The 57,671-nt window shown below is 42.9% G+C and carries 38 protein-coding genes (1 of these 38 running past the window's edge); 35 read left to right on the top strand and 3 right to left on the bottom strand.

The genetic code is table 11. From position 1 onward, the window contains the following. The 14 genes from AC58QC_RS00190 to AC58QC_RS00125 all read left to right on the top strand — a co-directional run. Positions 1-654, top strand: the 3' portion of a protein-coding gene (locus AC58QC_RS00190; RefSeq protein ID WP_497413191.1) for a carbohydrate ABC transporter permease. 162 nt of this gene lie to the left of the window's left edge; 654 of the gene's 816 nt are visible here — the last part of the coding sequence; its start codon lies off the left edge, out of view; its stop codon occupies positions 652-654. Positions 655-690: 36 nt separating this feature from the next. Further along, the gene (locus tag AC58QC_RS00185) at positions 691-2,796 is read left to right on the top strand and encodes an alpha-galactosidase (protein ID WP_497413190.1); all 2,106 of its coding nucleotides are present in this window, start codon (positions 691-693) and stop codon (positions 2,794-2,796) included. 311 nt (positions 2,797-3,107) lie between these two features. Then, positions 3,108-7,232: an NPCBM/NEW2 domain-containing protein gene (locus tag AC58QC_RS00180; RefSeq protein ID WP_497413189.1), complete on the top strand. Its 4,125-nt coding sequence runs from the start codon at positions 3,108-3,110 to the stop codon at positions 7,230-7,232. Between the two features lie 60 nt (positions 7,233-7,292). Further along, the gene (locus tag AC58QC_RS00175) at positions 7,293-10,247 is read left to right on the top strand and encodes a discoidin domain-containing protein (RefSeq protein ID WP_497413188.1); all 2,955 of its coding nucleotides are present in this window, start codon (positions 7,293-7,295) and stop codon (positions 10,245-10,247) included. Positions 10,248-10,427: 180 nt separating this feature from the next. Beyond that, positions 10,428-11,093 (top strand): GntR family transcriptional regulator, encoded by a 666-nt coding sequence (locus tag AC58QC_RS00170; protein WP_497413187.1) that lies wholly within the window; start codon positions 10,428-10,430, stop codon positions 11,091-11,093. Between the two features lie 58 nt (positions 11,094-11,151). Beyond that, positions 11,152-11,913, top strand: coding sequence for an SDR family NAD(P)-dependent oxidoreductase (locus AC58QC_RS00165; RefSeq protein ID WP_497413186.1), 762 nt, complete (start codon positions 11,152-11,154; stop codon positions 11,911-11,913). 37 nt (positions 11,914-11,950) lie between these two features. After that, entirely contained in the window at positions 11,951-13,048 is a 1,098-nt protein-coding gene (locus AC58QC_RS00160) for a mandelate racemase/muconate lactonizing enzyme family protein (RefSeq protein WP_497413185.1), read from the top strand. Between the two features lie 28 nt (positions 13,049-13,076). Continuing rightward, the gene (locus tag AC58QC_RS00155; RefSeq protein ID WP_497413184.1) at positions 13,077-13,919 is read left to right on the top strand and encodes an amidohydrolase family protein; all 843 of its coding nucleotides are present in this window, start codon (positions 13,077-13,079) and stop codon (positions 13,917-13,919) included. Between the two features lie 19 nt (positions 13,920-13,938). Next, complete coding sequence (locus AC58QC_RS00150) at positions 13,939-14,262, top strand: L-rhamnose mutarotase (RefSeq protein ID WP_497413183.1); 324 nt, start codon at positions 13,939-13,941, stop codon at positions 14,260-14,262. Positions 14,263-14,599: 337 nt separating this feature from the next. Beyond that, positions 14,600-15,655 (top strand): type I glyceraldehyde-3-phosphate dehydrogenase, encoded by a 1,056-nt coding sequence (gene gap, locus AC58QC_RS00145; RefSeq protein ID WP_497413182.1) that lies wholly within the window; start codon positions 14,600-14,602, stop codon positions 15,653-15,655. After that, positions 15,634-15,804, top strand: a complete 171-nt coding sequence (locus AC58QC_RS00140) for a hypothetical protein (protein WP_497413181.1) — start codon at positions 15,634-15,636, stop codon at positions 15,802-15,804. Before gap ends, AC58QC_RS00140 begins: the two co-directional genes overlap by 22 nt. Then, positions 15,804-18,485, top strand: coding sequence for a pyruvate, phosphate dikinase (ppdK, locus tag AC58QC_RS00135; protein ID WP_497414043.1), 2,682 nt, complete (start codon positions 15,804-15,806; stop codon positions 18,483-18,485). The genes AC58QC_RS00140 and ppdK overlap by 1 nt, the downstream gene beginning before the upstream one ends. Positions 18,486-18,498: 13 nt before the next feature. After that, the gene (locus AC58QC_RS00130; protein WP_497413180.1) at positions 18,499-19,299 is read left to right on the top strand and encodes a pyruvate, water dikinase regulatory protein; all 801 of its coding nucleotides are present in this window, start codon (positions 18,499-18,501) and stop codon (positions 19,297-19,299) included. A gap of 603 nt (positions 19,300-19,902) precedes the next feature. Then, positions 19,903-27,417, top strand: coding sequence for an immunoglobulin-like domain-containing protein (locus AC58QC_RS00125; RefSeq protein ID WP_497413179.1), 7,515 nt, complete (start codon positions 19,903-19,905; stop codon positions 27,415-27,417). Between the two features lie 62 nt (positions 27,418-27,479). On the opposite strand, the gene AC58QC_RS00120 is transcribed toward AC58QC_RS00125, so the two are convergent. Further along, complete coding sequence (locus AC58QC_RS00120) at positions 27,480-28,709, bottom strand: helix-turn-helix domain-containing protein (protein ID WP_497413178.1); 1,230 nt, start codon at positions 28,707-28,709, stop codon at positions 27,480-27,482. Positions 28,710-28,897: 188 nt separating this feature from the next. Here AC58QC_RS00120 and AC58QC_RS00115 point away from each other — a divergent pair, with 188 nt between their 5' ends. From AC58QC_RS00115 to AC58QC_RS00100, 4 genes are all read left to right on the top strand, one after another. Continuing rightward, positions 28,898-30,328 (top strand): spore germination protein, encoded by a 1,431-nt coding sequence (locus AC58QC_RS00115; protein ID WP_497413177.1) that lies wholly within the window; start codon positions 28,898-28,900, stop codon positions 30,326-30,328. Then, positions 30,325-31,416: a GerAB/ArcD/ProY family transporter gene (locus AC58QC_RS00110; protein ID WP_497413176.1), complete on the top strand. Its 1,092-nt coding sequence runs from the start codon at positions 30,325-30,327 to the stop codon at positions 31,414-31,416. The genes AC58QC_RS00115 and AC58QC_RS00110 overlap by 4 nt, the downstream gene beginning before the upstream one ends. 3 nt (positions 31,417-31,419) lie before the next feature. After that, a complete protein-coding gene (locus tag AC58QC_RS00105) occupies positions 31,420-32,514 on the top strand; it encodes a Ger(x)C family spore germination protein (protein WP_497413175.1) in 1,095 nt (364 codons plus the stop codon). 357 nt (positions 32,515-32,871) lie between these two features. Further along, on the top strand, positions 32,872-33,789 hold the full coding sequence (locus tag AC58QC_RS00100; RefSeq protein ID WP_497414042.1) for an aldo/keto reductase: 918 nt from the start codon (positions 32,872-32,874) through the stop codon (positions 33,787-33,789). Between the two features lie 53 nt (positions 33,790-33,842). Here AC58QC_RS00100 and AC58QC_RS00095 read toward each other — a convergent pair whose 3' ends face one another. Continuing rightward, positions 33,843-34,781: a hypothetical protein gene (locus tag AC58QC_RS00095; protein ID WP_497413174.1), complete on the bottom strand. Its 939-nt coding sequence runs from the start codon at positions 34,779-34,781 to the stop codon at positions 33,843-33,845. A 147-nt stretch (positions 34,782-34,928) separates the two neighbouring features. On the opposite strand from AC58QC_RS00095, the gene AC58QC_RS00090 reads away from it, so the two are divergent. From AC58QC_RS00090 to AC58QC_RS00065, 6 genes are all read left to right on the top strand, one after another. After that, positions 34,929-35,876, top strand: a complete 948-nt coding sequence (locus AC58QC_RS00090) for a hypothetical protein (RefSeq protein ID WP_497413173.1) — start codon at positions 34,929-34,931, stop codon at positions 35,874-35,876. A gap of 100 nt (positions 35,877-35,976) precedes the next feature. Beyond that, complete coding sequence (locus AC58QC_RS00085; RefSeq protein WP_497413172.1) at positions 35,977-37,731, top strand: sensor histidine kinase; 1,755 nt, start codon at positions 35,977-35,979, stop codon at positions 37,729-37,731. A gap of 71 nt (positions 37,732-37,802) precedes the next feature. Beyond that, complete coding sequence (locus AC58QC_RS00080) at positions 37,803-38,012, top strand: alpha/beta-type small acid-soluble spore protein (RefSeq protein ID WP_497265310.1); 210 nt, start codon at positions 37,803-37,805, stop codon at positions 38,010-38,012. A gap of 142 nt (positions 38,013-38,154) precedes the next feature. Continuing rightward, positions 38,155-38,922, top strand: a complete 768-nt coding sequence (locus AC58QC_RS00075; RefSeq protein WP_497413171.1) for a sugar phosphate isomerase/epimerase family protein — start codon at positions 38,155-38,157, stop codon at positions 38,920-38,922. Between the two features lie 164 nt (positions 38,923-39,086). Further along, positions 39,087-39,533, top strand: coding sequence for a chemotaxis protein CheX (locus AC58QC_RS00070; protein WP_497413170.1), 447 nt, complete (start codon positions 39,087-39,089; stop codon positions 39,531-39,533). A gap of 15 nt (positions 39,534-39,548) precedes the next feature. Then, entirely contained in the window at positions 39,549-39,908 is a 360-nt protein-coding gene (locus tag AC58QC_RS00065) for a response regulator (RefSeq protein WP_497413169.1), read from the top strand. A 77-nt stretch (positions 39,909-39,985) separates the two neighbouring features. Here AC58QC_RS00065 and AC58QC_RS00060 read toward each other — a convergent pair whose 3' ends face one another. Next, positions 39,986-40,183 carry a PspC domain-containing protein gene (locus AC58QC_RS00060; protein ID WP_497413168.1) on the bottom strand — a complete coding sequence of 66 codons (198 nt, stop codon included), beginning with the start codon at positions 40,181-40,183 and terminating at the stop codon, positions 39,986-39,988. 405 nt (positions 40,184-40,588) lie between these two features. On the opposite strand from AC58QC_RS00060, the gene AC58QC_RS00055 reads away from it, so the two are divergent. From AC58QC_RS00055 to AC58QC_RS00005, 11 genes are all read left to right on the top strand, one after another. Further along, a complete protein-coding gene (locus AC58QC_RS00055; protein ID WP_497413167.1) occupies positions 40,589-42,844 on the top strand; it encodes a right-handed parallel beta-helix repeat-containing protein in 2,256 nt (751 codons plus the stop codon). Between the two features lie 179 nt (positions 42,845-43,023). Then, entirely contained in the window at positions 43,024-43,983 is a 960-nt protein-coding gene (locus tag AC58QC_RS00050) for a carbohydrate ABC transporter permease (RefSeq protein WP_497413166.1), read from the top strand. Beyond that, positions 43,983-44,819, top strand: coding sequence for a carbohydrate ABC transporter permease (locus AC58QC_RS00045; protein ID WP_497414041.1), 837 nt, complete (start codon positions 43,983-43,985; stop codon positions 44,817-44,819). Before AC58QC_RS00050 ends, AC58QC_RS00045 begins: the two co-directional genes overlap by 1 nt. Positions 44,820-44,906: 87 nt before the next feature. Then, positions 44,907-46,610 carry a cache domain-containing sensor histidine kinase gene (locus AC58QC_RS00040; protein ID WP_497413165.1) on the top strand — a complete coding sequence of 568 codons (1,704 nt, stop codon included), beginning with the start codon at positions 44,907-44,909 and terminating at the stop codon, positions 46,608-46,610. 28 nt (positions 46,611-46,638) lie between these two features. Then, on the top strand, positions 46,639-48,195 hold the full coding sequence (locus AC58QC_RS00035) for a response regulator transcription factor (protein ID WP_497413164.1): 1,557 nt from the start codon (positions 46,639-46,641) through the stop codon (positions 48,193-48,195). Between the two features lie 123 nt (positions 48,196-48,318). Beyond that, on the top strand, positions 48,319-49,647 hold the full coding sequence (locus tag AC58QC_RS00030; RefSeq protein ID WP_497413163.1) for an ABC transporter substrate-binding protein: 1,329 nt from the start codon (positions 48,319-48,321) through the stop codon (positions 49,645-49,647). 75 nt (positions 49,648-49,722) lie between these two features. Beyond that, a complete protein-coding gene (locus AC58QC_RS00025) occupies positions 49,723-50,274 on the top strand; it encodes a GNAT family N-acetyltransferase (RefSeq protein ID WP_497413162.1) in 552 nt (183 codons plus the stop codon). Positions 50,275-50,436: 162 nt separating this feature from the next. Beyond that, a complete protein-coding gene (locus AC58QC_RS00020; protein ID WP_497413161.1) occupies positions 50,437-51,324 on the top strand; it encodes a glycoside hydrolase family 43 protein in 888 nt (295 codons plus the stop codon). A gap of 555 nt (positions 51,325-51,879) precedes the next feature. Next, the gene (locus tag AC58QC_RS00015; protein ID WP_497413160.1) at positions 51,880-53,826 is read left to right on the top strand and encodes a right-handed parallel beta-helix repeat-containing protein; all 1,947 of its coding nucleotides are present in this window, start codon (positions 51,880-51,882) and stop codon (positions 53,824-53,826) included. A 349-nt stretch (positions 53,827-54,175) separates the two neighbouring features. After that, positions 54,176-55,390 (top strand): formaldehyde dehydrogenase, glutathione-independent, encoded by a 1,215-nt coding sequence (gene fdhA, locus AC58QC_RS00010; RefSeq protein WP_497413159.1) that lies wholly within the window; start codon positions 54,176-54,178, stop codon positions 55,388-55,390. Positions 55,391-55,612: 222 nt separating this feature from the next. Then, positions 55,613-57,671 (top strand): hypothetical protein (locus tag AC58QC_RS00005; RefSeq protein WP_497413158.1); only part of this gene is annotated, 2,059 nt, incomplete at its 3' end.

Raw genomic sequence — 57,671 nt, 5'->3', positions numbered from 1 at the left:
TGGACGGTCATAGAAAAAGGACATATGATACGTGCTTTCAGGAACAGCATGATCATCTCGATGGGTTCAGTCCTGCTGACGAATCTCGCTTCCGCTATGGGGGCGTACATTTTGTCTCGCAGAAGAACGAAGGGGAATCGTGCACTGTATTACTATTTCATTATCGGATTGATCGCACCATTGAATATGATCCCTACGATTAAGGTCATGCAACTCCTGCATGTCATGAATACCTTTCAAGGCATTATCTTACTCTATTCCGCGCTCATGATTCCTTTCACTGTGTTTCTTTACTATGGGTTTATCTCTTCGGTGCCGAGAGACTTGGACGAGTCTGCGGTTATCGACGGATGTGGTCCGTGGCAGCTGTTTTTCCAGATTTTGTTCCCGCTTCTGATACCGGTATCGATTACAGCGCTGTTGATTAATTTTATGAACGCTTGGAACGATTTTGTTATTCCCCTTTACGTGCTCAATAAGACAGCATATAATCCGATGACACTGGCCGTGTATAACTTCTATGGTACTTACATTTCCAGTTGGAATTTGGTATGCGCATCGATCGTATTGACGACATTGCCGATCATTATCGCGTATGTAATCGGTCAACGTTACATTATATCAGGCATGATGTCAGGCGCGGTAAAGGGTTAAAAGAAGCTGGATGATCACTTTACGTGGAGGATGACGATGATACATTTTGATGAGAAGAGATTGATCTGGGTAATTGAAACTAATTCGATGGCTTATGCGATCGGGCTTTGTGAAACAGGGACAATCAATCATACCTATTTTGGTGCCAAACTTCCCTACCTTTCCGATTATCCAAATGCGACCATTGAGTCGGAATATCCATATACGTTGGGAAGCGAATTAAGCGCTGAGGAATATATGGGGTGGTCCAAAGCCAAATATACGGAGCCTTGCCTAAAAGCAACATTTTCCGATCATGTGCGGGATGTTGATCTTGCATTTGAAACCTGGAGTAAGACAACCGATACGTTGACGATCACGCTAAAAGATCAGCACTATCCGTTATGGGTTCATCTAATATACAAGCTATATGAAAACTTCGACATCATTGAACGAAAAGCGGAAATCGTAAATGGCGGCGAGCTAAGCATAGCATTAGAAACGGCATTATCCGGTTCTACTTACGTACCCAAACATAACGAATATCGCCTCAGTTATTTGACAGGCAAGTGGGTTGGTGAAACCCAATTTAGTCAGATCATGCTTCCAACGACCAAAATCGTACTGGAAAGCAGAAGAGGTACGACGAGTCATTATGCGAATCCTTTCTTTGCGCTGGATCCGAATGGCCTCGCGACTGAATCGACCGGCGAAGTGTATTTCGGTGCGCTTGCGTTTAGCGGAAATTGGAAAATCACACTTGAAAAGGACCATTTTGGACTGGTTAAAGTAAGTGCGGGCGTGAATGATTTTGATTTCTGTTGGGACTTGAAACCGCAATCCAGTTTCATAACGCCTGGTTTCTTTATCGGTTATTCGAATAGCGGATTTGGAGAAGCGAGTCGCAATCTTCATCGTCTGCAGTTGCAATGTTTGCTGCCTGTTTCGAGCAGAGAGAAGCTTAGAAAAGTACTTTATAATTCGTGGGAAGCGACCTCTTTTGATGTGTTGGAGGAGCAACAAGTGGACCTTGCAGAAATAGCTGCTTCCATTGGTGTTGAGCTGTTCGTTATGGACGATGGATGGTTTGGAGCACGAAACAGTGATAAAGCAGGTTTAGGCGATTGGCATGTTAACCCAGAGAAATTCCCGCAAGGCTTGGAAGGCTTGATTTCTAAGGTAAATGCGTTGGGGATGGATTTCGGACTGTGGGTGGAACCAGAAATGGTCAATCCGGATAGCGATTTATATCGAGCCCATCCTGATTGGGTATATCATTTTCCGACGCGACAACGAACTGAAATTCGCAACCAGTTGATTTTAAATTTGGCGAGGGAAGATGTGAGTCAATACATCTATAACTTTATGGACCAGCTTTTGGGCACCTACAAAATTAAATTTATTAAATGGGATATGAATCGAAATTTTAGCGAGCCTGGTTTTCCATCTGCTTCCGTATCCGAACAAAGGGAAATATGGGTGAAACATGCACTAGGCGTATATGAAATTGTGAAAAAATTGAAAGACCGTTATCCCGATGTCATCTTTCAATCGTGCTCTGGAGGCGGCGGAAGAGTTGACCTTGGCGTGTTGCAGCACTTTGACCAAGTATGGACTAGCGATAATACGGATGCTTTTGACCGATTGCGAATACAAGAAGGGTTTTCATTTGCTTATTGCGCCAAAACGATGGAATCATGGGTGACAGATGAAGTCAATTGGGTGAATCAAAGAAAGCTGTCTTTAAAGTTCAGGTTTCATTGCGCCATGATGGGCAACTTAGGGATTGGCGACAATCTGTTGAACTGGTCCGAAGCGGAAAGAACAGAAGCTAGCGAGCTCACTCGACTATATAAAGATATTCGCTCGATTGTGCAGCACGGTGATCAGTACAGACTACTTTCACCGAGAGAAAATAGTGTGTCAGCGAGTATGTATGTGAATGCTGGTAAAGATGAGGCCGTTGTATTCGCCTTTCTACATAGCAATTCATTTGGCAATTTGTTGCCTCGTGTCCGTCTTGCGGGATTGGAAGAACATTCGCTGTATGCGATCAATGGTGATTCGCAACATGTCAGTGGTAAAGCATTGATGCAGATTGGGATTAAGCTGGAATTGAAGGGTGATTTTGATAGTGTGGTTATTCGGATTACGAAAGTCTGAAACTCAAAAGTGGTGAATAAGAAAATAAAGCACAGGAAACTGGAAGAGTAAAATGAGGGTATTCACCTTCATTGAAATTTCAGTTTTTCTTAGTTTTTCTACTTTACATAGATAAAAAACTATCAATTTCGTCCAGTTGAAAAGTGGATTTTGTGCATCGTAAATATTTTGTAAGCGCTTTATAATATCTGTGTTCAGATTGCCGGAAAGGTGGTGGTAATAGAGGTTTGGAATTTTATTAATTTACAATTTCACCTCAGAGAAGCATAATATACGGATTTTGAAAAAATTTAAAGGAGGATGAATGGTTGATGAAAGGAATGATATTTAAAGCGCTAAGTATATGTAATGCTGTGATACTGTTAGTTGCTTCAATCTCGTTTCTAGCTGCTCCTGCTGAAGTAAAAGCTGCGGGCGGAGCAGGCGATTCCCAAATGCTGACGGTTGATTATAAGAGCCTCGTATCACAAGCAGATCTATTGTTCACTTCCCCTATTACAAACGGTGATTTGGGATTGCCGCTGGGCAATGGGGTAATGGGCAGCATGGTCTGGATGCCGGATTCACAAAATTTAAAGATGCAGATCAATCGAGCGGATGTATTCAGGACGAACGGAGCAAGCAATTCTCACACTGATATGTTTGGTGCTTCGGGAAATATAAAGATCAATTTTGGCAGCGATGTATTTCTTCCAGGATCCACGATGCAGCATTTGAATTATTATGATGCGATTGAAACTATCGATGCAAATGGGATTCAAGCCAATATACTTTCATGGAAGGATAACGACGTTTTTGCTATTAATGTCACGGATAACCGGTTGGTGCCGACCGCTATTAATATCGATTTGAGTACCATATTTTCTTCACTCACAGATACAAAAGGAAGTAATACGGCCATATCTACCTTAACCCAGGAGAACGGTAAAATTATTCTCAAACAAGTTATGAGCGAAGCCGCAGATACAGGTATTACGGCGAATGATATGTATTGTTCTTCCGCCGTTGCCGTTGACGTAATCGGACGAACAGGGACAACGAGCTCTGTCAATGCTACTACGCTAAGGCTGTCGGTTCCTGCGGGCAGCGGAAATTTTACGATTTTCGTTGGAAGTGCTGCTAGCATGGATAATACCGTAAATGTAAAATCAAATGTTATTGCCAACGTAGATTTCGCAAAGACCACGGGTTATGCCAATATCTTAACTTCGCACACAAATAATTGGCATGATTTTTGGTCTAAATCCTTTGTCTATTTTCCCGGCGTGAACGGTACGGGATATAAAAATGACTACGGATTGCATTGGGTTAATTTTTACTACCTTATGGGATCGAGTATGGGAGGCAACATGCCTTCCAAATGGAACTCCATGTTATTCAACACGATCAACGGATCGGAACTTTGGGGATCTCAATATTGGTTCTTTAATACGAGTCGCTCCTTGTACGGGTTGGAAACTGGCAATCATCCCGAGCTCCTAGATCCATTTTTAAATATGGAAACAGCGAATATTTCCAAATACCAAACTGCAGCCCAACAACAATGGGGGAGTCAAGGGTTATACGTGCCTGAGACGGTAGCTTTTTCGGGTCCTGAAATTTTACCTAACAGCATTGCCACAAATCTTAAAAACAGTTTGTTGAATGGATTGCCTTATACGACAGATGTTTTAAATTTTAAAAGCAATAGAAATGGTTTCGAGTCTAGATGGTCAGTTGCTTCTAATTCGCAAAATAAGTCTGGATGGCATACGCACCTTGTTTATAACGCAGCTGATTTAGCGAATATGTATTGGGACAGATATCTTTACACGCAAGATACTACCTGGCTGCAAAATCGGGCTTATCCGATGATTAAGGGTGCAGCCGAATTTTATCGAAACTTTCCAAATCTAATCAAAGGAACGGATAATAAGTACCATATTTATAAAACAGGCTTTGCAGAAACGATTTGGGGCGGAGACGAAATATTAAATGATCTCAATTATATAAGAGGTATTATGCCTACTGCTATTAAAGCGGCAACACTTCTTGGCATAGACGCTAATTTGATTCCTTTATGGCAGGAGATTGTGGATAATTTGGCTCCCAATCCGCTCAGTAGTGACTCTAATGCGCTTCTTCCGAGACCACGCGCGGACGGAAAGCCAACTTATGCTTTAGGGCATACACCGTATCTTTATTTGTATCAGAATCATCCGTCTTCCTGGGACGAATATCAAATCGAGCTATTGGCTTTTGATCAGGTCAATTTAGAATCCAAAGCTTCAGGAATAAATACGAATGCTTGGGATTTGAACATGAATACCTATGAGACGCAAACTGGATATTCGAGCTATTTGAACGGGACTTCCGTATCTGAATTCGGTCCAAATGGAAACTCGTGGTCTAGGTTTATGACGGATAGCGCAAGATTGGGCAGAAGTGACATGGTTAAATTAGGGCTGACTTCTCATTTAGCCTTCTGGAAAGCTAATCTAGACTCTATTCCCAACCGGCTCCCGACAGACTCTCAACCGAATGGCGTGTCGTCGCAGGAAGACGGTGTATTCGCAGAAGGCATGCAGAGTGCGTTGCTACAATCATTGGCTCCAGGTGCCGGTTCAGACCAACCCGTCATTTATGTATTCGGGGCTTGGCCCAAAGATACGGATGCAGCATTTCAATTAGCAGCAAAAAAAGGATTTACTGTAACATCTTCCTTAAGGAACCAAATTATTGAGTTTGTAGAATTATATTCTAAGCTTGGTCAAGTGGCAAAAGTTAACAATCCATGGGGAGCCACGCAAAGTGTTGATGTGTACCGAAATGGCGTGAAAGCAGAAACGTTGCCCGCTGGAAGACTTCTTAGTTTTAATACAGTGATTGGCGAGAATATCGTCCTTGTTAAAACAGGAACGATACCGGACACGTTCAAAAGAACGATCAAGTACACGATGCCGATAAACGCCTGGATGCAATCCAGTATGAAGGCTGGTACGACGAATACAGTCAAAATTGAAAGTAATGTCGATCTCACCGGAGCCGCCAAAGTATTTACAAGTAGTAATCCTGCTATTGCATCGGTCAACAGTGCGGGACTTGTAACGGCTTTGTCGAATGGTACTGTAACAATTACTGCACAAGTGACAATGCCGGGTGGTGGAATCGCTACCTCTTCGTTTAATTTAACGGTATTTGGCAAAGGCAAAACATATCTCAGTGATTTGACCTGGCAATCCGCTACTACAGGGTGGGGGAGCGTACAAAAAGACAAGAGTGTCACAACCGCTCCTATGAAAATAAACGGAACATCCTATTCTAAAGGAATCGGGACGCATGCGAGCTCCACCATTATCTACAATATCGCGGGCCTTTATTCCAAATTCACCTCCGATGTTGGCGTCGATGACGATATTAACGACTCTCGTACTTCGATTAATTTCCAAGTTTTTGCTGACGGAGTTAAGGTTTTTGACAGTGGAGTCATGCAACATAATTCGCCGACTCAGAAAGTGAATGTAGACTTAGCCGGAGTCAGTCAGCTCAAGCTAGTCGTAACGGACGCCGGAGATGGCATTGCAGCCGATCATGCGGATTGGGCGAATGCGGCTCTTTTAGGTAATGGCAGTTATCTCAGCGAGTTGACCTGGCAGTCCGCTACTACAGGGTGGGGGACCGTGCAAAAAGACAAGAGTGTCACAACCGCTCCTATGAATATAAACGGAACATCCTATTCTAAAGGAATTGGGACACATGCGAGCTCTACCATCATCTACGATGTCGCAGGCCTTTATACCAAATTCACCTCCGATGTTGGAGTCGATGACGATACTAGCGACCCTACTGCTTCCGTCATTTTCCAAGTTTTCACAGACGGAACTAAGGTTTTTGACAGCGGAGTGATGCAACATAATTCGCCGACACAGAAAGTGAATGTAGACCTATCTGGCGTCAGTCAGCTCAAGCTAGTCGTAACGGATGCTGGAAATGGCATTCAATCTGATCATGCGGATTGGGCGAATGCAATAGTTTTAGGTAAAGGCAGTAATCTCAGCGATCTAACCTGGCAGTCCGCTACTTCAGGGTGGGGGACCGTACAAAAAGACAAGAGTGTCACGGGCGCTCCTATGAAAATAAACGGAAAAACCTATTCTAAAGGGATCGGGACACATGCGAGCTCCACTATCATCTACGATATCGGAGATTCATATTACAAGTTTACCGCCGATGTAGGAGTCGATGACGATATTAACGACTCTCGTACTTCGATCATTTTTCAAGTTTTCGCTGGCCAGACTAAGGTTTTTGACAGCGGAGTGATGCAACATAATTCACCGACACAGAAAGTGAATGTAGACTTAGTCGGCGTCAGTCAGCTCAAGCTAATCGTAACGGATGCTGGAGATGGTATTGCAGCTGATCATGCGGATTGGGCGAATGCGATAATTCACTAGTTCAGGCGAATTCGCCGGTTAAACAACTTCAATTATTCTAAATTGAGAGGAAAGATGAAGATGACGAAGAAGCTTCAGAAAACCATTTCCTTGCTCTTGAGCGCCGCATTATTGTTTACCCTCTTGATCGTCGTTCCGCCGAAATCATCCGCGACCGCATTAACTTCTTACCGAAGCACAAGCGAGGCCAGGCTGAATCAATGGTTTACGCCCGGCAAAGTCGGTTTGTTCTTGCATTGGGGGTTAAATACCGGTAAGGGTTGGTCCGCTGATGGCAATTACCAATATCCGACCGTTGCTGCATTCGAAGCTGCTGCTGCCAATTGGGATGCCGATAAATGGGTAGACGAGGCCATTAAAATTCATGCAAAATATATTACGCTGGCAACCTTCCACAGTAATCTCGGTTATATCAGGCCGTGGAACTCAAGCATACCGGGAACGCCGACGACAACAAGGGATTATGTCGATGAACTTGTCACTGCAGCGCATGCCGCAGGTATAAAAGTCGTCATTTATATAACGACCAGCTTGCTCAATGCAAAGTATACATCCCCACCCTATACGAATATGGACGTCCAAGGATATAAAGATTATGTCCATAATCTGAATCCCAGTCTGACAACAGCTCAATTGGAGTCTGGCTATAATATCAAAAACAATTATGGTTTCGGCGCGTTTACGTACGATAACATCAAAGAGTTATATGACAATTATGGCGTAGACGGATTCTGGTTCGATGCGTATAGTAATCCGACGTGGTATCCTTCAGATGAATATCCTTGGGCGAATGGGTACCCTTATGATTCCGTATCAACTCAATATAACGCATCAACATTTAGCAGCAATTATTTCTCGGAACGGGATGTTATAGACTTCGTTTATGATTTGGATCCTAATCTCGTAACTTTCACGAACAACGCAGCTCCGAATATTCCGGCAGATGTTATTTCTCAAGAAACCTACTACCACGCGTCAAATGATTTCAAAGTAGCGGGAACCACTTCGACTGAAGTTCGAAACGAATTTACGTTAATACCTGGTGGCTACTGGTGGTACAGCGGAGGTACCCCAACCGTTAATAATGTCTTTCAGCTTAAAAGATTTGTTGATGTAATTGGTTCCGGCGCAGCCGCTTCGGTTTCCGAAGGTCCGCTCATTAACGGCGATTTTCCAACAAACATAAGCAGCTATAATGATTTTCTGCATGATTATCTTGCTTGGGCGGCGGAATCATTAATCGGAATGAACGGATCCGTTATCGCTGGCAATCACGGTAAAGGCGGTTTTCCTGCAGGCGACTGGAACGCTGGTGCGTATGGCGTGACTACTCTTGAACCTCAAACCAATACGCACTACTTGCATGTATTGGCCAAACCATCCGGGAGCATGCTCACCGTGTCGGATGCGGGGTATAAAGTGACTTCCGTTAGAAATCTAAACACGGGAGCTAACCTGACCTTTACGCAATCTGGCGGTAATCTAAACGTAACCGTACCGGATTGGGGCTTAGTCGATACGGTCGGGGATTATGTGATCAAAGTAACTGCTTACCCGAAAGCGTTGGCAGGTCATTATAAATTGGATGGGAATGCCAACGACTCGTCCGGCTACGATAATAACGGGACCATAACGGGAGCTTCGTCAACGACCGGTATTCAAGGCAATGCGTATAGCTTTAACGGCACCAGCAATTATATTAGTCTAGGTGATCCTGTTACCATGAAAGGCAACGATAAATTGACGCTGTCGGCATGGGTAAATACAGCTGCTGTGAGTTCGGGGAATGACGATATTATTGGGAAAGGTCCCTCGTCTTCCGAGATTTTCCTGCGCATTAATTCAGGTAATAAATATCAGATTGGCTCGTGGAACGGGTCGAGTCATTATGCCGAATATACCATTCCTTCGGGAGACATCGGAACGAATATATGGGTACACTTGGCAGGCGTATATGACGGTGCGAATTGGATTCTGTATCGGAATGGAATCCAGGTTGCCTCCACACCAGATACCACGGCCGGCGTCGTATCGGTAGACAAGAATTGGACAATCGGCGCAGGCATGACCTCCAGTGGAGCTACAAGGTTTTATAACGGTAAAATCGACAATGTCCGAATTTACAACACCTCGCTAAGCGCGGACGAAATCAGGTCGATGTATAGAAGCGAATCCAGTTTGACGACAGCCATCACCATTCCGCATTCCCAGATGAGCGCGATTTCAACAAGCGAACATTCCGGTTATGCGGCAGTAAAAGCAATCGACGATAATACCGGATCGTTTTGGCATACGCAATTTTCGACGCCAGATCGTCTCCAACAATCTTTAATCGTAAATCTGGGAGGATTTTTTGAAGTCAACAAATTGAGATATTTGCCGAGACAAGATGTCCAGAACGGCAATGGTAATGTAACTAAGTACAATATTTATACGAGCACGGATGGACAAATCTTCACGAAGATCGTTAGCCAAGGAACTTGGACAAACGACAATACGGAAAAAACGGCATCATTCAATGCCGTGCCCGCTAGGTATATCAAGTTTGAAGTCGTAGAAGGCACCGGTGGCTACGGATCCGCTGCAGAAGTTAACGTCGAAGGAGTCAAGTCGAATGAGAACCTTGCGGCAGGCAAGACCGCCAGCGCATCATCGCAATACAGCAGCACTTATAGCGCATCAAAAGCTAATGACGAGAATGCGGCAACAAGGTGGAACTCCCAAGCAGGGGGCGGCGCAGGTCAGTGGCTCGAGATCGATTTTGGAGCGAGCACAACTTTCAACAAAGTTGTCACCAAACAGGCCTTCAACCGGATTACAGCCTATAAGGTTCAATATTGGAACGGATCGAGTTGGGTGGACGCTTACACAGGAGGCATTATGGGGACTGCGCCCAAAACAGACACGTTTAGCAGCGTGACTGCATCGAAAGTTCGGTTATACGTTACTTCTGTCCAGAACGACAGTAACGGTACGGATCCGTCGGTATGGGAATTCGAGATTTATTACCAGTAAAGAATTCGTTTAGCGGCTACATTTGCTTTCTTTCGCCGCTCGCTTTCCGAATAGGGAAGCGAGCGGCAATGTTATTAAAAAAATCTATTTATTTTATATCATAAATCGTGTATGATTTGGAATATAAACAGATAGAAAACTAGATAACATAAATTACATTCAGATATTGAGGCGATTGATATGAAAAAGAGCCTAAGCCGCTATGTATTAACCGATGAAATCTATACGTTGATAAAGGAACGAATCCTTAACCATGAAATTGCTTCTGGTGGAAAAATCAATATTGATCAACTAGCCCGCGACCTGGAAGTCAGTAACATTCCTATTCGAGAAGCGCTCACTAGATTAACAGCAGAAGGCTTGGTAAATACGGTCCCTTTTAAAGGGATGTATGTGGCCGAGATGTCGCTGCAAGAGCTGGATGAGATGTTTGAAATTCGGATGGAACTGGAAGGCTTGGCTATTAAGAAAGCCGCCCCTCGAATACCGCGTGATTCCATTGCGGAACTGGAGCGGGCCATGCAAAGCTGGTCTAACAGGAAACCGACGGAAAGCGAAGAACAAATCCGGTTCATTGCCGAAATGAACGAAAGCTTGCATGGCTTAATTCTGGAACACTGTGATAACCAGTCCTTAAACCAACTAATCCATTTATATATAGAAAAAATTCAGAGATACTTATCATTCATCCATAAAGAGATAGATCAGCAAGTGATTGAAGATGAATGGCATGAACATAATCTCGTCGTAAAAGAGTTGGCGCTTGGTAATTTGGAGGCTGCAGAAAAAGCTTTATTACAGCATTTAAAACATTCGCATATTCGAACTAGAAATTTCTTTCTCTAAATTTTTTTTCGATAAAATCATACATGATAAATGATAATGAAGAGTGGAGGCAGCGATAATGAACCTACAAGGTAAGGTAGCCATTGTAACGGGAGGCGGCTCAGGTATCGGCGAAGCGATTGTCCGCCTGTTCGCGGCCCAAGGCGCAGCAGTCATCATAGCCGATTGGAATGAACAGGGAGCATCGCGGCTAGCAGAGGAGTTAGCATCTTCTGGATATGGAGTCGTGGCTGTGAAAACAGACGTTTCAAGTAATGCGGATGTCCAATCACTTATCCAAGAAACCGTAAATCGATTTGGGCAACTAGATATTCTCGTCAATAATGCCGCTGTTATTTTACCCAAGTTTCTGGAAGAAGTGGAGGAGGAGGAGTGGGATCGACTTTTCAATATTAATTTGAAGAGTGTGTACCTAATGGTTAAGCATTCACTTCCTCATTTAAAGAAAAATCGCGGTTCGATCGTCAACATGGCTTCCCTCAACGGTTTGGTGGGGCAAAAGATGAATCCCGTATATGCTGCAACAAAAGGCGGAGTCGTCGCCATGACCAAGGCATTAGCCCTGGACTATGCGCCGGATGGCGTCAGAGTGAATTGTATATGCCCGGCAGGCGTCTCGACTCCCCTGCTGCAGCAATGGATTCAAGATCAGGATGATCCGACCGCAACCGTTCAACTTTTGAATGATATGCATCCAATTGGCCGTCCAGCAACCCCAGATGAAATTGCTCAAGCTGCGTTGTTTCTAGCAAGCACACAATCCGGTTTCGTTACCGGTGTTGCTCTTCCTGTCGATGGCGGAGCTTCACTTGGTTATTAATACATGGTGAATTCATAAAAATAGGGAGATGTTTCTAATGAAAATTACAAAAGTAGAAAGTTTTGTTTTGCACGTGCCAATTACACCGCCGATTACAGATGCTATCAATATCGCAACTCACTGGGGATTAGCTGGTGTTCGTATCTTTACGGACGAGGGCTTTGTTGGATACGGTTACACAGGTACTTGTGCCCAGGGTGACGATATGATCGTTGATACGATCGATAAATACTATGCGCCGCTTCTGATTGGCAAAGATCCGTTTATGGTAAGAGAGCTATGGAATGATATGCGTTTTGGCAAAATGCACTGGATCGGCAGATCCGGCGTTACGCACATGGCCCTTGCAGCTGTAGATATTGCGATTTGGGACATCATGGCGAAATCTTGCAATAAGCCGCTATGGCAGTTCCTTGGCGGTGCTAAATCGCAACCGATTAAAGCTTATAATACGAATGGCGGCTGGTTGAACTGGTCGCAAGAGCGTTTGGTTAAAGATTGTGCTGAAATTGTAGAGTCAGGCTTTACGGGGGTTAAAATCAAAGTCGGCAAACCGGATTCGCGCGAGGATTATGCTCGTTGTAAGGCAGTACGTAAGGCGATCGGTGACGATGTAATCTTCATGATTGACGTAAACCAACAGTGGAATATTAATACCGCGATGACGTGGGGCAAAAAGTTGGAAGAATTCGATCTGTTCTGGTTGGAAGAGCCACTTAACCCAGATGACATTATGGGTCACAAAAAGCTTGCGGACGAGCTAAACGTCCCGATTGCTTTAGGGGAGCATGTCTATAACAAATATGCGTTTAGAGATTATATTCACCAAGGCGCAATTGAATATTGCCAAGTTGACGTAACGCGTGTCGGGGGTATAACAGAATGGCTGCAAGTAGCAGGCTTAGCGGCTTCCTATGATGTGCCGATCTGTCCGCATGTAGGTGATATGGGCCAAATTCACCTGCACCTTGTCGCATCTACGCCAGGCGCTATCATGCTTGAGTATATCCCATGGATCCGTCATATTTTTGAAGAGCCGGCTACAGTCGTTAATGGGCACTATGTACTGCCTCAAATGCCAGGTGCTTCGACGACGATCCTCCCCAAGTATTTCCAAGAATACCGGATTAGATAGGCTTTCGACATCCATATAGGAGGCTAGCATGGTGAAAATAGATGCTCATCAACATGTTTGGAATCTGGAAAAGGTTGCTTACCCCTGGATGGATCTGGCCTATGGGCCGATTTGCCGCAATTTTGAAGCAGATGAATTAGAACCTTTAATAAAGCTGGCAGGCATCAATAAAACGGTTATTGTGCAAGCCATGAACTCTTATGAAGATACAGCCTATATGCTGAACGTCGCTGCAGAAAAGGAATGGGTGGGTGCCGTCGTTGGATGGGTGCCCCTCAACATTCCTCAAGTAGCAGATATCAAGCTTCGTGAATACGCGAAGAATCCTTACTTCAAAGGGGTTCGTCATCTGATTCACGAGGAGAAGGATCCAGACTGGGTGATTCGTGACTCGGTGATTGAAGGACTAAAGGTTCTAGCTTCGTATGGGATGACATTCGATGTTGTAGGCGTGTTCCCGAATCATCTGAATCATATCCCGTATTTGGCTGAAAAAGTACCTGATTTAAAGATCGTGATTGATCATTTCGCCAAGCCGCCTATCAAGGAAAAGCAAATGGGAGCGTGGGCGGTTGAATTTGCTGCTGCCGCCCAGTACCCCAATGTTTATGCGAAAGTCTCTGGATTGAATACAGCGGCTGATGCTGACACATGGAGCGCAGGTGATTTGAAACCTTATATTAATTACGCTTTGGCGCACTTTGGCGCTGAGCGGATGATGTACGGCAGCGATTGGCCAGTGGCTAACCTAGCGGGCAATTATGAGAAGGTATGGGAGCAAACCAATAAAGCAATCGCCGATTATTCGGAACAAGAAAGATCAGCTATTCTAGGCGGAACGGCGGCACGTTTCTATAGCATTCAAGTTTAATTGTCGTGAGGTGAGCATTGTGCAGCGCTATGGAAGTATGATCAAAGTAAGGCCAGAAAAGCTGGAAGAATACAAAAAGCTGCATGCCGCTGTATGGCCGGACGTACTAAATATGATCACGACATGCAATATCCGCAATTATTCGATTTATTATAAAGACGGTTACCTATTCAGCTATTTCGAATATGTCGGCGATCACTTCGAGCAGGATATGGCGAAAATGGCAGCAGATCCGATCACGCAGAAATGGTGGGGGCTATGCGATCCATGCCAGGAACCGCTGGAAACGCGGCGGGATGGCGAGTGGTGGGCGTCGATGGAAGAAGTGTTTCACACCGATTAGTTACCCATATATGATCCCACTCAAATACTTTAGCAATAAACCAAATAAAATCGACATTTTCACCAAATTTATTTGTATGTGAAGAGTAGAGTAAACTTTATATAATGACTGTATTGAAACTTAAAAACCAATTTATTTTAAGCGTTCAATAATGTGGTCAAAAAACCAGTATAGCATTGTCTCTTGCTTACTGGTTTTTTGTCATATATGACGTCATATATATTATTTATTTAACCATTAGGCTAAAAAGTGTCAATTTTGTTACAGGGTACAACTATATATTGTGTATTATTCATCCTCGTGTTACATTTATGACATACTAAATAGAGTCAGGGGGATGGAGATGCGAGTTGGTATAAGTGGTACAGGAAGAATTGGCAGGTTGTGTTTAAGAAAAGCATTGACAAACAATCAGCAGAATTTTGAAGTGAAAGTGATCAACTCAACAAGCCCCATTCATGTGTTAGCCCATTTATTGAAATATGATTCAGTTCATGGCACTTGGGATGCGAATATCGAAGTGTTACATGACAACCTAATTCAAATTAATGGGCAGCAGATACCTGTCATCTGCGAACGAGAACCAGATTTACTGCCATGGGAGGTTTATGGTGTTGATTTAGTCGTAGATGCAACAGGAAAGTTCAATCATCGGCAAGGTGCTGAAAGACACTTACTCGGGGGAGCCAAGAAGGTTCTGATTACTGCACCGGGTACGAACATGGATTTGACTGTTGTCATGGGAGTGAATGAAGACCGGTATGATCCCATGCAGCATCGTTTACTTTCCGCAGCCTCTTGTACGACCAACTGTATCGCACCTGTTCTTCGTATTCTGGATGAAGCTTTTCAAGTCAAGATGGGGTGGATGACAACGGTCCATGCGTACACGAATGATCAAAATCATATGGATAACCCGCATAAAGATCTTCGCCGTGCTAGGGCATGTACGAATTCTATTATTCCGACGTCCACTGGTGTCGGCAAGGCACTAATTGATGTTATTCCTCATCTCGCATCCCATATTCAAGGCGTCTCTGTTCGTGTGCCGACGCAGGACGTTTCACTGCTTGATCTGCAAGTGGTAGTCGGCCGTAAAGTAACAATCGATGAAGTGAAATTTGCCATTAAACAGGCGATTGCCGGGCAAATTGGAACCTACGTTGACTACAATGAGTTGCCGCTTGTTTCTACGGATTATATCGGCAATGAGAAGTCCGCCATTATTGACGGTCTTAGCATTATGACGCAGGATAACCAAATCAAGTTGTTAGCTTGGTATGACAATGAGTGGGGTTACGCAAATCGAGTCATTGATTTAGTCTCTTATATGTCAAATGCGGAAAGCACACATCTAAAGGAGGAAGCGAAATGTCTAACACAAACCAAGTAACATTGGCTGCCATTCGTCCGAATGAACTAGGCGTTATCATCTGTAAATCCTGTAATGAAGTGATTGCAACGCTACCAACGAACGGTTATAAGAAATTTTATAGTTTGTGCAATAGATGTATAGATAATAATAAGGGGGCAAACAAATGATGACCCAGAAACAAGTGGTACCCTTTCAAGACGGAAATGCTTCAATGAAAGCTTTACTCGGTGGAAAGGGAGCCAATCTTGCTGAGATGACACGGGCCGGTTTACCCGTACCTCCGGGCTTCACGATTACAACGGAGGCTTGCTTAAACTTTTTTAAACTGGGCAATCGGATCTCAGAAGAACTGCTTGAACAAGTCGAAGCAGCTCTCCAGCAACTAGAAAAACAGAAGGGACAAACGTTCGGAGATGGAAGCAATCCGCTTCTTGTGTCCGTACGTTCAGGTTCTGTAAGCTCGATGCCGGGGATGATGGACACCATTTTGAATCTCGGTCTCAATGATGTAACTGTAGAAGGATTGGCGACGCTTACAAGAAATGAAAAGTTCGCTTATGACTGCTACCGACGTCTCATGCAGATGTTTGGAAACGTGGTACTAGGCATAGAATCGTACCATTTCGAGCAGCTGCTGCACCGTCTGAAGCAGAAGGCAGGCGTGGATAACGATCAAGATGTAACTGCCGAAGGTTGGAAGGCTCTTATCCAAGAATACAAAAAGTTGATTCTGGCGAAAACAGGCGCGGATTTCCCTCAGCATGTATACGAGCAATTGAGAATGGCCGTTGAAGCCGTATTCAAGTCCTGGAACAATCAAAGAGCGCAGGTTTACCGCAAAATAAATCGAATTCCAGATGAACAAGGGACTGCGGTCAATATCCAGAGCATGGTATTTGGTAATATGGGCGGTAATTGCGGTACAGGCGTTGTCTTTACGAGAAATCCATCCACGGGGGAAAATACGTTTTTTGGTGAATACCTGATTAATGCACAAGGGGAAGATGTGGTAGCCGGTATACGAACGCCGCTCGCGATTGCAGCACTGCAAAACGAAATGCCAGCCATTTATGAGCAGTTGTTTAGGGCATCCAAGCAGCTTGAGAAGCACTATAAAGATATGCAGGACATTGAATTTACTGTGGAAAATAATAAACTTTACCTACTGCAAACACGAAACGGTAAACGAAACGCGCAAGCTGCGCTCAAGATAGCCGTCGATTTGGTCCATGAAGGTGTATTGACGAAGCGAGAGGCCATCGACCGCATCGAAGTGTCGCACCTTGATCAGCTATTGCATAGAGGTATTAATGAAGAGGCTATCACAGATGTGCTGGCCAAAGGTCTTCCTGCTTCACCAGGCGCAGCGGTTGGTCAGCTGGTATTTGATGCCGATACAGCAGCAGAGTGGAGCCGTGCCGGCAAGACGGTTATTCTGGCTAGAACCGAAACGACACCCGAAGATATCCATGGCGTGATCGCTTCGGAAGGCGTGCTCACAAGCCGCGGCGGGATGACAAGCCATGCCGCAGTAGTGGCAAGGGGGATGGGCAAACCCTGCGTTTGCGGTTGCGAAGATATCCGAATCGTACTGGATGAGAAGCGGATGATGGCTGGAAGTAGAATCGTGGAAGAAGGCGATTGGATTACTCTGGATGGCGCAACGGGACGAGTCATTATCGGTGCGATCCCATTACGTGAAGCCAGTATGACGGATGAACTTCTCGTTATGCTGAAGTGGGCAGATGAGATTCGCTCGCTGAAGGTGTTCGCGAATGCGGATAATCCGCACGATGCGAAAATCGCGAGACAACTAGGAGCAGAAGGGATCGGGCTATGCAGAACAGAGCATATGTTTTTCTCACCAACTCGTCTTCCTGTTGTTCAACGAATGATCTTGGCGGAAGATAAGGGGGAACGCTTGAATGCTCTTGCCCAGCTGCTCCCTATGCAGCAGTCAGATTTTGAAGGCATGTTCGAGGAAATGGATGGCCTACCAGTGACGATCCGGCTGCTCGATCCTCCACTGCATGAGTTTCTGCCTAACCTGGAAGAGCTGCAAAAAAGACATGCGCAACTAACGTATGATCAAGAGAGCTCAGACGAGGAAAAAGATGAGGTTGCTCACCTTCTCCGCAAAGTGCAAGCTCTCCACGAGACGAATCCTATGCTAGGACAGCGAGGCTGCAGACTGGGGATTGTATATCCTGAAATTTATGATATGCAGATAGAGGCTATCTTCCGTGCAGCTTCACGCTGTATCGACAGAGGTGTCCAAGTGATTCCCGAAATCATGATTCCACTCGTTGGCCATGCCAATGAGCTGAAAATCATGAGAGATCTTGTTGAGTTCGTAGCGCAGCAGGTGCTGGGAATAGACAAATTGCGAGATTGTCCGTACAAGGTCGGAACCATGATCGAAGTACCACGTGCAGCTCTTACTGCACGCCAGATCGTGGCTCATGCCGATTTCTTCTCTTTTGGCACCAATGACTTAACGCAAATGACGTTCGGATACAGTCGTGACGATGCGGAAGGGAAATTTCTAACACACTATGTCGATCAGAAGCTTCTGCCGCATAATCCGTTTCAGGTGCTCGACACGGAAGGCGTCGGACAATTGATTGACATTGCCGTAAATACGGGCCGCGCCGTCAAGCCTTCATTAAAAACGGGCATATGCGGGGAGCATGGCGGAGATAAAGAGTCGATTTTCTTTTGCCACTTGACCGGTTTGGATTATGTGAGCTGTTCACCTTACCGAATTCCTTTGGCACGAATAGCCGCAGCACAAGCATTTATTCTTCATGGTGTTCCTGGAGAAAGTAAGGTAGCTTTAGCGAATTAGGAGGAATTCACGGGTGGAAGAGAAAGTCCGCACAATATTCGTTTGTTCAGACTCGATTGGCGAAACAGCAAATACGGTTGTTCAAGCGACGATTCGTCAGTTTAACGCTAGTCGAGTTCATGTAAGACGTTTCGGGACCATGCGAACGGAGCACGAAATCCAAATGATGATGGAGGAAGCCTCCAGGGTAAATGGTTTTGTTGTCTACACACTTGTTCTTCCAGAATTAAGAGAGATGATGCGCCAAGAAGCCATTCGTTTAAACGTGACCAGTATAGACGTCATGGGTCCTGTCATGCAAGCATTCATTGATAACTTTCATGATTCTCCTAAAAAACAAGCGGGCTTACTGCACCAGATGGATGAAGATTATTATAAGCGGGTCGAAGCCATTGAGTTTGCAGTTAAATGCGATGATGGAAAAGACACAAGTGCTTTTAAACAAGCAGATATTGTACTTCTAGGTATATCGAGGACATCGAAAACACCGTTAAGTATTTATCTTGCTCACAAAGGGTACAAAGTGGCTAATTATCCGTTAGTACCTGAAGTGAAGCCGCCGAAAGACTTGTTTACGCTGGACAAAAGTAAATTGATCGGCTTGACGATGAGCGCAGCTCAGCTCGTTAAGATCCGTACGGAACGACTTAAAGCGGTGGGGCTGCCATTTGGCGCTAAATATTCAGCTATTGAAAGAGTAGCGGAAGAGCTGGAATACGCATATGGCTTGTATAAGCAGCTTGGATGTACCGTGATCGACGTTACGGAAAAAGCTATTGAGGAAACCGCCGGCATCATCTTGGATGCCATGTAATAGAAGTAAATAGAGTAAAAGGATAGCCCCAATGAATGGTTTGGGGCTATCCTTTTACTTTTTTTTACGTCGATGTTACCTTTCTTCACATAATTTCTGACAATATTATTGGTACATTCAGGATAAACATGCAGTTTTCCACAATAAAAATCACATTTTACCCATAAACTGGTTGACGAAAATTGAATTCCCCCAACTTTTAAGTAAGTCTATTTTCTTAAATGAGTTGCTGTTTCCTTCTCTATCTTTGACCATCGAAGTTCGTAGTACCGAATTAGAACATCGGTTAATTAATTCGGGATTTATTACAGTAATTGCGATTTTTTATGGGTCTCTAGGATCATATCCCTTTCGTTTAACTTGTAGAATATTGTTTCGGTTAAGTCATATTGGGAAATTTATCATGCATTTTAGGGCATTCAAATGCCAATCTATCAACCAATTCCCCCAATTTACTAGACAACCCAACACATATAAAATAAACGTAACCTATCATTTACTTAAGTGAGGTATCTAAGTTTACGAGATTGAAATTTCAGGCAGTTAACCGGTTTAGCATTCCATTTAGAAAATGAGACATTATGAATGAAGAGGGGTACAGGCATGAAAATGAAGAAGAGTCTTACCAGGGGAATTACTACCTTATCCGTCAGCGCCATGTTGTTGTCGAATGTGAACTATGCGTTCGCAGATCAAGGTCTAAATGTTCAGTCATCTTCAACTAGCAATTTAAACATGGATACGCAAGAAGATCCCCGTAAGCCAGGTATATTTGTAAATAATGTATCCAGTGGTGATACAGGAATAACAGTAGACAACTTAGACACGATAAAACAACAAGGTCTGAACAGCTTAAAGGCTGCTGCAGAAAGGGATCAAAAAGCACAACTCGCTTCAAAAGATTCACTAATTTCAGATGATCAAAACCAACATAAACCTGATGAAATTGTCAAAGCTATTGTCCAATTGGATGGCGCTACGGTTTCGGAATTGGCAGCACCCAATCAGCAGGCAGGTATTAATCAACTTTCAGTTGGTGAAGCAAAAAGTGATCTTCATGAGGATATCCAATCCACTAAGAGTAAAATTCTAAGTGGGTTAACGCCTAAGTCGAAGTCAAAGAGTACTGGCAGCGAACCAGTACCCGTATTTAAACATGATTATGAAAATGTCATTAAAGGCTTCAGTGTTGAGAACATCAAATTTAGCGACATTAACTATATCAAGTCACTTCCTGGCGTAAAGGCAGTTACTTTACAAAGAACTTATCAGCCTGCTGTAAGTCATGATCATGTGGAGCATGAAGAAACAGGAATTAAGAATTTATGGAATGGAATAGCAGTGCCAGGGTCCAAGTATAAAGGCGAAGGCATGGTTGTTGCGATCGTCGATACTGGGGTAGATTGGAAGCATGAGGCTTTTCCAGCGCCGACCAATATGGCATTAGCAAAATACAAAAAAGGTAAATACTCCTTAAAAGTAGTTGAAGGATATAACTGGGCAGACCAAACGGATGATGTCATTCCGGACATTATCAATCACCCAGGAACTAGCTCCCATGGTGTACACGTTGGTGGTATTGCTGCAGGTTCTGGTCCTCATATGTTGGGGGTTGCACCAGAAGCGCAAATCATTGCAGAGAAAGTATTCTCTAATTCAAATCCTGGTGCGTTAGAAGAAGATATTATCAAAGGTATCGACCATGCCTCAGCAATGGGAGCCGATGTCATTAATATGAGCTTAGGCTCATCCTCGACCTTTGATCGCAGAGATCCAAATGATCCAATGGGAATTGCAATTCGCAATGCTACGGATGCAGGTCATCTCGTTGTCGTTGCCGCGGGTAATGCTTCTAATGCTTACGATGATAAAGGTAATTTGAGTGGGAAAATTAATCTGGATAATACCCCGGATTTAAACAAAATAGGGAATCCAGGTGTATACCCTGATTCATTCACGGTAGCAGCGGCTAATATTAATATTCAAAAAACAAGGTATGGTTTTACCGTACCAGGCGTTGGTACAGTGTATGGAGATGGTTTAGATGCTTGGCCTGATATGCCTGATCATACCAGAACGTATCCACTAGTTTCATTAAGTATGACGCCAAAAGGTGATGGCACATTTATAGATGAAAAATATGGGTTACCTGGTGATTATAAAGGTCTTAATGTTGCAGGCAAAGTTGTACTAGTGAAAAGAGGAGTCATTAATTTATCGGAAAAAACAGCTAATGCCAAGGCGAATGGTGCAATAGGCATTATTGTTTATAATAGCGGACCTGATAATGTAACAGCACCTCCATTTCCACAAGGCTTTGGAACCATACCATTCTCGTTTATAAGTGCTGAGGATGGACGTAAATTGCAGTTAGCTCTTGGTAATATAAGTAATTGCATAACGAATGCTGTAACTTGTATGTGGGGTCCACTCAATATGACAGTTGATGGGGGAACAAAAGCCTCTCCGTTTACTGAAACGGGTGCAGGACAACCAACGGATTTCTCTTCATGGGGAACAACAAGTGATTTGGAATTAAAACCACAAATTATGGCGCCTGGACTAAATATCGTTTCGTCGATAACTTCGTCGATAACTAGAAAAAATGGCCAAGCTGATCCATATGAAGCTGAAAGCGGAACATCCATGGCTGCACCATATGTAGCTGGAGCACTAGTGGATGTGATGCAGGCTCTTAAAGACAAAGGATTTAAAACAGGTACAAGAAGCTTTGTACAAACTGTAAAGAATTTAGCTACGAACACATCAATTCCAGCAATTAGAACATATGAGGATTCAGCACATAAAATCGAATATCAACCAAGAAGACAAGGCGCAGGTATGATTAGACCTGACTTGGCAGTAAAAACGCCAGTTGTAGTAACTGAAAGCAATGGAACAGGCGTAGTTAGTCTGAAAGAAATTGGTCAAACGAAATCTTTTACGTTGACGGCTACCAATTTAACTGGCAAGGCAGTTAGTTATAATTTGCGTGGTACTGCAATGACCGACGAATTAAGAAACCCTAATAAAACTTACTCGGATAATATTCGCAGCACGAAATTGTCTGATAATAGTATTACGTTTAGCACTAATAGTGTTACAGTTCCAGCCAATTCAACAACTAGCTTTGATGTTACGTTAACGGTTAGTAACGATGTAAAACCCAATGCTTTTGTTGAAGGATATATATATTTAGAGCCGCAAGACAACCAATATCCTACATTAAACGTTCCTTACAATGGATTCTACGGTGATTGGGATCAACCTGCTATCATTGATCCGTTTGATACTGGAATGTGGTCTAAATCCGCCGCCGCTTGGGGAACTCAAGTAGGAAGAGTTTTTGCCGGTAATCCATATTCTTATGCACCTGAAACAGACGAAGAAGCAGAACTAAGAGGTACACTGAAGGATAAATATTTTACATTTGCATTCTCGAAATATTATCCTATGTACCCTGTTCCAATTTTAGCATTATTGAGAAATGCACGTAACATAAGTGTAGATGTTGTAGACGATAACAAAACGCTAATAACGCATATTAAAGATTCCGAATGGCTAGTTAAGGCGGATCCATATTCGAATAGTATTGCTGGGACATATAATCCTGAATGGATTTGGGACGGAACGAACTCAGGATCCGTTGTTCCCGATGGTCAGTATTACTATGCCATTACGGCGACAGCAGACATTCCTGGTGCTGTGAAGCAAGCCCCTGTTTACCTGCCCGTGTATAAAGATTCACATGCACCTAAAGCAGATATTATCAAGAAAGACAATTATCAAGAGGCTACTAATCCTGAAACGACTAGTACGTCAAGTTATACGCTAAATTGGAAAGTTAACGACGATGCGAATCCGCCTTATCAAGAAAGCGGTGGCGTACTTGGTTATAGTTCATTGATTTCTATCAATGGAACAGAGCTCACTTATCTTAAAGATGAGAATGGTAAATATGTGAATTATCAACAACTCATCAAGAAAAGATCCGATGGCTCCTATGAGTTGACAGTTCGAGAATTGAACAGTGGTCTTAATGTATTTATTGTTGAGCCAAGGGATCGAGCTGGAAATGTTGGGGAAGCTGAATTTGTTGTAGTAAAAACTAACAAGGGTTTATGGATCGATGAACATGCAGCGATTTATAATGGTAACATTCCAAGTAATTATTGGAGTGCGAATGTAAAACTTGGTCAAACTTTTACTTTTAAATTTGATGTTTACGGAACAGGCATGACAAGTGTCAAGCAAGTTATCGTTCAAAAGAGTGATGAGAATAAGGCGTTGACTGGAACAAAAACTTATACTCCGACTTCTGCTGAATGGAAACAAGAGCCTTTTGGAGATATAACTAAATACACAATTACTGCAACTGTTACGATACCGTCTAGTTTTAATTCTAACTTTAAAGGACCAGGAGAATACATTGCAGAGTTCATACCTTTGCAAGATAATCAATTTTGGAATGTTGCTTCTGACGCAGCTCCTAGAACTGGAATTTACACGTATGTTGACAATGCGGCTCCTACGATTACATGGAATAAAGATAAAGTAACAGCCTATGTAGCTTCGGAATCCTCTGATACAGTATCCTTGATGCTCAATACAAATGTGCAAGATTCGATTGGGAATTCAAGAGGGTTTACAGTCAGTACAGCTACTTACTCTGTGACGGATGCAACTTATACTATTGTTGCAAATGATGTAATAGGAAGCCAACCCAAGTATACCATTGACCCCGTTAATTTCCGTTATCCGTTAGTTTTAAGAGATGGGCATTATTCAATTGATATTGCAGCTAATGATGGTATGAATGCTGCATCTTTCAAAAAATTAGATATTCAAGTAAATATGAGTACAAAGCAAATCATAATTAATGATTCTGGTGATATTAGTACAATAAATATCAAGACAGCTCCATATCAGCCACATGAGGCGAGAATAAGTATCGAGAATTACTTTAACGGTGGTAAAAATGGTGAAAAGTATGTGGAAATTGCAACAAATCCACTTGTATGGGCTTTGATGACACCAGCTTATGGTAATAATAAGACAAAGCAACCGTTACAGGAATTAGCTCCAATCGTACTAATTGGTGATCAGAAAGTATCAGCTTTAATTAGTCCTCAAGGTTACTCAGCAGTAGGAGGACAAGGTATAAAGGATGATAAACCTTATTACATCCCAGCGGATACATTTATTATTAGTGCTGCACGAAGCGGTTATGATGATCCGGGTAGTTTTCCGCAAGGAAATAGTAATTTAACGATTACTATGATTGACTACATGGGGAACAAAACAGAAAAAGTAGTTCCTGTTTACAAGGATACATTGCCTCCTAGAGTTCAATTTAATAATACAATTATCGATGATACAGGGACAGCATCATTTACAACGCTTGACTCAACATTAACAGTATCAGGCTCGGTATATGGAGCACAAAGTCCATTTTATGCAGAGATGAATGACTATCGGAGACTTGCTAAAGGTGAACCTACTTACCATGACTTATTTACTAACAGTGGAGCTTGGGGTAGTCTTTGGGATGCTAATAACTTGGTTCGACAAGAAATGATAAGACCTGCAGGGAAAAGCACTTTTAATTTCGAGGTTACAGATCTACAGCCTGGTAATAATTTATTGAATATAACGGGATCTTCTGTGTTGGAAGGCAGGGCTCCAGTTGGAGCATACGCTTTGACCATGAATGTGGTTATATTCCGTTTTAGCAGTTCAACAGTGTCCGATGAGACATTAGTACAGAATGTAACAAGTGGTTTGTCAGAGACAATGTTGAAAGGGCAAAACGCAAGCCTGAATCATGTCGTTACCAATCTTGCGTTGCCTTATAATGATCCCAATTACGATACATTGATCAGTTGGAAATCAAGCGATACAAGTGTAATCACAGATGCTGGTATTGTTAAGAGACAAGCATCAGATCAGACTGTTACTCTTACAGCAAAGATTACAAGAGGCAGTGAGACATTGACCAGACCGTTTATGGTTCATGTAATTGCTAAACAAGTTGATGCTAAATTGGCTGTTAATGAAGACAAATCCTTTATTCATTGGGATGCGATTCGTGGAGGGAATACAGTACAAGACAACGTATATCAAACATTGACACTTCCAATTTCAGGTGCAAATGGTACTACGATTACTTGGACTGCTGACGATACGAAGCACATTTCCATTGCTAAAGTGCCAGCTTCAGGTCAAACGTCAAACTCGACGCAAGCAAGAATATATAAACCGTTGTTTGATGAAACAGATGTAACCATAAATTTGGTTGCGAAACTAACAAATGGCAGTGAAACAGAGTATCAAACCTTTACTTTAATCGTAAAAAAAGATACAGGAAATATGGATAGAGCTAAGCTTTTGAGAGCAATAGATGCTATTAGTATCAAGGAATTTCTTGGTAAAAATTCAACAGAGAATAATGTTACGCAAGATTTAGTTTTCCCATCCAGTATTGGAAATAATGGAATAACGATCAGCTGGTCTTCAGAAGCCGATTATGTTATTTCAAATGTTGGGAAAATTACAAAACAAGCTGAAAACGCATATGTAGGTGTAACAGCAACATATAGGTTTGGTAATGCCTTTACAGCTAAAAAATACTATTTCATGGTAAGAAGTGCGGATAAAGTAACAGATCCATCTTTTGATAAGGTTGATGATACGTCTGTTCAAGCTGCTCAAGCATCCATCGTTTGGAATCTGATCAAAAAGGATAATACAGCTCAAAATGCTGTAGTTTCTAACTTGAACCTACCTACTGATGGAGCACATGACACGACGATTACTTGGTCATCAAGTCATCCAACTATCATCAATCCAAATGGATCGGTAACAAGACCATCTGGTAATAATGTGATAGTTACTTTGACAGCTACTACAACCAAAAACAATGCAACACCTTTGACTAAACAATTTTCAATTGTCGTATGGGGATTGGGAGCACAACCTGCATCAGGAGGGGGACAATTACCACCTGTAAAAGAGGATAAACAAGCGGTTTCTGTTCCAGAGAGTAAACTTACTGAAGTTAAGGATGGAAAAGCAACTGTAGAGGTTGCATCCGATACCAAAGAAGTTAAACTTCCAACAAATGCAGCTGATTTGCTGGCGAAGAACAAGCTTGAAGTGAAGACGGGTAACATAACGCTTGATATTCCGTCCGAGCTGCTGAAGAAACTTACTGCTTCACTTTCGGCAGCTGAGTTGAAAGACAGTTCAATTTCATTGAAGCTGGATGCATTAACGAATGAGAAGGCGAAAGAAATTGTAGGCAATAACTCGTCTCAATCGGATGTTAAGCTTGCTGGTCAGGTTTACGATTTCACATTGTCCGTAACTGGTAAAGATGGTCAAACCGTTACAACATTGTCGAAATTCGATGAGCCAATCACCATTACATTTAAAGTGGACGCGTCTTCTGACACGAACAATGTTGCGGTATACTATATCGCTGAAGATGGTACGCTTGAATACATCGGTGGAGAATACAAAAATGGTGAGATCGTGGTACAGATTAGCCATTTCAGTAAGTATGCTGTTTTGGAAGTTACTAAATCATTTAGCGATGTACCAAGTACGCATTGGGCATCTGCGGTGATCAAAGATCTAGTCGCTAAACAAATTATTAGCGGTGCAAGCGATACAACGTTTAATCCTGAGGGCAATGTAACTCGCGCTGAGTTTACTAAACTTCTTGTACAAGCGTTGAAGCTTACAGCAACCGGCGAAATTTCTTTCACGGATGTAGAATCAGATGCATGGTACGCTAATTATATTTCTATCGCTGTTAAAGCGGGTATTGTAAGTGGAAAGAGCGATACAATCTTTGCACCGAATGCACAAATTACACGTGAAGAAATGGTTACGATGATGATGCGTGCTTACGCGATCTTGAACACAGCTCCACAAACAGGAACAGCAGCCCAGTTCACAGATGCAAATGAAGTTTCCACTTGGGCAACTGAGTATGTGAATGCTGCTGCGAAGCTACAATTAATTCAAGGCCGCGCTGAAGGCAAATTTGCTCCAAAAGGTATGTCCACTCGCGCTGAAGCTGCTCAAGTTATTTACAACATGTTGAAAAAGTAAGACTAATCAACAAAAAAAAGGGACGCTACTCCATGGAGTAGCGTCCCTTTTCATTTGCTTTGCTATTTTTTATTAATGAAATTACTTGCGATCTCTAGAGCTTTCTCCGTATCACCTGTTCTCGTGAAATGGTTAAATAGCTCTTTCTCTGCTTGAATCATATCATACATAAAGCCGTTCTTTTTATACAAGGGCAAAGCTTGTTCATATAAGTATTGATAATACTGCTGATCTTGTTTCTGAATTAAGCACATAAGAAGATTGAATAGAATACCGTAAGTCAGATCATTCATATCCGCGGCGATGCGCAGACCTTCTTGCGTAAAAAGTACTAATTCTTCATGCGAGATTAGGTTCCCACCCTGACAACTCTTGAGGTAACCCTCTAAAGAAATCATATAGTGTACGCTATTTTTCTCGACTAGACCCATCGATAGTTGATAATACTGACTTGCAGGCTCATATTCGTTCCGGATGAGATACTCGAAAGCTAAATTGTTGTACACTTTGGCTTTACGAACAAGATCATTGCAGAGATCGCAGCTATGAATCAGGTTTTCAAATTTAGTAATCATTTCTGTGAAGTCAAGATGGTTCTCATCTTTGGCTTGAAGCAACATCAGCATTTCTGTGTCGATAACCCTAAGGAAACAATTCGTTTGTTTGAAAAATTTCAATGCTTTCTCTGCGTAATAATAGGACAAAATTTGAGAGTGATACCAATGATAAGTTAGCGCTAAGTGATAATAGTACTCTGGATTGGCGTAATCCGTATCATTGATGCTTTTTAGCATGTTGTGAGCATTTAGAAAATCTTGCTTAGATATATAGTATAAACCTAATACATGTTTGAACAGATTGCTCTCATAAGGCGGTAGCTGCGGAGCGATCTTTTGTATTTCCTTAATTATTTGTTCAGCTTGCTCTGTGTTGTTGCGTATCAGAAAATATCTGGCCTGAAGCAACTTGTATAACGCTTTATAGTCCGTTAGCTGAATCAAAGCGATATGCTCAAGTTCTTCTTTAATGGCATCCATTTCTTCAAAAAGATGCTTGATAATGACATCATGCCACTGGTGAAGTCTTTTCCTAATGTTATTTAAATTTGATAATTCTTGTTCAATGTTGATGCCAAGTCGATCAGCTAACAGCTGAATGACCTCGGGGGAATAATCAGTCATCCCTTTTTCTATCTTACTAATATGTGTATCCGAACAAATCCCCTGACCCAATTGCTCCTGAGTTAAGTGAGCTTTCGTTCGGTAAAATTTAATGATTTTCCCTTCATGCATACAAACTTCCTCCTGAACTGTGGGAAAAAGCAACATTCCCTCAGTTTTACTATGATGCTTCATATTCTTTTACAATATAACAATCGTTATCGTATTGCCAATGTTAAATAGTTACTTTGCACATCCACTTAGAGCGAATAGTCAAGCAGGTATTGGATAAAATAACCTGTGAGACTGGGGGATTGCAATTGGCGAAGATCACAGACATCCAAATGGGGCAAGGTTTAGAGAAGGATTTGCAGCAGATTCAAGCTATATGTACTATGCAAGACTTCCAAGTCAGAAAGCTGCAACACGTGTATGGCTGTTACATCGATTCAATGGTATCCAGAGAAGAAATTGACAAGAAGATTTGGCAATTTGTACATAGCGAGGCAGAGACACGTGAGGACATTCTTTCGATCAGCGAAAGCTACGAGAAGACTGAATGCCCAGATTTGACTTCCTGTATCGAGAAAATTATGGATGGTTGGACGGTTCTGTTATTTGAACAAGGCATGCCAATTAGCATAAATACCTTCAAGGTTGATCAACGCCCAATCTCTACAAGCTTGAACGAGAATACGATTCAAGGTTCTCAAGAAAACTTTGTGGAGTCCTATATTTCAAATGTTAGTGTCATAAGAAAAAATATTAAGTCTTCAAAACTACAACTAGAGAAAATACAAGTAGGGGAACAGTCCAAAACAACGATTGCTATCATGTGGATGGATGGATACGCAGATGAGTCGCAGGTTTCGGAGTTCAGAAGCCGTATTGGGCAAGTTGACGCCGAAGTAATCGATAGCGCGGTTCTGACTGAAAGCATCTCCGATCAACCTTACCAATTATTTCCAACTTATGTCACAACGACACTGCCGCAGAAAGTGATTTCCAGTCTTATGCAAGGAAAAATCATCGCAATTGTTAACGGTTATCCCCAAGTTGTGATTGCACCCAGCACATTTTGGGACTTTCTGGATGCACCTGATGACTACACGAATAGTTGGTTTTATAGTACCATCTTGCGGGTACTCCGGTTGTTCGCTCTTGTGATAGCGATTATGGCAACGCCTATTTACGTCTTTGTAACAACGTTTAATAATCAGTTACTTTCCTTAGATTTAGTTATCCCTATGCTGGAACAGCGTTCCAAGGTACCTTTTGATCCATTATACGAGGCTTTAGCCATAACCGTGATTCTAGACCTACTCCGAGAAGCTGTAGCACGATTACCTGTCAAAATCGGACAGACGATCGGTATTGTTGGAGGTATTGTGATTGGTCAAGCAGCTGTAGAAGCGCATTGGACGACCAATTACTTAATTATACTGGCATCTGCGGCAGCCGTTGCATCCTTTACAATACCGACTTACATGATGACGAACTCCTTTTGGGCGATTCGTTATTTGGTGTTACTTATTTCTGGTTCCAGTGGATTATTCGGGATATTCATTGTTTTCGCAGTCGTTGTTCTCCATTTGCTTAAACTGAGATCTTTAGGGACTCCTTATCTATATCCATTGGCACCATTGCGATTTATACAACTAAAGGGTGTTATGTTCAGGTTTCCCAAGATTTACTTTAACCCTCCGTTTAAACATATCCAGCCCGATCAGGAAAGAGAGAATAAGAAATGAAGCGGTCATCCAGGGAAGCAGATTTGAAAGTAGATAAAAGCACGCTTATTTTTTTGATGATTACCTTGCAATTTGGATTAAGCATCTTTCAGGTGCCACGCCTTTTGGCCAAGGAAGTGAATAACGAGGGGTGGATTATGATGGCCCTCACGTTCTTTCTGATTCAACTATTTGTTTATTTAGGTATCGTGACGATTAGGCGAAATGGTGATATGCACTGGTTTGACATTGCAAGAAAGTTTTTGGGGAAAGTAGGTAGTAAGCTATTCGCGGCTGTCTTTGTGCTTTATTACTTTGTGAGTTCGGTCATCACGATGAGTGATTATATAGGTCTCCTTAATGACTATTTGTTTCCCAGAACATCAAGACTAGCTCTATGCATGCTCCTGATCGTTCCGATCGTATACATGCTTACTGGAGGGATATCTTTAATTTCTCGGTTTACCATCATCGTATTTATATCGGGACTTTGGATATACATTCCCTTATACGTTCCACTAAATACAATAGAACCAGAATTGATTCTACCAATAACGTACTTGGGGGGATCGAACTATTTAAAAGCGATATACGATCTTTGTTCATCTACTCTCAATTTTAGTATCTTCTTTTTTCTATTTCCGTATATTAATGATAAATCCAAAGCATTTGTCCATCTTTCTTACGGACATTGGTACGTAAGCTTAACCTATATGATTGTGAATTTGATCGTTACGGGACGCTTAGGGTATGAATTTACAAGAGATAACTTCTATCCAGTTCTTAATATATTTCGGGTTTCACAATTTAAATTTATTGAAAGAACAGAGCTTATTATTGTGGCTCAATGGTCCCTCTTGATAATCGTCTTGATTAGTGGATACTTCTGGGTTTCCGAGCTTGGCATTCGCTTCATTAGTCCAAGAGTAAAGGGGAATTTCCCCTTCATTCTCTCAGCGGTAATGATTTGCAGTATTGTGATTCTGCCAAGTGAAATTCTAAGCTTAGAGCCTTATATGAAGATAATAAAAGGTGTAGGTGTTTGTTTGATTTATTTCATGATTCTACTCTTTTGGTTTCTCACCATGATCCGAAAGGTGGGGAGGTAAGGGATGGCTTTAAGATTCGCCGTAATCATTGGATTGTGCTTACTACTAGCGGGGTGTGGGACTGCCATTGATAAGAAGATTATGGACAATCAATCGATTGTTTTAGCTTTGGCCTATGATCAATCAGAAGCCAAGAAGATAACAGTTACGGGCAGTATGCCTAATCCTGTCGAAGCTGCGAAAGAGAAGGTGGAAGTCATTAGCGTAAATGTGAAAGGTGTGAACGATGCTTGGGAGCAACTCCGTAAAAAGTCAGGTAAACCTATAGCTTCTGGTCAAACTAAGATTATTTTAATAGGTGAGGATATGGCTAAATCGGATTTTACCAACATTATTACCCCTCTTTATCGGGATCCTAATATAAGTCAAAACATCTATGTTGCCATTACCAAAGGAAAAGCTGCCACTGTTTTGGAAGCAAGCTTCAAGGATAAACTGATTACACCTCTGTATCTATATAGTCTTATTTCAACAGAAGAAAAACCTCGTAAATATGGAGGTGGCCGATTGTTCAACATGATGTTGGGGCTGTATATGTCTGGGAAAGATTGGGTTTTGCCTATCCTTCACTTAAATGAAAAGGATATAAGTATGGACGGTATGGCTGTTATCAGAGATGGTCAAATGGTTGGGACGATTGAGAAGGCATCCATACCCTTTCTTCATTTACTCAAAGGTGTCAATTATAACGATATCATTACCATGTATTTGAACCCAGATGACAAAGAAGAGTTAACGAGTATCTCTTTTGTACGCAATAAACGAACCTTGGTTGTCGATCCTAAGATACCGGACAAAATCCAATTTAATATTGAAGCCAGAGGACAAATATTTGAACATAACGGATATGAGCTAAATACAAAGACTAATGTGGATCAGGCCAAGAAAAAAATGGAAAAGTATATAAAGAATCAATGTGAAAAACTCATTCTTCAACTACAAGCTATGGAAGCAGACCCTCTTGGGTTAGGGTTATACTATCATGCAAGACTTTCCCCGGATAAGTGGTCCGATTCATGGTGGCGGGCCCAATATGCGAAGATGCAGTTTGACATTAATGTTAATGTTAAAGTGAATAATATTGGCATACTGGAGTAATCGAGAGCGGAAGGTGGGAGGTCGATGATCAATTGGCTGTTTAACCACATCATTTTGAGTAAATATTTTTGGTACACCGTGGTTTTAATTATCATAGCAATCGGAGTTGGATTTGCGCATCTTCTTAATAAACGATTAGAGAAAGTAATGCGAAAGCACGTTAAAAAGTAAATGTATGTGATCGTAAAAGCTTAGTTATACATAGGTGAAGAAAGGGAAGGTTCACCTCGAACCTTCCTATTTGGCGATCATTTTCCACCATTCTTGAACATGACTAGGCAAATGTGTGACAATGATAGTGGTCATATTTTATAAATGCAAAAAGAGAGTGAGACTTGAAGGAGGATTTGCAACATGATGAAAACGATGAAGCTTGGAACCAGCACATTAGAAGTTCCGGTTATTGCAGTAGGCTGTATGAGAATTAATTCGTTGGACAAGATCGAGGCTGAACGCTTCGTCCAAGGGGCGCTGGATATAGGGGCCAATTTCTTCGACCATGCGGATATTTACGGTGGCGGTACCTGTGAGGAAATTTTCGCGGATGCCATCCATATGAACGATGATGTACGAGAGAAAATCATTCTGCAATCCAAATGCGGTATCCGCAAAGGGATGTTCGACTTCTCTAAAGAACATATTTTGGAATCCGTGGACGGGATACTGAAGCGGCTCAAGACCGATTATTTGGATATTCTGCTTTTGCATCGCCCAGATGCCTTAGTGGAGCCGGAAGAGGTCGCTGAAGCTTTTGATCTTCTGAAAAGCACGGGGAAAGTTAGACATTTCGGTGTTTCCAATCAGACACCTTTGCAAATTCAACTATTGAAGAAATCGGTCAAGCAGCCGCTTGTAGCGAATCAATTACAACTAAGCATCACCAACTCTACGATGATCTCGAATGGCATGAATGTGAATATGCTGAATGATTCCGCGGTGAACCGTGACGGCAGTATTCTAGATTACTGCCGATTGAACGATATCACCATTCAGCCCTGGTCACCTTTCCAATACGGATTCTTCGAAGGCGTATTTCTCGGAAATGAGAAGTTCCCAGAGTTGAATCTGAAGATTGATGAAATCGCGGCAAAATATGAAGTGTCCAATACGACAATCGCGATAGCATGGATTCTGCGCCACCCAGCACGGATGCAGCCGGTTACGGGTACAATGAATGTCAATCGTTTAATCGATTGCGCTAAAGCTGGCGATGTTCAGTTGACACGTCAGGAATGGTATGAGATTTACCGTGCAGCAGGAAATGTACTTCCATAGACGGAACAAATAAAAGAAGAAGCCCGATAGGAGGGCTTCTTCTTTTATTTCTATTACCTCACATACATTTGCGACTGATTGGCAATCGCCTCAAGTACCGTTCGCACATATTCATCAATAGTAAACCATCTCGTATCGATGCTAACGCTGACTTTATTTTCTACCATGTCAATGGCTTCTCTTGGATTCAGTAGATCATATCTTGGGCTGTACATTTCGGTGAATGGAGGCAGATCAGGTCGCCCCATGGGGGCAATCGGTGTGGCGCCTAGGAGCTGCGCTTCGTAGAGAGCCAAGGTGAGACTGCCGCCAATGGTGACCGAAACTGCGGCGGTTGCCTTCGATAATAATTGATAATACTCGGCATGCGGGAGCCTGCCTACTTCAATGCCCAATTCTTTCCACATAGCTACAGGATAATGAGACAGCGGCGTAATAGGCGATGCGATTACCACTCTGTAGCCTAGCTCCATAAATTCAAATGCCATACGTACAGAAAGGTAGGGTTGATAGAATTCATTCATTCGACCAGGGAAAACAATGAGCTTCTCCCGTTCATTCGAGGATGTAATTCCGTTCAGGGTGGCATTCACATAGTCGTGGTCGTAGGGAAAGCCTGCTGCGATAACTTCGACTTGTGATCCTGGAGGTAGACATCGTTTCCCCCAAGGTACCATGCTTGGATTGGTATAGAAGATGGCTTTCAAGGATGGATGATGAAAGATCCATAACGAATCTAAATCTAGCACATTGGTGAAGGGATTCCATACATCATGTTCTTGAATATAAAGCTGTTCAGGAACAGGATCTGCTTCTTTAATTAGATCAAATAAGGTGTATCGTGTAATTAAGACCGGATGCTGAGGGTCCGTGGGCAGTTCAGAGGAAAAGGTATACGGAACTCCCGCGGAATCAAGTCCTTTTCTTAAACCACTGAGATAATTGGGATACCACGCTGTTTGATCTTTGTCGTCTACGAGTACATGTAACATGATGATAAGGCCTCCATCCGGGGATCGTTATCTTTTTTGAATCTGTTATATGCACAATATATCATATTTTGTCGATAAGATCATATCTTACATCAAGTGTAATATGGTATATTAAAGGCTAATTAACGCAGGACGGGGCAGAAGAAAATGAAAGCTGTATTTAACGAATCGGGCAGCGTCCATCACGCCATTCCACACGAACGAGAAGTTATTTATGTGGGGCGCAATGGTCAACAGGTGGAACGGATCCGAGTAAATATGGATGATCAAATAACCAGCTATATTTATAAGCCCCTCACGAATTATCCTTCGATGGGAAGAGAGCTGTGGGTGCAAGAAAATATTAGCTTCCGAATGCCCCAGGTGCATATTCCCAAGATCTCCTATTCTTCAAGAACGCAGGAGCCCGAGAACTATTGGATCGTTTTCGAAGATCTTGGTGTGTTAACCCATACATTCAGTGCGGATATTATGAAAAAAACGGTTGAATGCATGCCCCATTGGCATCTCTTGCCTACTGATCTTGTACCGAATGAATTTGAAGGTCACACGCCACATACCCAAGAGATCCAAGGTTTTATACGCTCAAAGGCTGAGCAAACGAAAGAATTACTCATCAGCATTGGATTTTCTTTAGATAACATCGATTTTATTTACCGTGAGATTGTTCTCCAACATCATTTTGAATCCGAAACGGTTATTTCACATGGCGATTTGTATCCGTTAAACATAGCAGAAGTGAATCATAGTCTCTACATTTTCGACTGGGAGTATATCCATAAGAATAGTGTGTTCTGGGATCTGTACACCTTGATGGACATAACCAGCCCCCAATATCGAAGACCAGCCATGACTCGGGCAGCACGTGTAGACATTCTGAACACATACATCTCAGTTCGTAATAGCATGGCTAAGCCAACCCAAAAGAATTTTATTGCTGATTATCATAAATATAGTGCCTTGCATGCGATATGGCTGCTTCTCTTAATTGAAGATGATCTCGCACATGAAAGGTTCGCAAAATCGGTACTCGAGCAGCAAAAACAAGAAACAATTGAGATTTTAAGAATCGTGTTAAGTTATCTGTTGATCTAAATCAAGACTATCCAAAATCTGAGTTGAAAAAAAACTGCAAAATTCGACAAAATTGCTTTATAATGATGTTACTACATGAATTTTGAGGGAGATCGTAAGTATGTTTGCATCATTGGATAAATTCCCGCTAAAAACAATTTTAATTTTCTTAATTGCAATCATAAGTATGAATATTACATATTTTCAACACTCGAAAGTTTTGCTGAATTATCATCAACAAGAGAAGATCAACATAGTAACTTCTACGATTTCCTCAGAGCTGGATAAGCAGAATGAAGTCGAAGCTACATACGATGAGATGCTTGCTCATGACCTAAGAACAACTTCTTTAGTTATAGAAAAGTCTTTAGATCCAGATTTTCATAATGTCACGAATGCACAATTAGTAGAGTTAGCCAAGCAGCTGAATTTAGCCGGAATTACGTTATTTGAGCGGAGAGACGATGATTTTATTGGCGTGAGATCTTCAGATCCCAAAGAAATCAACGTCAGTTCCAAGACGTGGGGCATCGTGTATGCAGCGCAATTGCAATTAACAGACATGAAAACCGTTGATGTTGGTGCGGGCTTAACGCTCGACCATTTTTGGAGCGGGCCCATTGATACAGCTTCCACAGATGAATCCAACATTAGAAAATGGGGGGAGTATTACGACGGGACTACCAATTATATTATTAACCCTTATGTAAACGTATCAAATAGTCTTGTAAATTACCGGGAAAAAGTAGGCGTGGATGTAAGCATTCAGGAGCTTCTTGACAATAATAAAGGAAATCTGCTGGAAATTGGCGTCTTGAATCCTGAGAAAATTTTCGTAAAAGGGCCTCCAACAAATAATAGAAGCAGCTGGTACTCGGAGAGGCTCGTTGTTAACGGTTCATATGTGTATAGAGATATATTAGAGGAGGACCAGATTCGGGAAGCTATACAAACCAATAAAACCGTTTATTATAATGTCGTTATTAATGGGAAAAATATTTTAAAGAGCTTTACGCCTATTGAAACGTCAAATTTGAAATACATTCGGGATGATTTTACGAAAGTGGTCATGGTTGCAACCGATTACACCCAAATAGAAAAAACATTACATCAGCAGTTTCGTGAAGTTTTCATATTCATGAGCATTGTAACACTGTTGGTCTGTGTTGTTATCATCATTCTTTTCTCCATTACGCGTAAAAGGAATGAAGGTGCGGTTAAGACCGTTCAAGATGTCTATTTAGAGAACATCAATTCCATTGTTCAATCGATTAAGGAACAGCGTCATGATATCATCAACCATATAACGACCATCTCGTGGATGATCAAATTGAAGAAATTTGAAAGCTTGCAAGAATATATCGATCCTTTAATCCAAGATGCGAAAATGATGGATAACAAAATTAAAGCAGTTGAGATTAATATTCCAGCATTAAGCGGAATTATCCAAGCCAAGCTAGCCCAATCGGAAGTGCATAACATTGACATGCAGGTTGATTTTAAAAATATGGAAAACCTGCGACTTACGACGATTAAGACGACGGATCTGGTTCGCATATTGAGTAATTTAATTGATAATGCGTTTGACGCGACGATCGAGCTTCCGGTCACTGAACGAAAAGTTACGATAGAAGGAACTGTTCAAGGCAACCAACTCATTATTAAGGTGCAGAATTCCTGCAACCCGGTGAGTCCAGAGATTTACACAAGAATATTTGAATCGGGGTTCTCTACAAAGTCAGGAAAGAACAATAAAGGTTTAGGACTTCATATCATTAAACAGTTAATTGAACGGTATAGAGGAAGCATTGATTTTAGTACGAAAGAAGCTGGCGTTACGTTCGCAATCGTCATTCCATTAAAACACGAAAAATAAAAATTTGAATGTATAAGATTTCCTTACACTCCACATCCTAAGTGTACACCACGAGAAGGAGTGATTTACGAATGGCTAACAACAACACATTGCTAGTTCCACAAGCTAAGGCCGCTTTAAATCAATTGAAGTATGAAGTTGCTCAAGAGCTAGGAATTTCACTGCAACCGAATGGTTACAATGGAAATCTCTTGACTCGCGACGCGGGTTCAATCGGTGGTACAATCACGAAGCGGCTGGTTCAAATCGCTGAACAACAGCTGCAAGGCTTCAAACGCTAAACTATTGGAAATAGGCGCAATACAAGAAGACTACAATCACTCTTCCTACTCGGGTGAATGCAGTCTTTTTTTTCTTTACAATTTCAACTGTTTAAGGAATCATGTAACTTGAGACTATTTCAACGTGAGAGGAAATGTAATCATGATTTTACCAGGGATTGTATCTGCTACATTTCGTGACAAGACAGCGGAGGAAATTCTTCAAGCTAGCAGCACTTGCGGGTTGAAAGCAATCGAATGGTCGGAGCATGCGCATGTTAATCCTGGGGATGAAGAAGGAGCAGCCCAGCTCTACCGAAGGACAATCGAGTATGGCATGCAGGTGGCAGCATATGGTTCGTATTTTAAGTTGTCTGAGCACGAGCATCCAGAACAAACATTTCGAGCGAGCCTGATTTCAGCGAAAGCCTTGCAGGCGCCTATCATCCGCGTATGGGCAGGGACACTTTCGTCTTCGGAAACAACGTCTGAATATCGCGCGCGGCTTGCTAAGGAAGCCAAGCTCATTTCAGAAATGGCGGCAGATGAAGGCATTAAGGTTGCTCTAGAGTGGCACAGGGGAACCTTAACAGATACCAATGAATCAGCTATGCAATTTCTTGATCTAGCAGATCATTCGAATTTGTACTGTTTGTGGCAGCCAACACCGGAGCTTACCGTGAAAGCTCACTGTGAGGGGCTCCGTGAATTAGCTGCACGAGAGAAGCTGTTAAACATACACACCTATTATTGGAATGGGAACATACGCAGGCCGTTCTCGGAGGGGATCGACGAGTGGCGTCAGTATTTGGCACAAATCGATACCAATGAAGAACGCTACATGCTTATGGAATTTGTGATGGATAGTACATTTGAACAGTTGCGTTTAGACGCAATCGTGTTGAAGCAATTATTAGATGATTTATTCTAAAATAAGTAGTGTCCACAAACGGAGTACGCGAGCAGCGTGCTCCGTTTTGTCATTTTCACATACATCCTTAACATTTAGGATTGAAGTTAACTAACAATTATAGACTAAAGTGAATGTATCGATAGTCACAACGGTTTCACGAAGGCTGAATAGGGGAGAGAAGTATGACACAGAATTTGCAAAATTTATTACTGGACAGTGTTAGGGTTTCGATCGGCAACATGATTCCACAATCGTTAGATCAAGCAGAAGTAAGTGCAAGCAATGAACCGATCAGCAAGGACGAAATTGGTGTCTCCATCAATTTTACGAACAGCGAGTACAGTATGATACTAGACGGGCAGCGTGTCGTGTTTAGCCGCATGAGCGAAGCGATATTTGGGATGTATATGGAAGGGGAAATGCTCGATAGCTGTGTGAGTGAAATTGCTAACATTATTGCGGGCGGGACTACGACGATCTTAGGTGAGCAAGGTGTTTCTCTGGATATTACGACGCCATCTTTGCTGCAGGATAATTTTCATTTTGATGAACAAGCAAACAAGCTGACGTTGCCGATTTCGATTGAGACGGTTGGGGATATCCGAGTGGTCTTACTAAAGGATCTTTGATAAGAGGAGCGATAGATGATGGCGAAAATTTTAATAGTAGATGATGCGGCTTTCATGCGAATGATGCTGAAGGATATTCTAACAAAAGGCGGTCAAGACGTTATTGGTGAGGCGGAGAATGGTCTGATTGCCATACAGAAGTACCAGGAGCTCAAGCCGGATATTGTAACGATGGATATCACGATGCCGGAGATGGAAGGTGTAGAAGCCGTGAAGGAAATTAGGAAAAAGGATGCGAATGCTAAAATTGTCATGTGCTCTGCAATGGGGCAGCAAGGCATGGTCGTTCAAGCGATTCAGGCTGGAGCTAAAGATTTCATTGTAAAGCCATTTCAAGGCGATCGCGTATTGGATGCTATTCGCAGAGCTATATAACCTATAAGAAAAACGCCCATCATCTCGCTTCTAAAGCAAGATGGTGGGCGTTTTTTCGTGATTTTCATGTCATTACATTAAATGTGACTATAAGGCATCTTCGGGATCAAGATACTACTGATGAAGTAAAGTAAAGTGACGGTCCCAAAGCTGCATAGCGCAGTAGCAACAACTAGAAGCCGAATGAGGGTTGCATTGACTCCAAGCCATTCTGCAATACCTCCGCAAAGCCCTGTACATTTACTATCTGTCGTGGATCTAAATAATTTGTTCATCGTATGAATCTCCTCTCGTCTAATTAGCATTTTCGATTTCTGCTTCGTTCTTATGTTTCTATTGTAGCCTTATCGAACATGATCGAAAACAGACTGTTGACGGTTATTGTTCCTGAACTAAAGTCGGGGAGGCTCCACTACTTGAGGGGAGGCTGCGCTGAATTCCTTAGAAAATGAAAGAAAATTGTTCATTTCCCCCCTATGTTCTGCCCCATTTGTCAACTATACTGAACTCAAAATTGAATGAGCAGGCAACCTACAAGACAGTATTTGCTAGCAAGCTGCCATGCTGCTTAACCTAAGGGAGGGATGGATCAAGTAGTTAATAAGGCATAGGGACAACGATGGAAAGTCGCTTTATTTCCGCAAAAAGTTAAGCGCTTACAATCTAAGGAGGCAATGATCATGCGATTAGGATGGAGAAAAAGGAAGAGCTTAGGAGCACTCTTGATTACAGTCATGATGCTGTTATCGATGGTTACGGTACTTGTTCCTGCAACGGTATTTGCAGCAAATACGACTTACTACGTAGACTCCGTTAATGGAAGTGATTCGAATAATGGCACAAGCACAGCAACGCCTTGGAAAACATTGACGAAAGTGAACAGCACAACGTTTCAGCCTGGCGATCATATTTTATTTGAAGCTGGAGATACCTGGGTAGGTCAGTTATATCCCAAAGGCTCGGGTACTTCGGGGAACCCAATCGTAATTGATCAGTACGGCACAGGCGCCAAGCCAAAGTTTGAAGGCCAAGGTGCGGTTAAGGCTACGGTATATTTGTATAATCAGCAGTATTGGGAGATTCACAATCTAGATATTAGTAACCAAACCACGGGTTCCGTCGGAGATCTTAGAGGCGTACATATTACAGGAGCCGACATTGGCACGCTAAATTACTTCCGTTTAGATGGCTTAAATGTTCACGATGTGAGTGGTGAAGTCAACTGGATTGGCGGGGATGTGGCTGATAATGCAACAGGTATCACGTTCCAGACGGGTTGGGATCGTTCCAAGAGAACTGGCGGCATTGTGTTCGATATGTCAACGAACGTGCTAGCGCCAGCCGCAGCTACAGTAAAGAGCAAATTCAACGATGTGGTCATTTCCAATAGTTCCATTAAGGATACTTCCTTCGGGGGGATCATTTTCAAGCAATATACGGGTGATGGGCGCGATAATAACGGAAATCCATCCGTTTCAGTAGGATGGGGTGTTCGGAGCTCAGCCTCGGATACGAATTGGTATCCTTTTACGAATGTCACGATCAAGAATAATTTCATTAGCCAAGCGAACACCTTCTATGGATGCAATGGTATTTATTTGACAGATACCAAAGGCGCGTTAATCGAGAGTAACGTGGTTGCGGCAGCGGGGACATCGGGAATCGAAACCTATTATGCGGACGATGTCGTGATTCAGAAGAATGAGACCTATGGTGTAGTTAAAAAAGCCGGAGGTGCCGACTATAACGGCATCGATACAGACAAAGGAACGACGAAGCAGGTCGTCCAATACAACTACATTCATGGCAATGGTGATGGGATTCTGTTGTGTCAATTCAGCTTTGGTGACTCCATCATCCGATATAATGTGATTACAGGAAATTCGAGATATCAAATTTATCTCCATTCCGATTCGGCTGCTACCTCTCAAATTTATAATAATACGATCTACAATACGAATAGCACGTATTTAATTTATGGCTACGGCTCTTATATTAATGCCAGTTACAGTATAAGAAATAATATCCTAGATTCGACACAGAGTTCTGCTGTTCTAACGTCAGGCGGAGGTATTGCCTATAATACGAATAGTTACTATGGTACCGGACTTACCGTTCCAGCAGGAGATGCCAACCCGAAAACAGGAGATCCGAAATTGGTGAGTCCAGGAACTGGTGGCACGGGAACAGAAGCTAGCGGACCAGCACTCAGCAGCTTGAACGGGTATAAGCTTCAAACAACTTCACCGATCATCAATCAAGGTGTAACCATTTCTTCCAATGGCGGCGTTGATTTCTGGGGAGATACGTTATACACAGGCGCAGCGGACATTGGTGCCGACGAAACGGCAGTTACAGGGGGAAGTACTGGCCCAACTTATTTGGTGAACGATACTTTCGATGCAGTGACCACTGGTAGTGCCCCAACAGGTTGGACAATTGCCAACGGAACGAGTCCGAACGCAATTACGGTGCAAGCTGTGCCAAGTGCAACCGATAAGAGCGTGCAGCTCAGCAAACCGACTGCATCGGCCAAAACCTCCATGTCCAAATCGTTTGGTGCTACAAGCGGTACAATAACTATTGAAGCAAGAGTTAAACGGAGCGAAACAACATCGTGGTGGTGCTTGCCTTACCTCTATGACAGCACAGGTGTCGTTGCTGAATCGATCGCCATGGATACAGGGAATATCAAAGCGAACGTTAATGGAACCTGGACGACGATACAAGCCTTCACAGCGAACACATGGTATGACTTCAAAGTTGTTTTAGATACAAATACAGATAAGTTTGATTTCTATGTCAATGGCACGTTGAAGCTGTCCCAAGCAACAATGAGAGCAGCTGTTTCCAATGTGTCCAAGATCGAATTCTATGCCGATAACTCACAAACAGGCACTACGAACGTTGATAGTGTGAAAGTATATACACCGTAACTGTACGAATTCAATAGATCCCGAACTTCTGGCAACGGGGGTTCGGGATTTATTTTCGTGTGAAATAGTGAAAGAACTTCATTCATTGCGTAATGTAACTAACCTGTGATGCCTTTTATAATAAAGCTATCAGATAACAAGCGAATCACGTAGCGCTTTGAACAGGAGTGGAAACATTTATGGAAAGCACCGTGCTGCAAACGGACAGTTTGCTTGCAAAACCGAAGAAAAAGAAAATTCCGTTTCTGAGCCGGTGGGAATCTCCCGTAGCCGGTTACCTCTTTTTATCCCCTTGGCTGATTGGATTTTTCCTTTTAACACTAGGGCCAATCCTAATGTCTTTGTATTACTCATTTACGGATTATTCCTTGCTGGATGTACCGCATTGGCTCGGCGCACAGAACTACAAGCATATCGTGTTGGAAGATGATACCTTTCGGGAGTCCATCAAAGTGACGATGCTGTTCGTCGTATTCTCCGTGCCACTTAAGCTCGTTACCGCACTTCTGGTAGCGATGCTGCTGAATAAGAAAATCAGAGGGATCTCCTTTTATCGGACGATGATCTACTTCCCGTCGCTGATCGGGACGAGTATCGCAGTATCCATTCTATGGAAAAACATTTTCAGCAAAGATGGTTTCATTAATCAAGCTTTAGCGCTGGTCGGCATTCAAGGCAAGTCGTGGATTGCTGATCCAGATACCGCATTAGGGACAATCATCCTGCTTGTCGCTTGGCAATTCGGCTCTGCGATGATTATATTCCTTGCAGGACTCAAACAAATTCCAACGGATTTGTATGAAGCTTCATCCGTAGATGGAGCTAGCAAAGTAAGACAATTCTTCACGATTACATTGCCAATGCTCTCACCCATCATTTTATTTAACTTTGTGCAATCCACGATTAATTCCTTCCAGATGTTTACGCAGGCGTTTATCATCACCAATGGGGGACCTGTTAATTCAACCTATGTATACGTCATGTATTTGTATGAGAGAGCCTTCTCGAAGTTTCAAATGGGATATGCTTCAGCGCTAGCTTGGATTCTACTCGTCATTATCGCAGTGGTAACGGCGCTTATATTCGCTACCTCTAAATACTGGGTTTACTATGAGACGCAAGGAGGGAAGGGGAAATGATGGCAAGACGCCGAGGTTTATCCCATCTCGTATTACTAACTTCAAGCCTCATCATGATGTATCCCGTGTTCTGGTGGCTCGGAGCATCGCTCAAATCAAATGATGAAATGCGTTCCCCGAATTTATTTCCCGAAACATTCCGCTGGGCCAACTATACAGAGGGTTGGGTATCGGTTCCTAATTACGATTTCAGTGTGTTTTATATGAATAATTTTCAGTTAATTACTGGGGTATTATTCACGAGCATTGTTTCTTGCTCACTGGTCGCATTTGCTTTTGCTCGCCTTGATTTCCCGCTGCGCAAGCTGTGGTTTGGTATTCTACTTGTCACCTTAATGCTGCCGACACAAGTAACCATCGTACCTCAGTATGTGTTATTCAGTAAATTTAATTGGATTAATACGTATTTACCTTTCTATGTGCCCCATTTGCTAGCAGGCGGTGTGGGTGGTCCTTTCTTCATCTATCTACTTGTTCAATTCATTCGTTCGATCCCTAAGGAATTGGATGAGTCTGCGAAAATGGACGGCTGCTCGTGGTTCGGTATTTACTGGCGCATTATTATTCCATTGACCAAGCCAGCGCTTGTCACCGTCGCGATCTATTGCTTCCTCTGGAACTGGGATGACTTCTTTGGCCAATTATTGTATATCAATTCCGTTGATAAATACACGGTTAACTTAGCTTTGAAGCTGTTCATAGATTCAGCGGGAACTGTGCCGTGGGGGCAAATGTTAGCCATGTCCTTAGTATCCGTAATGCCTGCTGTCATCATTTTCTTTATTGCTCAGAAGCATTTCGTCGAAGGTATTGCTTCGGGTGCTTTAAAAGGATAAGCTTAGAAATGACTAGGAAAGCTGCTGCATTTGCTGCGGCTTTCTTTGCATAAATGGCTTAGTTTGAATCATACGGAGGGCAGACACATGCTGCAAAATCCATTCAAAACCTATCGCATCATCGCGGTTTATTTCTTCAGTTCAGCGGTTATTATTGCATTGCTGATCGGTATCGTCGTTGCAGTTAGCTACTCGGGGACTTCGGACGAAATTGCTTCCAATACATCCTTCTATCAGCAACGCTTGCTGAACGAATTGAGCAAGAAAATGAGCACGAGCTTAATTGGTATTGAGCAGACCTCGGGAACCTCTGCCAAAAACGTCGATCTCCTTTACGGCCGTTTGCGAGATAAGGACGCTTACGAGCGCCTTCAAATAGAGACGGACCTTCAGAGTCAATTGAACTATCTTGTCTTCGGAACGCCGATTCTGCAATCGATCCATGTGTATTCGGATTACCCGTTTACCTCGGATACCCAAGGCCCTGTTACGTTCTTCCGGATGTCGCAATTAGATAAGGAAGCGTGGTATCCGAGTATTTTGGAAACGGATAGCGCCTGGCTTGGAGAGCACAAAATCATGTCCAATGGACGTGAAGAATCGGTTATAAGCTTCGCCCGCAAGGTCATCAATAACAGCAACCAGTATTACAGTTTGATGGTTTTTAATATTAAAGTATCGAGCATTCGGCATTTGATTTCATCGGAAGACGATACGACCAATATGGCTTTACTTGATGCAGCAGGCAGACTGATTACGCATTCCGGCAATAGCAGCAAGCTGCAGCAAGCGACACTAACCTTGAAGGGTGAACTGGATAAGCCAAGCGGATCCTTACGTGCTGGGGATGATTTTTTCGTTTGGGCGAAATCACCGGATTCCCAGTGGACACTCTTTGAGGCGAGCTCTTGGAGTGAGATGACCAAGGGAAGCAAAAGCATGGCGCAGCTATTCCTCCTTCTCGGGGTTACTTCAATTGTGCTCGTGTTGCTGCTTACGTTGTTTCTATCCAACCGATTTATGAGGCCGATGAATCAATTAATTAGAGCCATGGGACAATACTCGCCAGGAGTAAAGCAAGGGTTGCCCACCGACTATAAGAATGAGTTTGGCAAATTATTTCAAGGCTATCGCAAGCTGACTGGGCGCATCGAGGACCTCTATGAGTCACTGCGCGAACAACATGTGCAGCAGCGGGCAGCGGAGCTGAAATCGTTGCAAATGATGATCAATCCGCATTTTCTCTATAATACATTGGATCAGATCAACTGGACGGCGCTTGAAGCGGGACAGAATAAAATCAGCTCCATGCTGGCGCAAGTAGCGAGTATGTTTCGGTTAGCCCTTTCCAATACGAATAGTCTGGTGGCTGTGACAGAGGAAGTCGCCCATATTGAGCACTATCTGAAATTTCAACAAGTGCGTTGGGAAGAGAGAATGACCTACTTCACTAAAGTAGACGAGAGCTGTAAGAACTGCTTAATGCCCAAAATATTTCTGCAGCCATTTATAGAAAATGCATTTATGCATGGTTTTCATGGCGCTTCCGAGGCTGAGATCGGTATAAAAATCTATCGTGACGAAGTTAACTTATATGTAACGATTACAGATAATGGCAAGGGTCTCAGTGATAATTGGCAGAACAAGCCTAGGAAACGCGGGGGCTATGGTCTTCGCAATGTGAAGGAAAGACTGGATGCGTTATTCGGAAATCAGTATAGCTTACAACTGAGCAACCGGGAGCAAGGCGGGGTTCAAGTCGACATTCGAATGCCACTCTCAAACCAATAACATCAGACAACATAAAGGAGAAGCGCGTATGTGGAAAATAGCCATAGTGGATGACGACTTTCAGGTTTTGCGAGGCTTACGGCATATTATTCCATGGGCAGAGCTGGATGCCGAATTCGCTGGAGAGGCAATAGACGGAGAAAGTGGATTGGAGTTAATCCGAGAAGTGGAACCCGATATCGTAATAACGGACTTATATATGCCTGGCATTAGCGGGATTGAAATGATCGAGAAATTGCGTGGAGAAGGCTTTCAGGGCAGGTTTATTATTCACAGCGGTTACACGGACTTTGAGTATGCTAGGCAAGCAATTCGACTGGATGTTGATGATTATTTGAATAAACCGATTACCATCGAACAAATTCGTGAAGTATTGTTTCGAACGATTGGTCAGTTGGAAGATTTCTATTTGGAGAAAATGGAAAAGAAGAGGCTTGTTCGTTTTGTGCAAAACTATGAGAAGCAAATGGCAGACGAACAGCTTGCAGCTCTAATTAATGGTACCCTTCAAGCGAATGCGGCTGATCTGAAACTGCCCAATTCAGAGGCATACTGGACAGACTATGATCAGCAGGTCGTTGTGCTCGAGCTGGTGAAGACGGATCGGATCACCGATATTTCGGTGGCGGATTGGCATTTATTTCGCTTCGCGATGTCCAATATAACCAAGGAGCTGACGCAGCAGGAATGGCCGGAATCGGAATTTATTTGGCTTTTCGGGCCGTATTCGGCACTCGTATTGCATATTCCCCGCAGTGAGACCGCAGCGAAATCTCTTGAACGATTAGCTGGTTTCATAGAGACACTAACAAGCAGCATGCTGCGGTATTTGGGCTTAACAGTGAAAGCGGCAGTTGGCGATAGGATTAGCAAGTGGGAAGATTTGAAACAGTCGGCAGACATTGCTTTTGAGTCATTGCAGGCATTTGAACAGGGACAAGGGGCGGTGGAGCTCGTCAGATACCTTTCTCAGTCTCTGCTGGATAGCAGTGAGGAAGAGCTGTGGGCGCATATTCAGCGGTTCATTGATCGGCAAGAGACCTCGGCTAAAGGCGGTGACCCCAAGTTATTCTATCGTGTGCTAGCCACGGAAATATGGACACTGCTGCAATATGCCGCCCAGCAAGCAGACATGTCGATTATCCAGACGGAAGATAATGAGTTGGTCTCGACGACGGATACGATTATTAATCGAGTGGATGTGGAGAGCTTTTTGCAAGCGAAGGTGAAAAGCATTGGGTTGAAGCGGCAGCCAGCCATTAACCAGAAGCATAAGGGAGCGGTCGATTTCATGCTCGGTTACATTCATGAGCATTATGCCAAGGATATCACGATGGATGAGCTTGCAGGGCAGCTGTTTATTTCCAAAAATTATTTGAATCAACTGTTCAAAAAGGTAACTGGGGAAACCTTTATGAACTATGTCATTCGTGTAAGACTTGAGAAAGCGAAAGCACTATTGCTAGAAGGCAATCTGTTGATTTATGAAGTTGCTGAGCAGGTAGGATATCAAAATGTGCCATATTTCAGTACGCTTTTCAAGAAATATTGCGGAATTAACCCGAGTGATTTACTGAAAAAGTAGATTTCCCCTCTCACTTGTTTCAAATACTGAAAGAAATCAGTTCGATTCTCTCCTATACCGTACGTGCTTTCAGCGATACGATATGTGTGTGAGATCGACATATGCGAGAGGGGTAATTATACAATGAAGAAGAAATTAATGACCGCTGCACTATCACTTGTTGTCATGGCTTCGGTAACAGCTTGTGGATCAAAAACAGAGGAAGTAGCTCCTGCGAAAGCATCGGTTCAGCCGACAACAGCAGCGGCAGCAACACCAAAAGCGGAACCCGCTGCGCCAGTCAAATTGCGCATTGCTTGGTGGGGGGCTCAAGAACGTCATGATGCGACGCAGAAGGCACTTTCGCAGTATACGGCACTCCATCCGAATGTTACTTTTGAAAGCGAATTCTCAGGTTGGGACGGATACTTCGACAAGCTTGGCGTTCAATTCGCAGCGAAAAATGCCCCTGATATTATCCAAATGGATGCAGCTTACTTGAATGAGTACGTAGCACGCAACTTGGTTGCTGATCTAGCGAGCATTAATATTGCTGATATGGATAAAGCATTGATAGAGTCAGGTAAAGTTGGCGGTAAACTATTCGCGATGCCACTTGGGACAGCTGCACTTGGTATGGCCTTTGATAAAACCGTGATTGAAAAGCTAGGCTTAAAAGCACCAGCGTGGGATTGGTCATGGGATGATTATTATAAGTTCGGTCAAGAGGCAAAGGCAAAACTTGGCAAAGACAAATATGTCTTCGTTGATCAAAGCTCCGATCTAGTTGACTATACGGCTTATCAGCTCAGTCAAGGTAAAGGGCCAACTTTCGCCGATAATAAGCTTTCCATTGACAAAGCTACTTGGATTACTTATATGAATAAGCAAAGTGAAATGAGAAAAGCGGGCATCGTTACACCAGCGGATATCACGGTAACCGACAAAGAACTTGATCCAAAGTTGGATAGCGTAGTCAATGGTACAGCCCTTGCTCGTCATATTTTCTCCAACCAAGTTGGTGCGATCAGTGGACTTAAACCGGATTCCTTTGCATTCACAACGCTTCCTAAATCTGCTCAAACTGGAGGTTGGTTGAAACCGGGCATGTTCTGGAGTGTAAATGCAGGATCCAAACAACAAGATGAAGCCAAGAAGTTCGTTGAGTGGTTTATTAACGATCAAGAAGCAGGTAGAACATTGTCGTTAACTCGCGGTATTCCAGGGAATGCGAAAATTGTTAGTATGCTTACTCCTAATTTCAGCGCAACAGACAAAACTTCCGTTGATTTTATTAATAAAGTGGCTCCTGCCGCACAGAAATTCGTTGCTGAGCCACAAGGCTGGGGGAACTTCAAAAATGACTACAAAACGATTGTACAGAAAGTGATGTTTGATAAAGCAACGGCTGATCAAGCCTATGAAGAAGTGATGAAAAAAGCGAAGGAATATGATACAGCAGTGAAAAAATAAGACTAAACATAGTTTGAACCATCCTTTATTCCGACGTATAATAACAGGAGCTCTAGATAAAGGATGATGGTATTTATGAATGACAAGGATGGAAGTGTCTATATCCGATTTATGGATGTAGATGACACAGATGATTTGCTGAATCTCATGCTGCGTAACCGTCAGTTATTTGAGGGTGTATGCCCTAGGCGCAATGAATCTTTTTATACAAAAGAAGTGCAAGAGAAGAGCATTGAAAACGGGATCAAACAAAGAGAAGAAGATAAGCGATATGTATTTGGCATTTTTCTAAATGAAACGCAGCAACTCATCGGTGATATTTCGCTTTTTGATGTGCAACGTGGGCCGCATCAGAAGTGCATTCTCGGCTATAGTCTGGACCAGGCGCATAATGGAAAAGGGTACATGACAGAAGCGATTCAACTTGTATTGAAATTTGCTTTTGAGGAAGCAGGCCTACTGCGAGTAGAAGCGGGTGTCATGCCGCGTAATTTGGGGTCGATGCGCGTTTTGGAAAAGGCTGGTTTTCAGCAAGAAGGACTTGCTCGCAAGTTATTGGAAATTAATGGCGTGCGTGAGGATCATCTGTTGTTCGCTATGCTGGCTGAAGATTTTTCAAATGCGTAAAATGATGGTGATCATACTTAAACTATGAAGTGGTAGCTTCGGACTTTACTCTTAGGTCTGAAGCTACCGCTTTTTATTCACATTTAGGTTTAAATTTGAACTACTTTTTAACCGAAAATCCCCCTATAATGGAGGAAAATAACCACTGGGGGATTACTTATCATGCATCTACTACAATTAAGCGATATTCATTTTCGCGATCCGTATATCTTGGTTGATCAGTCGAACGACAAATATTATTTGTACGGGTCTACCGGCCAAAATGTGTGGGAAGGTCCAGCAATCGGATTTGATGTTTATGTGAGTGATGATTTAGCTGGATGGGAAGGACCTTATCAGGCTTTCCGTCCATCGCCGGACTTTTGGTCAAATAAGCACTATTGGGCTCCGGAAGTTTATGCGCGTAATGGTCGCTATTACATGTTGGCCAGCTTTAAGGCGGAAAATCGCTGCAGGGCTACCTGCTTGCTTATTGCTGATTCGCCGCTTGGACCGTTTGTACCCGTGGGTGATACGCTGACGCCTCGGGATTGGGAATGCTTGGACGGCACGCTGTACGAAGATGAATCAGGAACTCCGTGGATGATCTTCTGCCGGGAGTGGCTGGAAGTAAAGGACGGAGAAATGTACGCCGTGCAGCTGCAGGCGGATCTTCAGAGAGCCGTTTCCGAACCGATCCTCTTGTTCCGAGCTTCTGAGGCTCCGTGGTCGGTTGGTTTTGGCGAGGATAAAAGCAACTACGTCACGGATGGTCCTTTTCTTCACCGAATGCCAAATGGTGAGCTTGTCATGCTCTGGTCTACGACTGGGGTAAATGGGTACACGATGGGCTTAGCACGCTCTGCCTCAGGTAAGGTGACAGGACCTTGGATACAAGATGCCGAACCGTTGAATATTCGCGATGGCGGGCATGGCATGTTATTTCATAAACTTGACGGTACGCTTCAATTGACCATCCATCAGCCCAACAAACATCCGCTAGAGCGGCCAGTTATTCTGCCCATCCAGGATAGCCATGGGGTGCTTCGAATCGTTGAGCCTGCTTATTAGATCGTTCCAAGCTAGCCGTAGATCCTCGATCTTCGGCTTTTTTTATTTTTCCAAGACAGGCAACTATAAATTCCCCTTGAAGTTCGCTAAAGGACACATACAACGCTATTTGCTCGTATTCAGCGGTTTTGATAATCTAACGGACACATTTGCTCCTATTCTCAGCAATTCAGTTATTTTTGGAGTCTTCATGTCCTAATAACGTCTTTTGTGTCCGGTAGTTTCTATTTAGAAACTTTCAGCTGAAATAATGGCATCCATGTCCGTTAGGGGTACGATGCTAGCTCCGCTTGATAACAGCAGTCTTCCAGCCCAAAAACTAACTAAATGATTATCATCTGAGATAGTGATTACAACTGGTTAAGGAGACCTATTTTTACAATAGAAAGTTAATTTATGTAAAAATGATTATTGCTGAACTTGGTAATCACTGGATATAGTCGTGGAGTGACATCGAAACAAGCTAATTCCTCTTTAAGACCGGGAGAAATAGGTATGAGGGGGTGTCAGACTGTTGACGGCTTAGCATCACTTTGAAGTGGTATTAAGATGTAGATGTTAACGTGTTCATTGAGAATGAAATCACTTGAAGGAGGAAATTCAATAATGAAAAAGCTTAAACCTGCGCATACCCTTACGGCGCTTGTATCATCCACGCTGATCGCGGGCATGATGGTCATACCTTCTGTCTTTGCAGCAAATTTATTCAGTGACAATTTCAATGATGGGGATGCAAGCGGCTGGTCGACGCAGAATGGCACATGGACGGTGGTTCAAGACAATGGCTCCTATGTGTATCGCCAAACCAGTTCAAGTGAAGGGCGCGCATCAGCGGGTAATGCATCATGGACGGATTATGCCGTTGAATCCAAGGTGAAGATCGATAATTGGAATGGTTCCAATCGAGCATATGTTGCGGGTCGTTATCAAGATGGAAACAATTTCTATGCGGCATCTTTGTATAACAGCAATGGGGGTAAGCTTGAAATCCGCAAAAAAGTAAGCGGTTCCACTACCACGCTCGCAACGTTGGATTATCCACTCGCAACAGGAACATGGTATACCGTCAAGCTAGAACTATCTGGAACAACAATTCGTATGTATGTGAATGGCACCTTACAGCTTACTGCGACAGACACGAGCCTAAGCTCGGGTGGCATTGGTTTAGTGGGCTATAAAGCAGCAGCAAGTTTTGATGACATCCTCGTTTCCGATAGCTCTGGTTCAACATCGACACCGGCGCCAACGCAATCGCCGTCGCCTTCACCTTCACCATCAGCCTCACCTTCACCTTCGCCTTCGCCATCACCTACGCCTCCTCCAACGGCGGGCGCAGTCTATGTGGACCCGAATGGCTCTGATAGCAATCCAGGGACTTTGGCAAGTCCGACAACACTGAGTTCGGCGCTTACGCAGGTAGCTCCTGGCGGAATTATTTATTTACGTGGCGGCACGTATAGCTATAGCAGTCAAATTACGATTGATCGTACGAATAACGGTACAGCAAGTGCAATCAAGCAAATTATGCCTTATGGCTCAGAGAAGCCTGTCTTGGATTTCTCCTCACAGAGCTATAATTTGGCAGACGTATCCCTCAATGCTAGAGGATTACAAGTGAACGGCAGTTACTGGACCATCAAGGGTCTCGAAATTAAAGGCTCCGCCGATAATGGCGTATATGTAGCGGGTAATAACAATCGTTTAGAGAACTTGGAAGTCTACGACAATAGGGATACAGGCGTACAGCTTGGAAGATACGCTTCTACAGCACTGCGCAGCGAATGGCCTGCGAACAATACCATATTAAACGTTTACTCGCATGATAATTTTGATCCGGACAACGGGGAAGACGCTGATGGATTTGCAGCTAAGCTGACCGTGGGGCCTGGCAATGTGTTTGATGGTTGTATCTCGTCTTACAACACAGATGATGGTTGGGATCTGTACACCAAATCAGAAACAGGACCGATTGATCCGATCACGATTAAGAACAGCGTAGCGCATCATAACGGTCAAACCTCATCGGGGAACTCGACAAGCAGCAGCGACGGGAACGGCTACAAATTAGGTGGGGAACAAATAGCAGTCAACCATATTGTGATCAATTCCGTTGCATATCTCAATAAAAAACACGGATTTACGTTCAACAGTAACCCAGGCTCAATCTCCTTGACAAATAACACATCATTTAGCAACGGAGAAGGTAATTTTACATTTGACACCGGTACACATACATTCAAGAATAACTTGTCTTACAAAGGAACTTCCAGTGATAAAACAAGCGGAACGGATGTAGCTAGCTCGAATGTTTGGTGGAAAAGTGGTAAAAGTACCAATGCTGCAGGACTTTTAGCTAGTGATACAGATTTCGTAAGCCTAACACCTACAATCACACGTAATGCCGATGGTTCTCCGAACTTAGGCAACTTCTTGAAGCTTGCAACAGGCAGTGATTTGATTGGTGCTGGTACACCTAGCGGAACCAATATAGGCCGGAATTAACCTTAGGAAGAAATGGGAGCTTACATTTGACCATGAAGTCGATTGCTAAGCTGAACTGGTCCAAAGTGAATTGGTTGTCGACCAGCTACTAAAAGCTCAAAAAACGAGTAACAAGACTGTATCTCTCGTAGATCTTCTACAAAGGGATACAGCCTTTTCACGTTGTTGTGTGCTGAGAAAAAAATGTGTTGTAATCGCTATCATTTTATTCGGGAAAATGAAGGATAATAGTCAAGAAAGGAGAATAGTATCCTTGTGTTTGCGTTACTTCCAAAATTTTGTGATCTAAGACACCTTTCATGAATGGGACTAACTCAGCATAATTAACGTGTGAGGGGAAGAAGAGAACATGGCAGGAAACAAGGCGGTTGTCTACAGCAGTCCAGGAAGCGTTGAGATTCGTGACACAGATTATCCAGAATTAGTACTTAGGGATGGACCTGGCGTTAACCCATTGAATGTCGGAAGAAAATGTGAGCATGGGGTTATCCTAAAAGTAGTAACAACCAATATTTGTGGTAGCGACCAACACATGGTTAGAGGTCGGACAACTGCTCCGTCAGGACTCATTTTAGGTCATGAAATTACTGGTGAAGTTATTGAAGTAGGGCGCGATGTGGAATTTATTAAAAAGGGAGATTTAGTTTCCGTACCTTTCAATATTGCCTGCGGTCGTTGTCGTAGCTGTAGAGAACGGAACACAAATGTTTGCTTAAATGTGAATCCAGATCGACCAGGCTCTGCCTATGGGTATGTTGACATGGGAGGCTGGGTTGGCGGCCAATCGGAATATGTCATGGTTCCTTATGCGGACTTTCAGTTGCTGAAATTCCCAGACAAGGAGAAGGCCATGGAGAAAATCCTTGATTTGACGATGCTCTCTGATATTTTCCCTACAGGCTATCATGGTGCAGTTAGCGCGGGTGTTCGTCCAGGCTCGACGGTATACGTAGCTGGTGCGGGCCCTGTTGGACTGGCAGCAGCCCATTCCGCGCAGCTGCTAGGAGCAGCGGTAGTCATCGTTGGCGATCTCAATGCAGAGCGGCTGGCTCAAGCGAAGAGCTTTGGCTGCGAAACGGTTAATCTGCGCGAGAACGCTGATTTGGCAGGACAAATCGATCAAATTCTGGGCTCTCCAGAAGTGGATTCTGCTATCGACTGCGTAGGCTTCGAAGCGCATGGTCATGGCAAAGCGCATGGGGAAGCACCTGCAACGGTGCTCAATTCCATCATGGAAGTCACCCGCGCAGGCGGCAGCTTGGGGATTCCTGGTCTTTATGTAACTGGCGATCCTGGTGCAGTGGATGAAGACTCCAAAATTGGAACATTGAAAATTCGCTTCGGACTGGGCTGGGCGAAATCGCATACGTTTGTAACGGGGCAAACACCTGTTATGAAGTATAACAGAGACTTGATGATGGCGATTCTCAGCGGCAGGGCACAAATTGCCAAAGCTGTCAATGCTACACTCATCTCTTTGGCAGATGCTCCGGGGGCCTATCAAGAGTTCGATCGTGGTGTTTCTCGCAAATTCGTCATTGATCCGCACGGACTTGTTAAATAATTGAATTTTTCTTTCTCGGGGCTGTCCTATTTATGGGGCAGCCTCTTTGCATTGCTAACAATTTTAATCATTCATTGTCATTTGTATATTGCGCTGAATAACATGTTATAGATGCCTAAGCCTACGGGACATAAGAAGAAAGGATATGATAGAAAACAAATGAAAAGGACATATAGGGTCAACGAGATCGCTCGCAAAATTAAAAAGACACAAGCAGCTGTAGTGGAATGGTCCAAAATATATGCTGATTTTCTTCCGACCATCGCTGTTGGGGGGACCTTAAGATACACAGAAGAAGCGATCGATGTTTTTCAAATGATTTCAAAAATGAAAGAGGCCAATAGATCTCATAAGTTTATTACCGAAAATTTACAGGAAATGAACCAGAGAGCCATTCGTACGCCTCATGGTGAAGAAAACCTTGCAACGCCTGAACCTGCCATTGCTCCAGAATGGAACGTACCTCTTATAGAAAACAAATCTAATCCCCTTTTAAGTAAAGAAACCAAGGAATTACTAGACATGGTGCTGTCTCTCACGCAAAAAATGGAAGCAAATAAATCGCCAAATCGAATAGTTGATCATGTAGATGATAGTCAAAAGGTTAGTATATCTTCAATCTCAAGTGCCAGACATTTATCCCCAATTCATCATTACTCCAACGTTCAGTTCGATCAACTCACGAATGATGTCGCGGAACTTCGAAGTATTATCCTTACTTTACTGGAAAAGATGATCCAGTACACGAAGGATGCTAATCAAAATGAGCTTTTTACAAACATGGTTGAATCATTGAATCTTCAATATAATGGCATAACCGAAGAAGTTGCTGAACTGCGAAATATCATCAAAATTTTTACTTGCAAGGTTGCTGAGGTGATTGAGCAAGACGACAGCAGCGAAGTTGCCGCGAATGTTGATTTACTAAACAACCAATTTAATAGTGTTTCTGAACAGATAAATGAACTGCAGCACGTGCTCTTTACCGTTCAGCCCAAGCTGACAGAAACGCTGGAGGCAAGACTCAGGGGAGAATTGCTTGCACTAACTAAGGACTTTCAAAAACAACAGAAGCATCAACATGAATGTGTCACGAAGTTAGAGACAGAAATTCATACCGTTCAGCCCAAAATGATGGAGAATCTGGTGACCAATCTTAGAAGTGAAATGCTTGTAACGACAAAAGAATTAGAGAAGCAATTTCATGAAAGTGTCACGAAAATAGAGCAAGAGCTCCTTACGTTCTCTACTGTTCAACCCAAGTTTACAGAAACTCTGGTGATCAATCTAAGAGAAGAGCTGCTCGCAACGACAAATGAATTACAAAAGCAACTTCATGAAAGTGTCTCGGAGTTAGAACAAGAGCTCTATAGCGTTCAGCCGAATATTACAGAAACACTGGAGCAAAACTTCAGAGTTGAACTGCTTGCATCAACAAGTGAAATACAGAGGCAGCTTCATGAAAGTGTCACGAAGTTAGAGCAGGAGCTTCATGAGCTCCATACCGTTCAACCCAAGATCACAGAAGCACTGGAGCAAAATTTCAGAGTTGAACTGCTTGCATCAACAAATGAGTTACAGAGGGAGCTTCATGAAAGTGTCTCGGAGTTAGAAGAAGAGCTCTATAACGTTCAGACGAATATTACAGAAGCACTTGAGCAAAACTATAGAGTTGAACTGCTTGCATCAACAAGTGAATTACAGAAGCAACTTCAAGAAAGTGTCTCGAAATTAGAGCAAGAGCTCCATACCGTTCAACCCAAGATTACAGAAGCACTTGAGCAAAATTTCAGAGTTGAACTGCTTGCATCAACAAGTGAATTACAGAAGCAATTTCAAGAAAGTGTCTCAAAATTAGAGCAAGAGCTCCATACCGTTCAACCAAATATTACAGAAGCACTTGAGCAAAATTTCAGAGTTGAACTGCTTGCATCAACAAGTGAATTACAGGAGCAACTTCAAGAAAGTGTCTCGAAATTAGAGCAAGAGCTCCATACCGTTCAACCCAAGATTACAGAAGAACTTGAGCAAAATTTCAGAGTTGAACTGCTTGCATCAACAAATGAATTACAGAAGCAATTTCAAGAAAGTGTCTCGAAATTAGAGCAAGAGCTCCATACCGTTCAACCAAATATTACAGAAGCACTTGAGCAAAATTTCAGAGTTGAATTGCTTGCATCAACAAATGAATTACAGAAGCAATTTCAAGAAAGTGTCTCGAAATTAGAGCAAGAGCTCCATACCGTTCAACCAAATATTACAGAAGCACTTGAGCAAAATT

Source organism: Paenibacillus sp. J22P51 (assembly GCF_059692215.1).
Note: the sequence above shows the minus strand (reverse complement) of the source record. Positions and strands in the feature narration are given on the sequence as shown.

What these genes read in the sequence shown, in the direction of transcription:
- AC58QC_RS00185 (WP_497413190.1), top strand. Translation starts at nt 691, where the DNA reads ATGATACATTTTGATGAGAAGAGATTGATCTGGGTAATTGAAACTAAT.
- AC58QC_RS00180 (WP_497413189.1), top strand. Translation starts at nt 3,108, where the DNA reads ATGAAAGGAATGATATTTAAAGCGCTAAGTATATGTAATGCTGTGATA.
- AC58QC_RS00175 (WP_497413188.1), top strand. Translation starts at nt 7,293, where the DNA reads ATGACGAAGAAGCTTCAGAAAACCATTTCCTTGCTCTTGAGCGCCGCA.
- AC58QC_RS00170 (WP_497413187.1), top strand. Translation starts at nt 10,428, where the DNA reads ATGAAAAAGAGCCTAAGCCGCTATGTATTAACCGATGAAATCTATACG.
- AC58QC_RS00165 (WP_497413186.1), top strand. Translation starts at nt 11,152, where the DNA reads ATGAACCTACAAGGTAAGGTAGCCATTGTAACGGGAGGCGGCTCAGGT.
- AC58QC_RS00160 (WP_497413185.1), top strand. Translation starts at nt 11,951, where the DNA reads ATGAAAATTACAAAAGTAGAAAGTTTTGTTTTGCACGTGCCAATTACA.
- AC58QC_RS00155 (WP_497413184.1), top strand. Translation starts at nt 13,077, where the DNA reads ATGGTGAAAATAGATGCTCATCAACATGTTTGGAATCTGGAAAAGGTT.
- gap (WP_497413182.1), top strand. Translation starts at nt 14,600, where the DNA reads ATGGAGATGCGAGTTGGTATAAGTGGTACAGGAAGAATTGGCAGGTTG.
- AC58QC_RS00140 (WP_497413181.1), top strand. Translation starts at nt 15,634, where the DNA reads ATGTCTAACACAAACCAAGTAACATTGGCTGCCATTCGTCCGAATGAA.
- ppdK (WP_497414043.1), top strand. Translation starts at nt 15,804, where the DNA reads ATGACCCAGAAACAAGTGGTACCCTTTCAAGACGGAAATGCTTCAATG.
- AC58QC_RS00125 (WP_497413179.1), top strand. Translation starts at nt 19,903, where the DNA reads ATGAAAATGAAGAAGAGTCTTACCAGGGGAATTACTACCTTATCCGTC.
- AC58QC_RS00120 (WP_497413178.1), bottom strand. Translation starts at nt 28,709, where the DNA reads ATGCATGAAGGGAAAATCATTAAATTTTACCGAACGAAAGCTCACTTA.
- AC58QC_RS00110 (WP_497413176.1), top strand. Translation starts at nt 30,325, where the DNA reads ATGAAGCGGTCATCCAGGGAAGCAGATTTGAAAGTAGATAAAAGCACG.
- AC58QC_RS00105 (WP_497413175.1), top strand. Translation starts at nt 31,420, where the DNA reads ATGGCTTTAAGATTCGCCGTAATCATTGGATTGTGCTTACTACTAGCG.
- AC58QC_RS00100 (WP_497414042.1), top strand. Translation starts at nt 32,872, where the DNA reads ATGAAAACGATGAAGCTTGGAACCAGCACATTAGAAGTTCCGGTTATT.
- AC58QC_RS00095 (WP_497413174.1), bottom strand. Translation starts at nt 34,781, where the DNA reads ATGTTACATGTACTCGTAGACGACAAAGATCAAACAGCGTGGTATCCC.
- AC58QC_RS00090 (WP_497413173.1), top strand. Translation starts at nt 34,929, where the DNA reads ATGAAAGCTGTATTTAACGAATCGGGCAGCGTCCATCACGCCATTCCA.
- AC58QC_RS00085 (WP_497413172.1), top strand. Translation starts at nt 35,977, where the DNA reads ATGTTTGCATCATTGGATAAATTCCCGCTAAAAACAATTTTAATTTTC.
- AC58QC_RS00080 (WP_497265310.1), top strand. Translation starts at nt 37,803, where the DNA reads ATGGCTAACAACAACACATTGCTAGTTCCACAAGCTAAGGCCGCTTTA.
- AC58QC_RS00075 (WP_497413171.1), top strand. Translation starts at nt 38,155, where the DNA reads ATGATTTTACCAGGGATTGTATCTGCTACATTTCGTGACAAGACAGCG.
- AC58QC_RS00070 (WP_497413170.1), top strand. Translation starts at nt 39,087, where the DNA reads ATGACACAGAATTTGCAAAATTTATTACTGGACAGTGTTAGGGTTTCG.
- AC58QC_RS00065 (WP_497413169.1), top strand. Translation starts at nt 39,549, where the DNA reads ATGATGGCGAAAATTTTAATAGTAGATGATGCGGCTTTCATGCGAATG.
- AC58QC_RS00060 (WP_497413168.1), bottom strand. Translation starts at nt 40,183, where the DNA reads ATGAACAAATTATTTAGATCCACGACAGATAGTAAATGTACAGGGCTT.
- AC58QC_RS00055 (WP_497413167.1), top strand. Translation starts at nt 40,589, where the DNA reads ATGCGATTAGGATGGAGAAAAAGGAAGAGCTTAGGAGCACTCTTGATT.
- AC58QC_RS00050 (WP_497413166.1), top strand. Translation starts at nt 43,024, where the DNA reads ATGGAAAGCACCGTGCTGCAAACGGACAGTTTGCTTGCAAAACCGAAG.
- AC58QC_RS00045 (WP_497414041.1), top strand. Translation starts at nt 43,983, where the DNA reads ATGGCAAGACGCCGAGGTTTATCCCATCTCGTATTACTAACTTCAAGC.
- AC58QC_RS00040 (WP_497413165.1), top strand. Translation starts at nt 44,907, where the DNA reads ATGCTGCAAAATCCATTCAAAACCTATCGCATCATCGCGGTTTATTTC.
- AC58QC_RS00035 (WP_497413164.1), top strand. Translation starts at nt 46,639, where the DNA reads ATGTGGAAAATAGCCATAGTGGATGACGACTTTCAGGTTTTGCGAGGC.
- AC58QC_RS00030 (WP_497413163.1), top strand. Translation starts at nt 48,319, where the DNA reads ATGAAGAAGAAATTAATGACCGCTGCACTATCACTTGTTGTCATGGCT.
- AC58QC_RS00025 (WP_497413162.1), top strand. Translation starts at nt 49,723, where the DNA reads ATGAATGACAAGGATGGAAGTGTCTATATCCGATTTATGGATGTAGAT.
- AC58QC_RS00020 (WP_497413161.1), top strand. Translation starts at nt 50,437, where the DNA reads ATGCATCTACTACAATTAAGCGATATTCATTTTCGCGATCCGTATATC.
- AC58QC_RS00015 (WP_497413160.1), top strand. Translation starts at nt 51,880, where the DNA reads ATGTTAACGTGTTCATTGAGAATGAAATCACTTGAAGGAGGAAATTCA.
- fdhA (WP_497413159.1), top strand. Translation starts at nt 54,176, where the DNA reads ATGGCAGGAAACAAGGCGGTTGTCTACAGCAGTCCAGGAAGCGTTGAG.